This is a genomic window from Streptomyces sp. NPDC020299 (assembly GCF_044387825.1).
Lineage (GTDB): Bacteria > Actinomycetota > Actinomycetes > Streptomycetales > Streptomycetaceae > Streptomyces.
Genome location: NZ_JBIRWL010000001.1, coordinates 720,356 through 776,285, shown reverse-complemented (window position 1 = coordinate 776,285; position 55,930 = coordinate 720,356). Strand labels below are relative to the sequence as shown.

52 protein-coding genes, 1 pseudogene and 1 riboswitch (1 of these 54 only partly in view) are annotated in these 55,930 nt (G+C 72.6%); of the genes and pseudogenes, 17 read left to right on the top strand and 36 right to left on the bottom strand.

Annotation, left to right across the window (positions count from 1 at the left end):
• Nucleotides 1-17: 17 nt before the first annotated feature.
• Nucleotides 18-377, top strand: a complete 360-nt coding sequence (locus ACH45E_RS03645; RefSeq protein ID WP_361435527.1) for a metalloregulator ArsR/SmtB family transcription factor — start codon at nt 18-20, stop codon at nt 375-377.
• A 91-nt stretch (nt 378-468) separates the two neighbouring features.
• Here the strand turns inward: ACH45E_RS03645 and ACH45E_RS03640 are convergent, their stop codons facing one another.
• Nucleotides 469-2,106: an APC family permease gene (locus ACH45E_RS03640; protein ID WP_361435530.1), complete on the bottom strand. Its 1,638-nt coding sequence runs from the start codon at nt 2,104-2,106 to the stop codon at nt 469-471.
• Between the two features lie 202 nt (nt 2,107-2,308).
• Nucleotides 2,309-2,725: a CoA-binding protein gene (locus ACH45E_RS03635; protein ID WP_361435532.1), complete on the bottom strand. Its 417-nt coding sequence runs from the start codon at nt 2,723-2,725 to the stop codon at nt 2,309-2,311.
• A 176-nt stretch (nt 2,726-2,901) separates the two neighbouring features.
• On the opposite strand from ACH45E_RS03635, the gene ACH45E_RS03630 reads away from it, so the two are divergent.
• The 5 genes from ACH45E_RS03630 (at nt 2,902) to ACH45E_RS03610 (ending at nt 9,122) form a co-directional block, all read left to right on the top strand.
• Nucleotides 2,902-3,642, top strand: coding sequence for a hypothetical protein (locus ACH45E_RS03630; RefSeq protein WP_361435534.1), 741 nt, complete (start codon nt 2,902-2,904; stop codon nt 3,640-3,642).
• A complete protein-coding gene (locus ACH45E_RS03625; RefSeq protein WP_361435536.1) occupies nt 3,639-4,181 on the top strand; it encodes a histidine phosphatase family protein in 543 nt (180 codons plus the stop codon). The genes ACH45E_RS03630 and ACH45E_RS03625 overlap by 4 nt, the downstream gene beginning before the upstream one ends.
• A 47-nt stretch (nt 4,182-4,228) precedes the next feature.
• Complete coding sequence (locus ACH45E_RS03620; protein ID WP_361435538.1) at nt 4,229-4,855, top strand: YigZ family protein; 627 nt, start codon at nt 4,229-4,231, stop codon at nt 4,853-4,855.
• 113 nt (nt 4,856-4,968) lie between these two features.
• A complete protein-coding gene (locus tag ACH45E_RS03615) occupies nt 4,969-6,132 on the top strand; it encodes an exonuclease SbcCD subunit D (protein ID WP_361435540.1) in 1,164 nt (387 codons plus the stop codon).
• Nucleotides 6,129-9,122, top strand: a complete 2,994-nt coding sequence (locus ACH45E_RS03610; protein WP_361435543.1) for an SMC family ATPase — start codon at nt 6,129-6,131, stop codon at nt 9,120-9,122. Before ACH45E_RS03615 ends, ACH45E_RS03610 begins: the two co-directional genes overlap by 4 nt.
• A gap of 2 nt (nt 9,123-9,124) precedes the next feature.
• Here ACH45E_RS03610 and ACH45E_RS03605 read toward each other — a convergent pair whose 3' ends face one another.
• Entirely contained in the window at nt 9,125-9,571 is a 447-nt protein-coding gene (locus ACH45E_RS03605; RefSeq protein WP_361435545.1) for an Lrp/AsnC family transcriptional regulator, read from the bottom strand.
• A 93-nt stretch (nt 9,572-9,664) separates the two neighbouring features.
• On the opposite strand from ACH45E_RS03605, the gene ACH45E_RS03600 reads away from it, so the two are divergent.
• Together ACH45E_RS03600 and ACH45E_RS03595 are read left to right on the top strand one after the other, a co-directional pair.
• On the top strand, nt 9,665-10,141 hold the full coding sequence (locus ACH45E_RS03600; RefSeq protein WP_361435547.1) for a rhodanese-like domain-containing protein: 477 nt from the start codon (nt 9,665-9,667) through the stop codon (nt 10,139-10,141).
• Between the two features lie 22 nt (nt 10,142-10,163).
• Nucleotides 10,164-10,679 (top strand): immunity 21 family protein, encoded by a 516-nt coding sequence (locus ACH45E_RS03595; RefSeq protein WP_361435549.1) that lies wholly within the window; start codon nt 10,164-10,166, stop codon nt 10,677-10,679.
• 8 nt (nt 10,680-10,687) lie between these two features.
• Here the strand turns inward: ACH45E_RS03595 and ACH45E_RS03590 are convergent, their stop codons facing one another.
• The gene (locus ACH45E_RS03590) at nt 10,688-12,379 is read right to left on the bottom strand and encodes a DUF885 domain-containing protein (RefSeq protein ID WP_361435551.1); all 1,692 of its coding nucleotides are present in this window, start codon (nt 12,377-12,379) and stop codon (nt 10,688-10,690) included.
• Nucleotides 12,380-12,421: 42 nt separating this feature from the next.
• Entirely contained in the window at nt 12,422-12,907 is a 486-nt protein-coding gene (locus ACH45E_RS03585) for an Lrp/AsnC family transcriptional regulator (RefSeq protein ID WP_361435553.1), read from the bottom strand.
• Between the two features lie 59 nt (nt 12,908-12,966).
• Here ACH45E_RS03585 and ACH45E_RS03580 point away from each other — a divergent pair, with 59 nt between their 5' ends.
• Nucleotides 12,967-14,172 (top strand): PLP-dependent transferase, encoded by a 1,206-nt coding sequence (locus ACH45E_RS03580; RefSeq protein WP_361435555.1) that lies wholly within the window; start codon nt 12,967-12,969, stop codon nt 14,170-14,172.
• Between the two features lie 27 nt (nt 14,173-14,199).
• Here the strand turns inward: ACH45E_RS03580 and ACH45E_RS03575 are convergent, their stop codons facing one another.
• The 3 genes from ACH45E_RS03575 to ACH45E_RS03565 form a co-directional block, all read right to left on the bottom strand.
• Nucleotides 14,200-15,642, bottom strand: coding sequence for a GNAT family N-acetyltransferase (locus ACH45E_RS03575; RefSeq protein WP_399039877.1), 1,443 nt, complete (start codon nt 15,640-15,642; stop codon nt 14,200-14,202).
• 200 nt (nt 15,643-15,842) lie between these two features.
• The gene (locus ACH45E_RS03570) at nt 15,843-17,426 is read right to left on the bottom strand and encodes an alkaline phosphatase D family protein (protein ID WP_361435559.1); all 1,584 of its coding nucleotides are present in this window, start codon (nt 17,424-17,426) and stop codon (nt 15,843-15,845) included.
• Between the two features lie 388 nt (nt 17,427-17,814).
• A complete protein-coding gene (locus ACH45E_RS03565) occupies nt 17,815-19,245 on the bottom strand; it encodes a PLP-dependent aminotransferase family protein (protein WP_361435561.1) in 1,431 nt (476 codons plus the stop codon).
• A 47-nt stretch (nt 19,246-19,292) separates the two neighbouring features.
• Here ACH45E_RS03565 and ACH45E_RS03560 point away from each other — a divergent pair.
• Nucleotides 19,293-20,129 (top strand): annotated as a pseudogene (locus tag ACH45E_RS03560) (EamA family transporter); the annotation flags it as partial.
• A gap of 45 nt (nt 20,130-20,174) precedes the next feature.
• On the opposite strand, the gene ACH45E_RS03555 reads toward ACH45E_RS03560, so the two are convergent.
• Complete coding sequence (locus ACH45E_RS03555) at nt 20,175-21,005, bottom strand: alpha/beta fold hydrolase (protein WP_361435563.1); 831 nt, start codon at nt 21,003-21,005, stop codon at nt 20,175-20,177.
• Between the two features lie 139 nt (nt 21,006-21,144).
• The gene (locus ACH45E_RS03550) at nt 21,145-21,798 is read right to left on the bottom strand and encodes an NAD(P)-binding domain-containing protein (protein WP_361435565.1); all 654 of its coding nucleotides are present in this window, start codon (nt 21,796-21,798) and stop codon (nt 21,145-21,147) included.
• A 245-nt stretch (nt 21,799-22,043) separates the two neighbouring features.
• On the opposite strand from ACH45E_RS03550, the gene ACH45E_RS03545 reads away from it, so the two are divergent.
• Nucleotides 22,044-22,805, top strand: coding sequence for a GntR family transcriptional regulator (locus tag ACH45E_RS03545; RefSeq protein WP_361435567.1), 762 nt, complete (start codon nt 22,044-22,046; stop codon nt 22,803-22,805).
• 382 nt (nt 22,806-23,187) lie between these two features.
• Here ACH45E_RS03545 and ACH45E_RS03540 read toward each other — a convergent pair whose 3' ends face one another.
• From ACH45E_RS03540 to ACH45E_RS03530, 3 genes are all read right to left on the bottom strand, one after another.
• Nucleotides 23,188-24,345: an ROK family transcriptional regulator gene (locus tag ACH45E_RS03540; RefSeq protein WP_361435569.1), complete on the bottom strand. Its 1,158-nt coding sequence runs from the start codon at nt 24,343-24,345 to the stop codon at nt 23,188-23,190.
• Nucleotides 24,346-24,445: 100 nt separating this feature from the next.
• Entirely contained in the window at nt 24,446-25,105 is a 660-nt protein-coding gene (locus ACH45E_RS03535) for a response regulator transcription factor (protein ID WP_361435571.1), read from the bottom strand.
• Between the two features lie 14 nt (nt 25,106-25,119).
• A complete protein-coding gene (locus ACH45E_RS03530; protein ID WP_361435573.1) occupies nt 25,120-26,286 on the bottom strand; it encodes a histidine kinase in 1,167 nt (388 codons plus the stop codon).
• Between the two features lie 108 nt (nt 26,287-26,394).
• Here ACH45E_RS03530 and ACH45E_RS03525 point away from each other — a divergent pair, with 108 nt between their 5' ends.
• From ACH45E_RS03525 to ACH45E_RS03515, 3 genes are read left to right on the top strand one after another with little or no spacing between them, the layout of a single operon-like run.
• On the top strand, nt 26,395-27,315 hold the full coding sequence (locus ACH45E_RS03525; protein ID WP_361435575.1) for an ATP-binding cassette domain-containing protein: 921 nt from the start codon (nt 26,395-26,397) through the stop codon (nt 27,313-27,315).
• 2 nt (nt 27,316-27,317) lie between these two features.
• Complete coding sequence (locus ACH45E_RS03520; RefSeq protein ID WP_361435577.1) at nt 27,318-28,037, top strand: ABC transporter permease; 720 nt, start codon at nt 27,318-27,320, stop codon at nt 28,035-28,037.
• 41 nt (nt 28,038-28,078) lie between these two features.
• Nucleotides 28,079-28,507, top strand: coding sequence for a hypothetical protein (locus tag ACH45E_RS03515; RefSeq protein ID WP_361435579.1), 429 nt, complete (start codon nt 28,079-28,081; stop codon nt 28,505-28,507).
• Between the two features lie 4 nt (nt 28,508-28,511).
• Here the strand turns inward: ACH45E_RS03515 and mug are convergent, their stop codons facing one another.
• The 12 genes from mug to ACH45E_RS03455 all read right to left on the bottom strand — a co-directional run bounded on the left by mug (nt 28,512) and on the right by ACH45E_RS03455 (nt 41,354).
• Nucleotides 28,512-29,012, bottom strand: a complete 501-nt coding sequence (gene mug, locus ACH45E_RS03510) for a G/U mismatch-specific DNA glycosylase (protein WP_361435581.1) — start codon at nt 29,010-29,012, stop codon at nt 28,512-28,514.
• 44 nt (nt 29,013-29,056) lie between these two features.
• On the bottom strand, nt 29,057-30,499 hold the full coding sequence (purB, locus tag ACH45E_RS03505) for an adenylosuccinate lyase (protein WP_361435583.1): 1,443 nt from the start codon (nt 30,497-30,499) through the stop codon (nt 29,057-29,059).
• A 59-nt stretch (nt 30,500-30,558) separates the two neighbouring features.
• Nucleotides 30,559-30,924, bottom strand: coding sequence for a DUF4326 domain-containing protein (locus ACH45E_RS03500; protein WP_361435585.1), 366 nt, complete (start codon nt 30,922-30,924; stop codon nt 30,559-30,561).
• Between the two features lie 10 nt (nt 30,925-30,934).
• Nucleotides 30,935-31,729: an SGNH/GDSL hydrolase family protein gene (locus ACH45E_RS03495; RefSeq protein WP_361435587.1), complete on the bottom strand. Its 795-nt coding sequence runs from the start codon at nt 31,727-31,729 to the stop codon at nt 30,935-30,937.
• Between the two features lie 609 nt (nt 31,730-32,338).
• Nucleotides 32,339-33,352: a hemolysin family protein gene (locus ACH45E_RS03490; RefSeq protein ID WP_361435589.1), complete on the bottom strand. Its 1,014-nt coding sequence runs from the start codon at nt 33,350-33,352 to the stop codon at nt 32,339-32,341.
• Nucleotides 33,349-34,680, bottom strand: coding sequence for a hemolysin family protein (locus ACH45E_RS03485; RefSeq protein ID WP_361435591.1), 1,332 nt, complete (start codon nt 34,678-34,680; stop codon nt 33,349-33,351). The genes ACH45E_RS03490 and ACH45E_RS03485 overlap by 4 nt, the downstream gene beginning before the upstream one ends.
• A gap of 156 nt (nt 34,681-34,836) precedes the next feature.
• Nucleotides 34,837-35,310 (bottom strand): GNAT family N-acetyltransferase, encoded by a 474-nt coding sequence (locus tag ACH45E_RS03480; RefSeq protein ID WP_361436816.1) that lies wholly within the window; start codon nt 35,308-35,310, stop codon nt 34,837-34,839.
• A 22-nt stretch (nt 35,311-35,332) separates the two neighbouring features.
• Nucleotides 35,333-36,256, bottom strand: coding sequence for an LLM class F420-dependent oxidoreductase (locus ACH45E_RS03475; RefSeq protein WP_361435593.1), 924 nt, complete (start codon nt 36,254-36,256; stop codon nt 35,333-35,335).
• A 46-nt stretch (nt 36,257-36,302) separates the two neighbouring features.
• Nucleotides 36,303-38,867 carry an ABC transporter permease gene (locus ACH45E_RS03470; RefSeq protein WP_361435595.1) on the bottom strand — a complete coding sequence of 855 codons (2,565 nt, stop codon included), beginning with the start codon at nt 38,865-38,867 and terminating at the stop codon, nt 36,303-36,305.
• A 4-nt stretch (nt 38,868-38,871) separates the two neighbouring features.
• On the bottom strand, nt 38,872-39,714 hold the full coding sequence (locus tag ACH45E_RS03465) for an ABC transporter ATP-binding protein (RefSeq protein ID WP_361435598.1): 843 nt from the start codon (nt 39,712-39,714) through the stop codon (nt 38,872-38,874).
• 169 nt (nt 39,715-39,883) lie between these two features.
• Nucleotides 39,884-40,567: a class I SAM-dependent methyltransferase gene (locus tag ACH45E_RS03460; RefSeq protein WP_361435601.1), complete on the bottom strand. Its 684-nt coding sequence runs from the start codon at nt 40,565-40,567 to the stop codon at nt 39,884-39,886.
• Between the two features lie 91 nt (nt 40,568-40,658).
• Complete coding sequence (locus ACH45E_RS03455) at nt 40,659-41,354, bottom strand: triacylglycerol lipase (protein ID WP_361435604.1); 696 nt, start codon at nt 41,352-41,354, stop codon at nt 40,659-40,661.
• A 117-nt stretch (nt 41,355-41,471) separates the two neighbouring features.
• Between ACH45E_RS03455 and ACH45E_RS03450 the strand changes: the two genes are divergently transcribed.
• Entirely contained in the window at nt 41,472-43,784 is a 2,313-nt protein-coding gene (locus tag ACH45E_RS03450; RefSeq protein WP_361436819.1) for a helix-turn-helix transcriptional regulator, read from the top strand.
• A gap of 9 nt (nt 43,785-43,793) precedes the next feature.
• On the opposite strand, the gene bioD is transcribed toward ACH45E_RS03450, so the two are convergent.
• Genes bioD through bioB form a run of 3 tightly spaced genes read right to left on the bottom strand, consistent with a single transcriptional unit; the run spans nt 43,794 to nt 47,014 of the window.
• Nucleotides 43,794-44,510: a dethiobiotin synthase gene (bioD, locus tag ACH45E_RS03445; protein WP_361435607.1), complete on the bottom strand. Its 717-nt coding sequence runs from the start codon at nt 44,508-44,510 to the stop codon at nt 43,794-43,796.
• A gap of 1 nt (nt 44,511) precedes the next feature.
• Nucleotides 44,512-45,801 carry an adenosylmethionine--8-amino-7-oxononanoate transaminase gene (locus ACH45E_RS03440; protein WP_361435610.1) on the bottom strand — a complete coding sequence of 430 codons (1,290 nt, stop codon included), beginning with the start codon at nt 45,799-45,801 and terminating at the stop codon, nt 44,512-44,514.
• Nucleotides 45,794-47,014: a biotin synthase BioB gene (gene bioB, locus ACH45E_RS03435; RefSeq protein ID WP_361435613.1), complete on the bottom strand. Its 1,221-nt coding sequence runs from the start codon at nt 47,012-47,014 to the stop codon at nt 45,794-45,796. The genes ACH45E_RS03440 and bioB overlap by 8 nt, the downstream gene beginning before the upstream one ends.
• A gap of 148 nt (nt 47,015-47,162) precedes the next feature.
• Here bioB and ACH45E_RS03430 point away from each other — a divergent pair, with 148 nt between their 5' ends.
• Nucleotides 47,163-48,290 carry an 8-amino-7-oxononanoate synthase gene (locus ACH45E_RS03430; protein ID WP_361435616.1) on the top strand — a complete coding sequence of 376 codons (1,128 nt, stop codon included), beginning with the start codon at nt 47,163-47,165 and terminating at the stop codon, nt 48,288-48,290.
• Between the two features lie 41 nt (nt 48,291-48,331).
• On the opposite strand, the gene ACH45E_RS03425 is transcribed toward ACH45E_RS03430, so the two are convergent.
• Nucleotides 48,332-48,556 (bottom strand): DUF397 domain-containing protein, encoded by a 225-nt coding sequence (locus ACH45E_RS03425; protein WP_361435620.1) that lies wholly within the window; start codon nt 48,554-48,556, stop codon nt 48,332-48,334.
• A 9-nt stretch (nt 48,557-48,565) separates the two neighbouring features.
• Nucleotides 48,566-49,444, bottom strand: coding sequence for a helix-turn-helix transcriptional regulator (locus ACH45E_RS03420; protein ID WP_361435623.1), 879 nt, complete (start codon nt 49,442-49,444; stop codon nt 48,566-48,568).
• 223 nt (nt 49,445-49,667) lie between these two features.
• Between ACH45E_RS03420 and ACH45E_RS03415 the strand changes: the two genes are divergently transcribed.
• Nucleotides 49,668-50,126 (top strand): ATP-binding protein, encoded by a 459-nt coding sequence (locus tag ACH45E_RS03415; protein WP_361435626.1) that lies wholly within the window; start codon nt 49,668-49,670, stop codon nt 50,124-50,126.
• 359 nt (nt 50,127-50,485) lie between these two features.
• Here ACH45E_RS03415 and ACH45E_RS03410 read toward each other — a convergent pair whose 3' ends face one another.
• From ACH45E_RS03410 to asnB, 6 genes are all read right to left on the bottom strand, one after another.
• Entirely contained in the window at nt 50,486-50,959 is a 474-nt protein-coding gene (locus ACH45E_RS03410; RefSeq protein WP_361435629.1) for a C40 family peptidase, read from the bottom strand.
• 3 nt (nt 50,960-50,962) lie between these two features.
• Nucleotides 50,963-51,174, bottom strand: a riboswitch (cyclic di-AMP (ydaO/yuaA leader).
• A gap of 304 nt (nt 51,175-51,478) precedes the next feature.
• Complete coding sequence (locus ACH45E_RS03405) at nt 51,479-51,787, bottom strand: hypothetical protein (protein WP_361435632.1); 309 nt, start codon at nt 51,785-51,787, stop codon at nt 51,479-51,481.
• 7 nt (nt 51,788-51,794) lie between these two features.
• Complete coding sequence (locus tag ACH45E_RS03400; protein ID WP_361435635.1) at nt 51,795-52,433, bottom strand: ATP-dependent Clp protease proteolytic subunit; 639 nt, start codon at nt 52,431-52,433, stop codon at nt 51,795-51,797.
• 628 nt (nt 52,434-53,061) lie between these two features.
• Nucleotides 53,062-54,246 carry a 3-deoxy-7-phosphoheptulonate synthase gene (locus ACH45E_RS03395; protein ID WP_361435638.1) on the bottom strand — a complete coding sequence of 395 codons (1,185 nt, stop codon included), beginning with the start codon at nt 54,244-54,246 and terminating at the stop codon, nt 53,062-53,064.
• Between the two features lie 34 nt (nt 54,247-54,280).
• Nucleotides 54,281-54,769, bottom strand: a complete 489-nt coding sequence (locus ACH45E_RS03390; RefSeq protein WP_361435641.1) for a PhzA/PhzB family protein — start codon at nt 54,767-54,769, stop codon at nt 54,281-54,283.
• A 225-nt stretch (nt 54,770-54,994) separates the two neighbouring features.
• Nucleotides 54,995-55,930: the 3' portion of an asparagine synthase (glutamine-hydrolyzing) gene (asnB, locus tag ACH45E_RS03385; protein WP_361435644.1), read on the bottom strand. It continues 921 nt past the right edge of the window; only the last 936 of its 1,857 coding nucleotides appear in the window; its start codon lies off the right edge, out of view — the gene reads right to left on this strand; it ends in the stop codon at nt 54,995-54,997.

Here is a 55,930-nt window from a genome sequence, read left to right as displayed (position 1 = left end):
AGCGCCATTATGTGCGTATGAGCGCACGCATGCACCTGTCATCTGCGCACCATGCGCACCCGCGCAGCCCGGGCGAGGAACAGTTCGCCCTCGCCGCCGAACTGCTCGCCCTGCTCGGCGACCGCACCCGCCTCGCGCTGCTGCACGCCCTGACGGCGGGGGAGGCGGACGTCACGACCCTCACGGCGGCGTGCGGGGCGGCCCGGCCGGCCGTCAGCCAGCACCTGGCCCGGTTGCGGCTCGCGGGGCTGGTGAACACCCGCAAGGAGGGCCGCCGGGTGGTGTACGCACTGCGCGACGGGCATCTGCGCCGCCTTGTCGACGAGGCGCTGAACGTGGCGGACCACCGGCTCAGCGACCGCCCGCCGCACGACTGACCGCCGGCCGTCCCCGTAACGACGGTGTCCCGCCCGCCGCGGCCGGGAAGCCGTGGCGGACGGGACACCGTCTGGTCGTACGGGGACCGGGTCAGTGCGCCGGAGCGTCGGTGACCACGACCTCGTCGATGCTCTGCTCGATCTGCTCGGGCGTCGAGGCGGTCGCCTTGGCCCAGTAGTAGATGCCCAGCGAGAAGACCGCCACGACCAGGATGTCCCACCACAGGGCGATGTGGCCCTGGCCGCCGAAGCCGCCCTGCCACGAGATCAGGCCCAGGCCCACCAGGTAGGCAGGCAGCCACTGCGCGGCGCGGAAGTCCAGCCGGGGCGCGTCCTCCATTCCCTTGCCGGTGGCGTACCAGGCGTAGCCGCCGAGCAGCACGTAACCGAGGACGATCGCGAAGCCCAGGCGCCACAGGGTGTCCCAGCCGGCCCAGTAGATGATCAGGTTGGCGACCACGAAGGACAGCGGGGAGATGAACTTGCCGCCGGGCAGCCGGTAGGGGCGCTCGTGGTTCGGCAGGCGGTCGGCGAAGACGCCGTACGCCAGCGGGGCACCCGCGTACATCAGGACGCTCGCCGAGGTGATGAAGCCGACCAGCTCCTGCCAGCTCGGGAACGGCAGGAAGCAGACCACGCCGGTCACGAAGGACATGATGAGGCCGAACCACGGCACGCCGCGCTCGTCGGTCTTGGCGAACGCCTTCGGGGCGTAGCCGTTCTTGGCCAGGCCGAAGGAGACGCGGGAGGTGGCGGTGGTGTAGATCAGGCCGGTGCCGCCGGGGGAGATGATCGCGTCGACGTACAGCACCCAGCCCAGCCAGCCCAGGCCGACCAGGGTCGCCAGGCCCGCCCACGGGCCGCTGATGCCCTCGAAGTTCAGCTTGGCCCAGCCGTGCGCGAACGAGGCGTGCGGCAGCGCGGCGATGAACACGACCTGGAGCAGGACGTAGATCACCGCGCCGATCGCGACGGAGCCGAGGGTCGCCCGCGGCAGGTCCCGCTTCGGGTTGCGGCTCTCGCCCGCCAGCTGGATCGCCTGCTCGAAGCCGAGCAGCGCGAAGATGATGCCGCTGGAGCTGATGGCGCCGAGGACGCCCTTGGCGCCGAACGGCGCGAAGCCCTCCGAGGTGAAGTTCGACCCGTGGAAGTTGCCGGCGGCGATGATGAAGATCGCGCCCAGCGGGACGGCGATCTTCCACCAGGTGGCGGCGCTGTTGGTGTGCGCCAGGGCGCGGACACCGAAGAAGTTGACGCCGACGAAGACCGCCATGAGGACGACGGCCGTGAGGAATCCGCTCACCGTCAGCGTGCCGTCACCGTGCTGGAGGCCCTGGGCCCACTTCCAGTGACCGGCGTAGCCGATCATGGCCTCGACCTCGATCGGGGCGACGGTCGCCGCCTGGAGCCAGGCGAACCACCCGAAGGACATGCCGGCCAGGCCGCCGAACGCGTAGTGCGGGTAGCGGGCCGTGCCGCCGGCCACGGGGAACATGCCGCCGAGTTCGGCGTGCACCAGCGCGAGGAGGACGATCGCGATCGCGCCGATCACCCACGAGATGATCGCCGCGGGACCGGCCACCACGACCGCCTTCTCGGCGCCGTAGAGCCAGCCGGAGCCGATGATGGACCCCACGGAGGCCCACATCAGTCCGATCAGCCCGACGTCCCTCCGTAGACCGCTGGGGTTCTTCGTGGCTTCCGGCACAGCATGGTCGACTTTCACCATGTCAAGTGGCCTCTCAGTTTCTGAACGCAGGTTTAACGAGCAATGCCGCCATAGATTAGGGATGCGTTCGAAACTGCAAAAGACTGCTTACGAAGTTTTGACTCTTCACCTGGAACGTTGCGAGCTGAGTCTTTGCACAGGTCAGGCACCGACACGGAATGTTCGTATTCAGACACGCAATGTGAGAAGAGAGTAAGACACTCTAAGATGGCAGGCCCAGTCGAGGAATTTCGATCGCCGGGCACCGATCCATCACCATCTCCACACCAGCCGCCCTGATCCGCTCGTACGCGGCCTCGTCGACCACCCCGAGCTGGAACCAGACCGCCTTGGCGCCCTTGGCGACCGCCTCGTCGGCGACCGGCCCGGCGAGGTCGCTGTTGACGAACACGTCGACCACGTCCACCTCGAACGGGATCGCGGCGAGCGAGGCGTAACCGGGCTCGCCGTGCACCGTCTCCGCCTTGGGGTGCACGGGCACCACACGCTTGCCGAAGCGCCGCAGCACCTCCGCGACGCCGTACGCGGCCCGGCTCCGGTTCGAGGAGAGGCCGACGACGGCCCAGGTGTCACCGAGCTCGGACAGGATCCTGCGGATGGTCGCTGCGTCGCCGTACACGTCCGGCCTCCTCGGGCCTCGGGGGTGAGTGTCCTCGGCGGAAACGGCGGCCGCCGGGCGGTGATTCCCACCGGAGTGTCCAAAAGAGCCGCCCGGGTGCCTGGTATACCCGCCACAATGTCCCGGATCGCGGCCAAGTGACTGCATACGGCCGTCCGTCCGCCTACGCTCGGGCCGTGCTCCGCATCATCGACTCCCGCACCGGTGAGCCCGTCGAGGCCGCTCCCGCCCGACGGGGCCTGACCCGCGTCCAGGCGCACGCCTCGGGCCTCGACGCCTCGGCCCTGCGCGTGCTGCTGGTGGCCGACGTCCTCGTCCGCGCCCTGGAACTCGGCGGCCACCCCGTCTGGGCCATCCTCACCGGAGCCCGGCAGCAGGCGGAACTCCGCGCGGCCGGCACCACCCTCGGCATCCGGCCCTTCGAGGACGGCCAGGACCTCGCGGCGGGGCTGGGCGAGGCGCAGGTCATCCACGTGGCGGAGCAACCGGGAGAGGCGACCGAGGGGCCCCCGGCCGGCGGGGCCGTCCTGGTCGGGGTCGCTCCGGTGACGGGGCACGTCGCCCTGGAGGCCGTCCCCGATCCCGCCGTCCCGCGCCTGGCCCTGCTCGCCGCGCCCCACGGGACCGCCCTGCGGCTCGACCCGGACGCCCTCGACGGGGCGGACCGCAGCCTCGCGCGCTGGCGGCGGGCCGTCGCCGGCTGGGCCCGGAAACCGTCGCGGCCGGTCCCCGAGGAGGTGCGCGGGCGGCTGCGCACCGCCTGGGAGAACGATCTGGACGTACCCGGCGTGCTGCGCGTGCTGCGCTGGGTGGAGGACGAGCCGGGCCTGCCGGACGGCGCCCGCTTCGAGACGTACGCCTACGCCGACCGGCTCCTCGGCCTCGACCTGGTGCGCGATCTCGGGAGCCTCGTGTGAGCGCCCGCGCGGGTGCCGGCCCGCTGCGCCGCCTGGTCGTCCTGCGGCACGCCAAGTCCGCCTGGCCGCCGGGCGTCCCCGACCACGACCGCCCGCTGGCACCGCGCGGCCGCCGCGACGCGCCCGCCGCCGGCCGTGCCCTCGCGGCGGCCGACCCGCTGCCCGACCTCGCCCTGTGCTCCACCGCCGTACGTGCCCGCCAGACCTGGGAACTGGCCTCGGCCGAGTGGGGCACCCCGCCCCCCGTCCGGTTCGACCCGCGGCTGTACGCGGCCGACGTGCCGGACCTGCTGCAGGCTGTCCGGGAGGTGCCGTCCGAGGTCGCCACCCTGCTCCTCGTCGGACACAACCCCGGCCTGGAGGACCTGGTGCTCGAACTCGCCGGGGAGGACCTGGACGACTCCCTGGACCGGGTCCGCACGAAGTTCCCGACCTCGGCCATCGCCGACCTCACCTGGTACGGCCCCTCCTGGCGGACCCTGGCCCCGGGCACGGCACTGCTGACCTCGCTGACGGTGCCCCGGGGCAAGAAGGGCTAGCGCCGCCGGGCGCGGGGCGTCCGCACGGCTGCGCATAGGCTGGCCGGATGCAGGACGAGTACCGCACAGTCGCCCGCGCGGGCGTGCACGAGACCGAGGTCAACCGCTCCCGCTTCCTGTGCGCCCTCGCCCCGGCGGCCACCGAGCAGGAGGCCCAGGAGTTCGTCGCCGCGGTCCGCAAGGAGCACGCGGACGCCTCGCACAACTGCTGGGCGTACGTCATCGGCGCCGACGCCGCCGTGCAGAGGGCCAGCGACGACGGCGAACCGGGCGGCACGGCCGGTGTGCCCATGCTCCAGATGCTGCTGCGCCGCGACATGCGGTACGTCGTCGCCGTCGTCACCCGCTACTACGGCGGGGTCAAACTCGGCGCGGGCGGCCTCATCCGGGCCTACGGCGGTGCGGTCGGCGAAGCCCTGGACGCGGTCGGCACCCGCACCCGGCGCCGCTTCCGGCTGGCCACGGTCACCGTCGACCACCAGCGCGCCGGCAAGGTGCAGAACGACCTGCACGCCACCGGACGCGAGGTGCGGGACGTGCGCTACGCGGAGGCGGTCACCATCGAGATCGGCCTGCCGGACGCCGACGTGGACGCCTTCCGCGCCTGGCTGGCCGATGCCACGGCGGGGACGGCCGCGTTCGAACTGGGCGGGGAGGCCTACGGGGACGCATGACGGACATTTCCGCCCGAACGGCAGCTGATGCGGACGGAATTTGAGATCCGTGATGGATCAGTGGCCGACAGGCGTTAGCGTGGTGGCTGCTGACGACGAGCCGGAGTGTTTTCTTGAGAGTGCTGCACACCTCCGACTGGCATCTCGGCCGGGCGTTCCACCGGGTGAACATGCTCACCGCCCAGGCCGAGTTCATCGGTCACCTCGTCACCACTGTGCGGGAGCGCGACGTGGACGCCGTCGTCGTGTCGGGCGACGTCTACGACCGGGCGGTCCCCCCGCTCGCCGCGGTCGAGCTGTTCGACGACGCCCTGCACCGGCTGGCCGGGCTGGGCGTGCCCACGGTGATGATCTCCGGCAACCACGACTCGGCCCGCCGGCTCGGCGTGGGCGCCGGCCTCATCGGGCGCGCGGGCATCCACCTGCGGACCGAGCCGTCCGCCTGCGGGACGCCCGTCGTGCTGGCCGACGCCTTCGGAGACGTCGCCTTCTACGGGCTGCCGTACCTCGAACCGGCCCTGGTCAAGGACGAGTTCGCGGTGGGGAAGGCGGGTCACGAGGCTGTCCTGGCCGCCGCCATGGAACGGGTCCGCGCCGACCTCGCCGCCCGCGCGCCCGGCACCCGCTCCGTCGTCCTCGCGCACGCCTTCGTCACCGGCGGCGAGGCCAGCGACAGCGAGCGGGACATCACCGTGGGCGGGGTGGCCGCCGTACCGGCCGGGGTCTTCGACGGCGTCGACTACGTGGCCCTCGGTCACCTGCACGGCTGTCAGGCCATCACCGAGCGCGTGCGCTACTCGGGCTCCCCGCTGGCGTACTCCTTCTCGGAGGCCGGCCACCGCAAGAGCATGTGGCTCGTCGACCTGGCCGCCGACGGCTCGGTCGCCGCCGAGCGTGTCGACTGCCCCGTGCCGCGCCCGCTGGCCCGCGTCCGCGGCGCTCTGGAGGACCTGCTCGCCGACCCCGCACTGGCCCGGCACGAGGACGCCTGGGTCGAGGCCACCCTGACCGACGCGGTCCGCCCCGCCGACCCCATGGCCCGCCTCTCCGAGCGCTTCCCGCACACCCTCAGCCTCGTCTTCGCCCCCGAGCGCGCCCCCGACGACCCCGCCGTCTCCTACGCCCGGCGCCTGGCGGGCCGCAGCGACCGGCAGATCGCCGAGGACTTCGTCGCCCATGTGCGCGGCGCGGGGCCCGACGAGCACGAACGGGCCGTGCTGGGCGAGGCGTTCGACGCCGTGCGTGCTGACGACGCGGTGCGGGAGGTGGCCCGGTGAGACTGCACCGGATCGACATCACCGCCTTCGGGCCGTTCGGCGGGAACCAGACGGTCGACTTCGACGCGTTGTCCGCCGCGGGGCTGTTCCTGCTGCACGGACCCACCGGCGCGGGCAAGACCTCCGTCCTGGACGCCGTGTGCTACGCGCTGTACGGCGCCGTGCCCGGCGCCCGGCAGGGCAATCAGGGCATGACCTTGCGCAGCGACCACGCCGAGGCGGCCACCCGCACCGAGGTGTGCCTCGAACTGACCGTCGCCGGGCGGCGGTTGCAGATCACCCGGCAGCCGCCGTGGGAACGCCCCAAGCTGCGCGGCAAGGGCACGACGGTCGACAAGGCCCAGACCTGGCTGCGCGAGTACGACGCCACGGCCGGCGCCTGGAAGGACCTCAGCCGGTCCCACCAGGAGGTCGGCAACGAGATCGAGCAGCTCCTCGGCATGAGCCGCGAGCAGTTCTGCCAGGTCGTCCTGCTGCCCCAGGGCGACTTCGCCCGCTTCCTGCGCGCCGACGCCGAGGCCCGCGGCAGGCTGCTCGGCCGCCTCTTCGACACCCGGCGCTTCGCCGAGGTCGAGAAACGCCTCGCCGAGCGCAGGAAGGCGACCGAGGCCCGGGTGCGGGAAGGGGACGCCGCGCTGCTGGCCGACGCGCACCGCATGCAGCAGGAGGCCGGCGACGCCATGGAGCTGCCGGAGCCGGCCCCCGGCGAACCGGGCCTCGCCGAGGCCGTCCTGGGCGCCGCCGCCGTGGCCCGCAGCACCGCCCGCGAACGGCTCACCCTCGCCCACTGCCGCCTCACCGCCGCCGAGTCCGCGCAGGCCGCCGCCGACCTCGCGCTGACCGACGTACGCGAACTGGCGCGGCTGCAGGGCCGGTTCGCCGAGGCACGGCAGCGCGCCGGACGGCTGGAGGAGCGGGCCGGCGCCCATCGCGAGGACCAGCAGCGGATGGAGCGGGGGCGGAAGGCGGAGGCCGTGGCGCCGGCGCTGGAGCTGCGGGAGGCGGCCGAGGCCGGGCACCGCGGGGCGTCGGCCGCCGAGGCACAGGCGCGTGCGCTGCTGCCGGAGACCTTCGCGGACGCCGGCGCGACCGGGCTCGCGACCGCCGCCCGCCGGGCCGCCGAGGAACTGGGCGGCCTGGAGTCCGCGCGCCGGGCCGAGCGGAGGCTCGCCGAAGTCGTCGAGGAGCGCGGCCGGCTGGACCGGCAGGACCGGGACGACGAGGACGTCCTGCGGGAGGCCGAGGCCTGGCTCGCCGACTGGGACGCCACCCGCGCGGGGGTCCAGGCCCGTATCGACTCCGCCCAGGAGGCCGCGACCCGCGCCGAACAGCTCGCCGTACAGCGCGAACCCGCGCGGCGACGGCTGGAGGCGGCACGGTTGCGGGACGAGCTGGGCCGGGACACCGACGAGGCGCAGCGCACGGCCCTCGCCTCCGAGCACCGGGCCCTCGAGGCGCGGGCGCACTGGCTCGACCTCAAGGAGCAGCGGCTGGGCGGCATCGCCGCCGAACTGGCCGCCGGCCTCACCGAAGGAGAGCCCTGCGCCGTCTGCGGGGCCACGGAACACCCGTCGCCCGCACGGAAGTTCGCGGGGCATGTCGACCGCGAGGCGGAAGACCGCGCCCTCGCGGCCCACCAGCGGGCCGACGAACAGCGTGCCGGCGACGAACGGCGCCTCGGCGTCGTACGGGAGGCGCTGGCCGCCGCCACGGCCGAGGCCGGCGACACCCCCACCGCTCAACTGGCCGCCCAGGCCGACGAGCTGGAGCAGGAGTACACGCGGGCGCGGCGGGCCGCCTCGGCCCTGCACGCGGCGCACGAGGAGCTGCGGCTGGCGGAGCAGGAACGCGAGCGCCGCCTGACCGACCGGCAGCAGGCCCAGGTCCGCGCCGCCGAACACCTCACCCGGCGCGAGGCCCTCGACCGCGAAAGGGCCACCCTGGAACAGGAACTGGCCCAGGCCCGGGGCGGCGCCGACAGCGTGGCCGCCCGGGCCGCCCAGCTGGAGCGGCGGGCCGCGCTGCTCACCGACGCCGCCGACACCGCGCGCGCCGCCGCCGACGCCGCCCAGCGCCTCAAGGACGCCGACGCCCGGCTCGCCGACGCCGCCTACCGCGCCGGTTTCGACACCCCGCAGGCCGCGGCCGCCGCGCTGCTCGACGACGCGGCCCACCGGGAGCTGCAACACCGTCTGGACGCCTGGCAGTCCGAGGAGGCAGCCGTACGGGCCGCGCTGGCGGAACCCGACACGGCAGCCGCCGCCCAGCAGCCGCCCGCCGACCCCACGGCGGCGGAGGAGACCGCGCGGCGGGCCGCCCGGCGGCTGCGCGAGGCCGCCTCCGCGTGCGACGCCGCGGCCCGCTGCTGCGCCGAGCTGGACCGGCTCTCCGCCCGCGCGGCAGACGGCGTACGACGGCTGGCGCCACTGCGCGAGGAGTACGAGCGGGTGGCCCGACTGGCCGCCCTCACCGCGGGTACCTCCGCCGACAACGAACGCCGGATGCGCCTGGAGTCGTACGTGCTCACGGCCCGTCTGGAACAGGTCGCCGCCGCCGCGACCGCACGCCTGCAGCGGATGTCCTCCGGCCGCTACACCCTCGTGCACTCCGCCGACCGCAGCGGACGCGGACGCAGCGGGCTCGGGCTGCACGTCGTCGACGCCTGGACCGGCCGCGAGCGGGACACGGCGACACTGTCCGGCGGCGAGACGTTCTTCGCCTCCCTCGCGCTCGCCCTCGGCCTCGCGGACGTCGTCACCGACGAGGCCGGCGGGGTGCGGCTGGACACCCTCTTCATCGACGAGGGCTTCGGCAGCCTCGACGACCAGACCCTCGACGAGGTCCTCGACGTCCTCGACTCCCTGCGGGAACGCGACCGCAGCGTCGGCATCGTCAGTCACGTCGCCGACCTGCGCCGCAGGATCCACGCGCAGTTGGAGGTCGTCAAGGGCAGAACGGGGTCGGCGCTGCGGCAGCGCGGCGTCCGCTGAGGTCAGCGCCCCAGCGGACGCCGGGGCAGGGGTGAGGAGTACACGACACTGGTGGTCACCGAGCCCAGCGCGCCGATCCGCCCCGAGAGCTCTTCCAGATGGGACATGGACCGCGCGGCGACCTTGATGACGAAGCAGTCGTCGCCCGTGACGTGGTGCGCCTCCAGGATCTCCGGGGTCGCCGCGACCAGGTCGTGGAACGGCTTGTAGTGGGCGTTCGGATACCTCAGCCGCACGAACGCCAGGATGGACAGACCGAGACGCTCGGGGTCGACGACGGCCGCGTACCCCTGGATGACGCCCGCCTCCTCCAGCCGGCGCACCCGCTCGGTGACCGCGCTCGGCGACATGGAGACGGCGCGCGCCAGCTCCGCGTAGCCGGCGCGTCCGTCACGCTGGAGGATCTCGAGGATGCGCCAGTCGGTGGCGTCCGGGGAATACACGGTCATGTCGGATGGATAGCAGGGGAAACCCCGGTCGATCAAGGGGAAGGCCGTGGATGCTCACTTCAGGAAGCGGGTCACCGGCCATAGATTTCCGCCATGACCACCACCACATCAGTGAGCCCCGTCCTGCGCGTCGCCCCCGCCGCCCCGGCCACGGCCGCCGCTCACTTCCGTGCGAGCCTCGCCTTCCACGCCGACGTCTCCGACGTGGCCGCCGCGCTCGCCGCCGGCGGCGACCCCGGTTTCACCGTCCTCGACTCCCGTTCCACCGAGTCCTGGGACCAGGGCCACGTCCCCGGCGCCGTCCACCTCCCCACCGCGCTCATTCCCGAGCAGGCCGGGCAACTCCTCGACAGGGCCGTGCCGGTGGTGACGTACTGCTGGGGTCCCGGCTGCAACGGCGCCACCCGCGCCGCACTCGCCCTGGCCGACCTCGGCTACCAGGTCAAGGAGATGCTCGGCGGCTTCGAGTACTGGGTGCGTGAGGGTTTCGAGTTCGAGACCTGGCAGGGCCGCGAGCGCCGTGCCGCGGACCCGTTGACCGCCCCGGTGGCGGGGAACTGCGGCTGCTAGCCGGCTGCTAGGTTCTCTGCCCATGGCGCGATACGCGGAACCAGGCTCGGTGGAGTGGGTGGAGTCGGGCGGCGGCCCGCTGGTGGCGGTTCCGGAGACGGTGCTGCCGTTCTGGGCGGGCGCCGACGGCGAGGACCTGGCCACGGACTACGACCGCGCGTGCGAGGTCGACGGGTACGTCGGTCTGCTCCCGGTCGGCGACAGCGCGGCCCTGGTCCTCGGCGACGAACCGGCGTCCACCTCCTTCCTCCCCGACCACGGGACCTTCGTCCGCTGGGGCGCCGCGGGCTCCGAGGACGAGCTGCTGGCCGGCGTCCCCGCCGCCCTCGACACGGCCGTCTGGGAGCACGAGGTCCGCTGGGACGTGCCCGGCCCGGTCCTCCTCTTCGACTCGGCATGGCCGGGCACGGAGACGGACCGGACCGAACACCTGCGGGTCCCGCTGGAGCCCGGCCGGTACGCGGTCCGCGCCACCTACGCCAAGCCGGGCCCCGAGACCTGGCTGGGGCTGGTGCAGTTGCGGCGACTTATGACGTGAGTGACGGGTCAGAGCCGGGACACTTCGTCCAGCAGGTCGTCGAGGCCCAGCGAGCCCTGGGAGAGGGCCGCCATGTGCCAGGCCTTGAGGTCGAAGGCGTCGCCGTGCCGCTCGCGGGCGTTCTCCCGGCCCCGCAGCCAGGCCCGTTCGCCCAGTTTGTAGCCGATCGCCTGGCCGGGAATGGTCAGGTAGCGGGTCAGCTCGCTCTCCACGAAGTCCGCCGGGCGGCTGCTGTGCCGCAGGAAGAACTCCTGGGCCAGCTCCGGCGTCCACCGCTCACCGGGGTGGAACGGCGAGTCCGCCGGGATCTCCAGCTCCAGGTGCATGCCGATGTCCATGATGACCCGCGCGGCCCGCATCATCTGCGCGTCCAGATAACCCAGCCGCTCTTCGGGGTCGGAGAGGTAGCCGAGCTCGTCCATCAGCCGCTCCGCGTACAGCGCCCAGCCCTCCGCGTTGGCGCTGACCATGCCGACCGAGGCCTGGTAGCGGGAGAGGTCCTCGGCCACGTGCGCCCACTGGGCGAGCTGGAGGTGGTGGCCCGGGACACCCTCGTGGTACCAGGTCGAGACCAGGTCGTACACCGGGAACCGGGTGCGGCCCATCGTCGGCAGCCAGGTGCGGCCGGGGCGCGTGAAGTCCTGCGACGGGGCCGTGTAGTACGGGGCCGCCGCACCGCCGGGCGGCGCGATGAGGGACTCCACCTTCCGCACCCGCTCGGCGAGTTCGAAGTGGGTGCCGTCCAGCTCCTCGATCGCGCGGTCCATCAGGCCCTGCAGCCAGTCGCGGACCTCGTCGACGCCCTCGACATGCCGGCCGTGCCCGTCCAGGTGCGCCAGCGCCACCCACGGCGTCTCCGCACCGGGCAGGATCTTCTCGGCCTCCTGCCGCATCTCGCCGAGGATGCGGTGGAACTCGGCCCAGCCGTACGCGTACGCCTCGTCCAGGTCGAGGTCGGTGCCGTTGTAGTAGCGCGCCCAGCGGGCGTAGCGCTCGCGGCCCGCCGTGTTCGGGGCGCCCTCGACGGCCGGCGCGTACACGTCCCGCATCCAGTCCCGCAGCTCCACCACGGCCCCGGTCGCCGCGCGGGCGGCGTCGTCCAGCTCGGTGCGCAGCGTCTCGGGACCCGCCGCGGCGAAGTCCTCGTACCAGCCGCGGCCCTCGCCGTCCGTGTCCGACCACTCGGTGAGCTGCTCGACGAACGTGGCCGTGGGGCGCGGCGCCGCGTACAGCTTGCGTTCCAGACCGAGCGCCAGGGACTCGCGGTAGCCCGCCAGCGCGCCCGGCACCGCGCGCAGCCGCTGGGCGATCGCCGCCCAGTCCTCCTCCGTCTGCGCCGGCGTGATGGTGAACACGTCCCGCACCTCGTGCCCGGGCGTGGCCATGTTGCCGACCTGGCGCAGGCCCTCCTCGGCCTCGTGCACCGCGAGCTGGGCGGTGAGCCGCTCGCGCAGCAGCCGTGCGCAGCGGCGCTCCCGGTCACTGTCCGCGCCGGGCCGGCGCTCGGCCTCTTCGAGCCGCGCCAGCGTGGCGCGCATCAGCTCCGCCCGGGCCTCCTGACCGGCCGGGGAGAGGTCCGGCAGCCTGCTCGAACTCTCCTTGACGCCGAGGTAGGTACCGATCACCGGGTCGAGGGCGATGAGCTCGTCGACGTAGGCGTCGGCGACCTCGCGGGGCAACGGGCTCTTGGTCTCAGACATGCGGCCCATCCTCGTACGGACCGATGCCCGCGTCACCCCGATTCAGCTGTCGGCGTGCCCGGGTGGCAGCAGCGGCCCGCAGTCCCACTGCTGGAAGATCAACCGGGTCTCCACCCGGGCCACTTCGCGCCGCGCCGTGAACTCGTCCAGGACCAGCCGCTGCAGATCCGCCATGTCCGCGACCGCGACATGCACCAGATAGTCGTCCGGCCCCGTCAGATGGAACACCGTCCGTGACTCCGGCAGCGCCCGGATCCGCTCCACGAACGGCCCCACCAGCTCCCTCCGGTGCGGCCTGACCTGCACCGACAGCAGCGCCTGCAGTCCGCGCCCCAGCTTCGCCGGGTCGAGGCGCAGCTGATGGCCGAGGATCACGCCCGAGCGGCGCAGCCTGGTCACCCGGTCCAGACAGGTCGAGGGCGCGACACCGATCTGCGCGGCGAGGTCGCGGTAGGTGGTCCGGGCGTCGTTCTGCAGCAGCCGCAGCAGATGCAGATCCACCGGATCCAGTACGACGGATTCGGCCATGGCCCGAACGTAACACGGAGTGCTCGGCCGGAGAGCCGTTCGGTGTTCACCCTTCCGCCATGGACTCAGCGAGCATCCGCGCGCACGACGACGCGCGCACCACGTCGAGAGCACTCGCCACGGAGGCCGTGCACGCCGGCCGCGACGACCTGGCCCGGCAGGGACTGCACGCCCCGCCGATCGACCTGTCCACCACCTACCCGTCCTACGACAGCCGCGCCGAGGCCGCCCGCATCGACGCCTTCGCCACGGACGGCGCCGAGCCCGTCGGCCCGCCGGTCTACGGACGGCTCGGCAACCCGACCGTGGCCCGGTTCGAGACCGCCCTGGCCCGGCTGGAGGGCACCGAGGCCGCGGTCGCCTTCGCCAGCGGCATGGCCGCGCTCAGCGCCGTCCTGCTCGCCCGCGGCGCGACGGGCCTGCGGCACGTCGTCGCCGTACGGCCCCTCTACGGTTGCAGCGACCACCTGCTGACCGCCGGTCTGCTCGGCACGGAGGTGACCTGGACCGACCCGGCCGGGATCGCCGACGCGCTGCGCCCCGACACCGGTCTTGTGATGGTCGAGTCACCGGCCAACCCCACCCTCGCCGAGCTCGACCTGCGCGCGATCGCCCACTCCTGCGGAAGCGTGCCGCTGCTGGCCGACAACACCTTCGCCACGCCCGTGCTGCAACGCCCGGCCGAACACGGCGCCCGGCTGGTGCTGCACAGCGCCACCAAGTACCTCGGCGGGCACGGTGACGTGCTGGCGGGTGTGGTGGCCTGCGACGAGGAGTTCGCGCGGCGGCTCAGGCAGGTCCGGTTCGCCACCGGCGGTGTCCTGCACCCGCTGGCCGGCTATCTGCTGCTGAGGGGGCTGTCGACGCTGCCCGTGCGGGTGCGGGCCGCTTCCGCGAACGCCGCCGAGCTGGCCCGCCGCCTCACGGCCGATCCGCGCGTGGCCCGGGTCCGCTACCCGCGCATCGGCGGCGCGATGATCTCGTTCGAGGTCCACGGCGACCCGCACGAGGTCATCGCGCGGGTACGGCTGATCACGCCCGCCGTGAGCCTGGGCAGCGTCGACACCCTCATCCAGCACCCGGCGTCCATCAGTCACCGCATCGTCGACGCCGAGGACCGGCGGGGCTCCGGCGTCGGAGACCGGCTGCTGCGGCTGTCGGTGGGCCTTGAGGACGTCGAGGACCTGTGGGCGGACCTGGACCGGGCCCTCGGGGCGCGGGCGGAGCGTCCGTCCCCTGCGGGACACCGGCAGGCGGTGGGCTGAGACAGGCGGTGGGCTGAGAGCCGGGCGTCAGTCCCCGGTGGTCCGGCCGCCGGACGGCTGCTGTGCGGCCTGGCCGTCGTACGGCAGGCGCGAGACGACCGGGGTGGCGTCCAGACGGGCGGTGATGACGAGCGTGCCCTCCTCGATCTGGTAGTCGAGGGGGAGGTCCAGTGCGCGCATCGCGGCGACCATGCCGGTGTTGGAGGCCTGCGTCACCGCGTACACACTCGCGCAGCCCGCCTCGACCGCCATCGCCACCAGCCGGCCCAGCAGTTCACCGCCGATACCGCGCCGCTGCCACTCGTCCTCGACGAGCAGCGCGACCTCCGTCTCGTCGCCGTCCCACAGCAGATGACCGAGGCCGACGACGCGGCCGGACGCGGTCTGCACGGCCAGGGTCCGCCCGAAGCGGGGGCTGAGCAGGTGGTTGAGGTAGCGGTCGGCGTCACCGACGGGGCCGTGGTACCGCATGCCGAGGGTCCGGCCCGAGCAGCGCTCGTGCATCGCCTTCGCCGCCTTCAGGTCGCGGGTGTCGGCCCGGCGCACGGTGATGGCGTTGCCCTCGGGCAGTGTCAGCACGTCCTGGCTGCGCGGGATCCGCGGACCGAGCCGGGCGTCCAGCTCCACCAGCGCCCGCGCCCGGGCGAACTCCGTCGGCGTGAACGGCAGATACGGCCGCTCCACGGTGATCACTCCGCCTTCCGGTGCCCGCAACCGCATGACGGTCTCCTCGAGCGCCCCCTCGACCGGCACGGCCTCCGGGCCGCGCCCACCGCCGACCGGGGTGGCCGGCAGCGAACGGATGGTGCAGCGGCCCAGCAACTGCCGCAGCGCGAGCGGCAGTTCCGCAGCGTCCAGCGCGGTGCGGGCCGCGAGGCCGAGTACCCGGGTCGGCGCGTCCACCAGGTCGTGCGCGTCCGCCCGCTCGATCCAGGTGCTCGTGCCTCCGGCCAGCGAGACGGCCCGGCTGATCTCGCCCGCCGCGAGCGCGCCGGGGCCCCGCAGCAGGAACTCGTCCACCGTGCCCGCGGCCAGCGGATGCGTCTGCAGGCTCAGGATGTCGACCCGCTGCCCCGCCAGCGCCGCGCACAGGCGGGCCAGCGAACCCGGTTCGTCCTTCACCGTCGTCCGCATCCGCCACAGCGCGCTCGCCCCGGCCACATCCTCGGGCGTCGCCGCGGGCCCTGCGGACGGCCCGGCCTGCCGCACCTCGGCGGACGGCCGGGCGCCGGTATCACCGGCCGGCGGTGCGTGCCCGTGGCGCCGTGCCCACCAGGTGTGGAACCCCGCGGTCGCGGCCAGCGCGATCGCCGAGATCACCAGCAGCGCCGGGCCGCCCGGCCCGTGCCCGATCAGGTTGGCCACCCCGTCCGCCACCGCGACGGCCGTGAACAGGGCGGCGAGTTCGACGAGGTCCCGCCGCCAGTGGTGCACCGGACGTCCGTCCTTCGTACGCGTCACATCAGACATGTCTCGAGTCATGCAGCCACTGTGAAGGAACGGTGTTGCGTGATCACGAACGCTTTGTGACCGATGGGTAAAGCATGCTTCTGTCCGTTTTATTGATTTTTCTGTGACTGCTCATGGACTGCTCATGGAGTGCTCATACGAACGCGCCGCGCACCGGGGGATGACTCCGGTACGCGGCACGGACCAAGAGCGTACGGGAGTCACTGACCCACCCGGCCCGGCCGCAGCACCTGCGTGAACAGCACCGTGCCGTCGTACTCGCGCAGCCGGACCGTCAGTTCGCCGCTGTCGCCGTCGATGTCGACCTCACCGAAGAACTGGTAGCCCTCGGCCGGCGACACGTTCGAGGCGGTGGGCGCCTTGACGAACACCCGGTCGGGGCCGAACGTGCCGTCGAGCGCGCTGGCCGGGAACGCACCGGCGTTGAGCGGGCCCGAGACGAACTCCCAGAACGGCGCGAAGTCCTTGAACGCGGCCCGCGACGGGTCGTAGTGCTGGGCCGAGGTGTGGTGGACGTCGGCGGTCAGCCACAGCGTGCCGGTGATCCGCCGGTGCTTGATGAACCGCAGCAGCTCGGCGATCTGCAGCTCGCGGCCGAGCGGCGCGCCCGGGTCGCCCTGCGCGACGGCCTCGAAGTTCGCCCTGCCCTCGACCGGGTCGGGCACGACCAGGCCGAGCGGCATGTCCGCGGCGATGACCTTCCACACCGCACGCGACCGGCCGAGCTCGCGCTTGAGCCACTCCAGCTGCTCGCGGCCGAGGATGCCCTGCGGGTCGGTGGTCTGGTTGTCGGGCGAGTTGGCGTCGCGGTACGTGCGCATGTCCAGCACGAACACGTCGAGGAGCGGACCGTGGTGGTGGACGCGGTAGATCCGGCCGTCCGGACGTCCGCTGATGGTGGAGATCGGGAAGTACTCGGAGAAGGCCCGCCGCGAGCGCAGCGCCAGGTCGTCGAGGATCGTACCGGCCGGGTAGGGAGTGCCGGTGCCGATGACCTCACCCGGGTACCAGTTGTTGCGGACCTCGTGGTCGTCCCACTGGATGACGTTCGGCACCTGCGCGTTGAACCGGCGCAGCGCCGTGTCCAGCAGGTTGTAGCGGAAGTTGCCGCGGAAGTCGTCCAGCGTGACCGCGACGTGGGACTTCTCGTCGGTGGTGATGTTGCGGTACGGGCTGCCGTCGGGCAGGGCCTGCGTCGCCGCGATCACGCCGTCGGCGTAGATGTTGTCGCCGCTGCACAGGAAGAAGTCCGGGTCCGTCTTCGCCATGGCGTCGAAGATCCGGTAGCCGCCGATCGACTCGTTGATGCCCCAGCCCTGTCCGGCCAGGTCGCCGGACCAGACGAAGCGCACGCCCCGGCGCCGCCGGTCGGGGGCGGTGCGGAAGGTGCCCGTCACCGGTGCGCCGGTGCGCCGCGGGTCGTCCGGGTCGGCGAGCAGCACGCGGTAGTGGATCTGCTCGCCCGACGGCAGTCCGCGCAGCCGGGTGGTGCCGGTGAAGTCGGTGCCGGCGCCGAGCAGCGGGCCGTGCCATCTGCGGGGGTCGCGGAAGGACTCGGTGGCCGACGTCTCGACGATCATGCGGGCCGGCCGGTCCGCGCGCACCCACACCAGACCGGAGTCGGAGGTCACGTCGCCCGCCTGCACGCCCCAGTCCGCCTCGGGCCGCCCGGACAGGGCGAAGGCCGGTGCCGCGCCGACGGCGGTGGGCAGGGTCAGGGCCGCCGACGCGGCGAGGGAGCCGCGCAGGACACTGCGGCGGCCGGGGAAGGGTCGGTGGGACATGAGGGGCCTCCAGGAACGGGATCCGGCCAGTGTGCAGAGCCACAACTACTGGTACGCCGCAGCGCGCACGGAAACCGGGGGTGAACAACTGGCCGCCGACGGAAGGGCACGGGGGTGTTGTGGGGCCGGCCTCGTTCGGGGATGACCGGGCGGATGCCCCGCACAGCAGGCGCCGGTATGTGTCGTGGTCGTGGCCGTGGTCGGCGAGCGGTGCGTCGGGCCGGTGCCGGGGCCGGCCGGTCCGTGCCCCTCGTCTGGGCGGCGGTGCTCGTCGCCGTCGGTGCGGGCGCTGTCGCGGCGCCCTCCGCCGCCGACGACGACGGCGTGCGCTTCCAGAACGCGCCGCTGTGCCGTCCCGTCGTCCCATGCCCCCGCGATGCCTCGGCCGTCAGCCGGCCAGCGCCTCCGCCATCAGCTTCACGCCCTCGCGGATCCGTGCAGGCGACAGATGGGCGTACCCGAGGACCAGCCGCACCCCGCGGTCGTCGGCACGCGCGTGCGTGCAGTCGCTCAGCGGGCGCACCGCGACACCGGCCGCGGCGAGCCGCTCGGTGAAGAGCGCCTCCGGCCCGTACCGTGCGGGCAGTTCGGCGATGGCGTGCAGACCCGCGGCGATACCGGAGACCCGCGCGTCCGGGAAGTGCTCCGCCAGCGCGGCGACCAGGACGTCGCGCCGCTCGCGGTAGGCGCGCTGGCAGCGGCGCAGCTGGCGGTCGTAGTCGCCGCGTTCCAGGAACCGGGCGAACAGCGCCTGGTCGAGGACGGGGTGGCCCAGATCCATGGTCCGTTTGCGTTCCACCAGTTCGTCGGCCAGCCCCTGGGGCACCAGCAGCCAGCCCAGCCGCAGCCCGGGAGCGAGCGACTTGCTGACCGAACCCGTGTAGGCCACCCGGTCGGGATCGAGCCCTTGGAGGGCGCCCACGGGAGCGCGGTCGTAGCGGAAGTCGCCGTCGTAGTCGTCCTCCAGGACGACACCGTCCACGGACCGTGCCCAGTCGAGCAGTTCGGCGCGGCGCCGGGCGGAGTAGGCGATTCCGGTGGGGAACTGGTGGGCCGGTGTCGTCGTCACGGCCCGTACGCCCGACGCGCGCAGCGGTCCGGCCGCGAGGCCCTCGGCGTCCAGGGGCAGCGGCACGGTGTCCAGGCCGGCCGAGGCGTACAGGGCGTCGTGCTGCGGACTGCCCGGGTCCTCCACGCCGATCGAGCGCATCCCGCGCGCGTGGAGCGCGGCGCCGAGCAGGGCGGTGGCCTGGGCGACACCGGAGACCACCACGATCCGCTCCGGGTCGGCGACCACGCCCCGGCGGCGGGCCAGCAGCTCGGCGAGGGCCGTGCGCAGCCGCGGCAGCCCACGCGGGTCGGGATAGCCGAGCTCGTGGTGCGGCAGCTCGGCCAGGACGGCGCGCTGCGCTGCGGCCCAGGCGGCGCGCGGGAACAACGACAGATCCGGCGTACCGGGGACGAAGTCCGTACGCCTGCCCGGGGAGCGCGGCGCCAGGTCACGCGCGCGGGGCGCGGCGGCCCGCACGGCCTCGCCCACCCAGGTCCCCGCGCCCCTGCCGCTGCGCAGATACCCCTCGGCGGTCAACTGCTCGTACGCCTCCGTCACCAGCCCCCGCGACACGCCGAGGTCGGCCGCGAGGTCCCGGCTCGACGGCAGCCGCGTGCCCGCCGCCAGACGGCCCGAGCGGATCGCCTCGCGCAGCGCCGCCTGGAGCGAGCGGCCACGCGCGCGTGCCGGTGCCGACGCGGCCGGGAGCAGCAGCTCCCACGCGGCGGAGCCGACGAGCCCGCCGGGATTGGTCCCCGATGTCGTCATGACACTGGACCTTAAACCGGACCGCATGTCTCCCTAGCGTCGCCGTCATGAACGCCACCACCACCCGCGGCGCCCTCCTCGCCGCGCTCGCCTGCGTCCTCGTCGGCGGCTCCTTCACCGCCAACAGCGTCCTCGGTGACTACCCCTACGCGGGCGGCCAGTTCCTCCGCTACGCCCTGGCCTGCCTGCTGCTCCTCCCGCTCACCGGCCGGGGCGGACGCGCACCACTGCGCGAACTCGCACCCCGTCAGTGGGCCCGCCTGGCGCTTCTCGCGGCGGTCGGCATGGTCGGGTTCAACCTCGCCGTCATCGCCGCCGAGCGCAGTGCGGAACCAGCGGTTCCGGGGGTCTTCGTGGGCTGCGCGCCCGTGGTGGTGGCGGTCGTCGTGCCGATCCTCGACGGGCGCCGCCCTCAGCGAGCCGTTCTGCACGGGGCGTTGCTCGTCGCCGCCGGCGCGTTCACCGTCCAGGGGTGGGGGCGCGCCGACGGCGCCGGGATCGCCTTCTCCGCGTGCGCCCTGGCAGGCGAGGTGGGCTTCGCCGTCCTCGCCGTACCCGCCCTGCGGCCACTCGGGCCACGGCTGCTGTCCGCCACGGTCTGCGGTGTGGCAGCCGTCGAGGCGGCCGTGACCGGAGTCGTCCTGGACGGCGGCGGCTGGCTGCGCCGCCCCGACGGCACGGAGGCCGCCGCGCTGCTGTGGCAGGCGGCGGTCGTCACGGTCGTCGGCTTCGTGTGCTGGTACATGGGCATGCAGCGGATCGGCGCGGAGCGGACCACGCTGTTCTCGGGGCTCATCCCGGTGGCCGCCGCCTGCACCGCGCCGCTCGCCGGAACGGGTTCCTACGGGGCCGCCCAGGGCGCGGGCAGCGCCCTCGTGGGGGCCGGCGTCGCCCTGGGCTCCGGCGCCTTGGCCGGGTTGCGCCGCAGGTCAGCGGCTGCCGTCCAGGATGACGCGCGCGACCAGCGCCGGGTCGTCGTTCATCGGGACGTGACCGCAGCGGGGCAGCCGCACCAGCCGCGCCTTGGGGATGATGCCCTTGGCCCGGACGCCCTGGCGGGGCACGAGCAGCCGGTCGCCGGTCCCCCAGGCCACGGTGACGGGGAGGCCGGGAAGGTCGTCGGTGAACTGCACCCCGGAACCGGCCCGGAGGGTGTCGTCGAACCCGGTGGCGTTCGCCAGCGCCAGCGTCTCGGCGACGACGGCGTCGGGTGAGCGACGAGTGGGGCGGGCGTAGATCGTGCTCGTCAGCGCCACCCGGCCGACCGCCGTACGGGACGCCCGCTCGACCAACGGCAACGGGAGCCGCCGGGAGATCTGGCGCATCGCCATCAGGACGCCGAAGGCGTAGCGCCGCTCGGCCGGGGACCAGAACCCGGCGGGCGACAGGGCCGTGACGGACCGTACGAGCTTCTCGCGGCCGAGTTCCAGGGCTATCAGGCCGCCGAGCGAGTTGCCCGCGACATGCGGACGCTCCAGTTCCAGCGCCTCGCAGAACGCGCGGAACACGGCTGTCGTCGTGGGCAGGTCGTACGCCAGACCCTCCGGCAGGCCGGGTGACGCGCCGAAGCCGGGCAGGTCCACGGCGATCACCTCGCGCTCGGTCGCGAGGACGTCCACCACCGGGTCCCAGGCCTGCCGGTGGTGGCCGATGCCGTGCAGCAGGAGCAGCGGTTCACCGCTGCCCACGCGCGCGTAGGAGACGGTCACGGTCCGCGGGCCGTGCGGTGAGGGGACCGGGAAGGAGACGGTGGCGGGCATGGTGCTGCTCCTCGTCTGGAACTCGCTGGACGCCGTGGGTAGACAGCCTGTCAGCAATTGCTACCGACGGGTAGCCCCTGAGGCCCCCTATCTCTTCCCCGCCCGTCTCCTCCCTTCTTCCCTGTACGGAATCCAGGCGTCAACGGGCCCTGCGCAGCTCCACGTTGAAGTCCGGGTGGCCGAGCGTCCGGTACAGGTTCAGCCACAGCGGCAGATACATCTCCAGGGCCCGCGCCGACCGGATACCGCCCAGGTCCAGCACCCGCTCCGCCGGCCAGCCGAACTCCCCGAGCAGGGACGTCACCTGCTCCTTGGCGCCGGTGTCCTCCCCGCAGATGAACAGCTGGTGCTCGCCCGGCACCCGGCCCGGATCGACCATCACCTGGCAGTTGACCGTGTTCAGCGTCTTCACCACGCGCGCGTGCGGAAAGGCCCGCTGGATCTGCTCGCCCACGCTGTCCGACTCGACGGGATCCAGCCGCGCCTCCCCCTCCTCGAAGGCCAGGGGATTCGACACGTCCACGATCACCTTGCCGTCGAGGTTGCCCGCGCCCGCGGCCTGAAGTGCCTCCAGCGCCACCCGCCCGCCCACCGCGTTCACCACCACCTCGGCGGCCCCGGCCGCCTCCGCGAACGTACCCGCGCGCGCCCGGACGCCCGCGCCCTCGGCCCACTCCAGGCCGACCGGGTTGTCCTTGCCGCGTGATCCCAGCGTCACCTCGTGCCCCAGCGCCACCAGCTTGCCGGCCAGGGTGCGGCCCACCTCGCCCGTACCGAGAACCGCGTACCGCATCGGTCCACCTCCCGCGTCCGTTCCGCCGACCGTCGGCGGCCCGCCGATCATTCTGGTCCGCGGACACGACGGACGGACCGATTCCGTGCGGACGCTTCGCGGTGGACACCTCCGCGTTCCCCAGGCACACCAGGATTGGTCTTGACCAAGGGTGGGGGCCGCCTTATGGTCGCAGATAAGTGCAACAACCTTTAATAAACAAGGGCGCTAAAACGCCGAGGGCCACGGCGATCGCGGAGGACAGGGTGGGGACCACGCAGCTGGAATCGGTGCCGGAACCGAAGTACTGGCACCTCAAGACCGTGCTCAGTGAGGCATTGGACTCGGAGTTCGCCGTGGGCGAGATCCTGCCGAACGAGCGCGACCTCGCCGCCCGCTTCGGCGTCGCCCGCGCCACGCTCCGCCAGGCGCTCGAACAGCTCGAACTGGAAGGACGGCTGCAGCGCCGGCGCGGCGTCGGTACGACCGTGGCACCGCCGCGCGTGGGCGTGGCCGTCGGCACCGAGCAGCAGGCCTGGCCGGGCGCCCCCGGTGACGCCTGGCAGCCCGTCGACTGCGCGGAGGCCGAGCCGCCCGCCGCCGTCGCCGCCGCCCTGGAGACCGGCCCCGACGAGGCCGTGCACATCGTGCGCCGCTCCCGCGTGTCGCACGGCCAGCCGGTCGCCGCCGAGCTGCTCTACGTCCCGGCGTCCTCGGTCCCCGGCCTGTCCGGGATCGACGCGCCCTCCGGACCCGCACACGCGCGTGCCGTGCTGCGCGAACTGCAGCACCTGGAGCTGGACGCCCAGGACCGCGCCGTGGAACTCGGCTCGGCCCGCGCCGACGACGCCAGGGAACTCGACCGGCTCCCCGGCGCCCCGGTCCTCGTCGTCACCACCCGCTTCGTCGCCCAGGGCCGCACCATGGCGCTCTCCGTCGCCACCTACCGCGCGGACACCTGCCGGCTGACCTTCGCCGACTCCGGCGGGGTGGAGATACACCACGGACCCGAACGCCAGGCCTCCTAGCCACAACAGGGCCAGGCCTCCTAGGGGGTGTTTCGAAAGTCCCGCACAGCACCCACGGCGCCCGGCACGCACTCTCGCCGCACCGGCCAAAAACCCAAGTACGTCCAGTACGAGGGCTTTCGTCCGGCACGCCGAGAGCACGCACCGGACACCGCGGGCACCGCACAGGACTTTCGAAACACCCCCTAGCCCACACCAGCCGCACCCGCCGCGCCCCGGAACCACTCCCTCCGGGGCGCGACGCATGCCGCCACGACAGGGGCGCGCTGTCGGACAGCCATGACGGGAGCGGGCCGCAGGCTGCCGCCGCCCGGCGCACGGTCGGCGACGAAGCCCTAGGTGTATTGATCACGAGTGTCAACAACGCTCGTGATCAATACACCTAGCGCCGGGCCGTGACCGTGCCCTCCACCGCGAACAACTGCTCCTCGACGTGATCGAGGGCGAGCCGCAGCGCGCCCGTCGCCACAGCGGCCTCCCCGAGCAGGGACAGCGTCACTCCCGGCGTCCGCAGGCAGTAGCGCGCGAGCTCACGGCGCAGTGGGTCCAGTACGCCATCCAGCCCGGCCGCCCAGCCGCCGATCACCACCAGCTCGGGATCGAGCGCGAGGACGAGCGCCGCGACGTCGTGCACGAGCCGCTGGATGAACCGGTCGACGGCGGCCCGGGCCCGCTGGTCGCCCTCCCGCGCCAGCGCGAACACCTCGGCGACCGCCTGCTCGTCCAGCGGATGCAGCGGCTCGTGCGTGGTGGACAGCAGCGTCTCCGGCGTCGCCTCCCGGCCCAGCAGATGCAGCGCGCCGATCTCCCCGGCGGCCCCGCCGTAACCCCGGTGCAGCCGTCCCCCGATCAGTGCACCGGCGCCCGGGCTCAGCCCGGCCAGCACGAACACGACGTCGTCCGACTCGGTGGCGGCGCCCTTCCAGTGCTCGGCGACGGCGGCGGCGTTGGCGTCGTTCTCCACCAGGACCGGGCACTTGAAGGAGCGGCTCAGCCGTTCGCCCAGCCGCAGTCCCGTCCACTGGGGCAGCGCGGTGCCCAGCCGTACCCTGCCGTCGGCCTCCACGATCCCCGGCGTGCCGACCCCCACGGCGCGCAGCGAGCCACGAGCGACCCCGGCTCGCCGCAGCAGCTCCGCCACCGTGGTCCGCAGCCGCTCCAGACGCTCGTCCGCGTCGGCCGTCTCCGAGACGTCCTTGGCCTGGGAGCCCAGGATCCGCCCGTCGAGGTCGGAGAGGAGCGCGGCGACGCGGTGCGCCCCGATCTCCAGGCCCAGCAGGTGCCCGGCCTCGGCCCGGAACCGGAACCGCCGCGCGGGCCGCCCCTGCCGCCGCGCGGCGCCCTCCTCGGCCGCCTTCTCGACGACCAGACCGGCCTCGATGAGCCCCTCGACCACGCCCTCGACGGTGGGCCGGGACAGCCCCGTCACCCGGGTGATCTCCGTGAGCGTCGCGCAGTCCGTGGCACGCAGCGCGTGCAGCACCACCGCGGAATTGATCCTTCGCAGCAGCGAGGGATCCCCGCCGGTCAGCCGCCCCACCGTCCGTCCTCCCAGCTCGTGCGCCGTGTGGGGCGGATGGTACTCGGCAGGCCTCACCCCGGCGAGAGCCGGGCGCCCGCGTTCCGGGCAGGCCTTCGGATCAGCCCGGAGCGACGAATCCCGACTCGTAGGCGGCGATCACCGCCTGGGTGCGGTCCCGTGCCCCGAGCTTCGCCAGTACGGCGCTGACGTGCGACTTGACCGTCTCCGTGCCCACCACCAGCCGGCCGGCGATCTCCGCGTTCGACAGCCCCCGGGCCATCAGCCGCAGCACCTCCGCCTCCCGCTCGGTCAGCCGGGCCCGTTCCAGCACCGCGCGGGCGGCACGATCGCCGCCGTCGCCGTACCGCGCGGCGAGCTGCCGTACGGAGGCCGGGAACAGCAGCGACTCACCTTCGGCGACGAGCCGTACCGCGTGCACGATCTCGGCGGGCCGGGCACGCTTCAGCAGGAAGCCGTCGGCGCCCGCCCGCAGCGCCTCGTACACGTACTCGTCGTTCTCGAAGGTGGTCACCACGAGGATCTTCGGCGGGCTGTCGACGGTGCGCAGCACCGCGCGCGTGGCCTCGATGCCGTCCAGCAGCGGCATCCGTACGTCCATGGCGACCACGTCCGGGCGCAGTTGCCGGACCAGCGGGATCACCGCCGCGCCGTCGGCCGCCTCGCCGACGACCTCGATGTCGGGCTGAGCCTCCAGCACGGCCCGCAGACCCGCGCGGACCAGGGGTTCGTCGTCGACGAGGAGAACGGTGACCGGCATCCGGCCAGCGTAGATCAGCGCAGCGGCAGCTCTACATGCACCTGCCAGTCACCTTCGTCCGGGCCGGTGTGCGCGCGACCGCCGAGCAGGGCCGCGCGCTCGCGTATCCCGCGCAGACCGCTGCCCCCACCGGTGCCCGGGTCGCCGGCGGTGAGCGGATTGCGGACCTCCAGACCGAGGTTGCCGCCGGTGACCCCGACACGGACGCGGACCGGGACGGCTCCCGCGTGCCGGAGCACATTGGTCAGCGCCTCCTGGAGGATGCGGTAGCCCTCGCGGGAGACCGGGCCGGGAACCGTCTCCAGGGGGCCGGTGAAATCCGCGTCGACCTTCGCCCCTGAGGCACGGGCGGACTCCAGCAGACGATCCGCGTCCGTCAGGGCCGGGCGGCCGCTCACGGGCCGCCGGGACTCCCGCAGGATGCCGAGCACGCGTTCCAGATCCTCCAGCGCCGCCCGGCCGGTCTCCTCGATGGCGTCCAGGGCGCGGTCGGTGAACTCCGGGTCGCGGGCCGCGCGCGCCGCGCCCGCCTGCACCACGGCGACGGTCAGCGCGTGGCCGATCGAGTCGTGCAGCTCGCGCGCGATGCGCGTGCGCTCCAGGAGGAGTTCGGTGCGCTCCTCCAGCGCGGCGATGCGTTCGGCGGGGGAGGGGCCGAGAAGCCGGCGCGCGAGCGCGGTGACCAGTTCGCCGAGGCCGAGGACGACGGCGTACAGGGCGATCACGGGCAGGGGGACGAGGAAGGCGTAGGCCCAGTGGGGCTCGGACACCGGCAGCAGCGGATCGTCCGTGGGCACGCGCCCGAGCGCCACGCCGGTCAGGTCCACGGCGAGGACCGGCAGCCAGACGGTGGCGTAACAGGCGGCGACCGAGAGCGCCATCCGCGTCTCCAGCCACAGCACCGTGCGGAGCCGGTCGCGCCACGTCGCCGACGGCGCCGTCGAGATGCCCGAGTCCTCCTCACCTGGCGTCAGCAGCAGATGGGCCTGCACGCCCTCGCCCCTGCGCACGCCCGGGATCAGCAGCCCCACCGGAACCAGCACCAGCGCGGGCACCCACGGCGTGGCCGAGTCGATGAACATCCACACGCTGACGATCAGCATTGGCACCCACAGGTGCAGCAGGCGGGTGTACGTCGTCCCCCGGAGCAACGGGCGCAACGGGCGCAGAAGGCGGGCCATTCGGTCATCGTGCCACCCGCCACCGACAGCGGACCTCCCCCGCGCGGGGGAGACGGTCTCCACCGGCGGGGGAGGCCCCGGCCCGCCAGCGGCGGTCAGACTGCTGCCATGACCAGCATCGACGTCCAGGCCCTCACCAAGGAGTACGGCACCCGGCGAGCCGTGGACCAACTGACCTTCCGTGTCCTCCCCGGCCGCGTCACCGGCTTCCTCGGCCCCAACGGCGCCGGAAAGTCCACCACCATGCGGCTCGTGCTCGGCCTCGACCGCCCGACCTCCGGCTCCGCCACGATCGGCGGCCGGCCCTACGCCACCCTCCGCGAACCCCTGCGCCAGGTGGGCGCCCTCCTCGACGCGCAGGCCGCGCACGGTTCCCGTACCGGCCGCGACCACCTGCGCGCCCTGGCGGCGAGCAACCGCATCTCCCCGCGCCGGGTCGACGAGGCGCTGGAGGAGACAGGGCTCGGGACGGCGGCCCGGCGCCGCGTACGGACGTACTCCCTGGGCATGCGCCAGCGCCTCGGCATCGCGGCCGCGCTGCTCGGCGACCCCGGGGTGGTCCTGCTCGACGAGCCCTCCAACGGCCTCGACCCCGAAGGCATCGTCTGGATCCGCGGGTTGCTCCGCCGCCTGGCGGCCGAAGGACGCACGGTCCTGGTCTCCAGCCATCTCATGAACGAGACCGCCTCCTTCGCCGACCACCTGGTCGTCCTCGGACGGGGCCGTCTGCTGGCCGACACTCCGGTACGGGACTTCATTGACGCGCGCGTGCGGCCCCGCGTACGCCTGCGCACGACCGACGGCACGGCGCTCGACGGCCTGCTGGACCGTCACGGGTACGACGCCTCCCACGGCGACGACGGTGCGTGGACCGTGCCGCACGCGCGCGTGGAGGACATCGGACGCCTGGTGTCCGAGGCGGGCCTGCCCGTCCTCGAACTCACCCAGGAAGAGGCCACCTTGGAGCAGGCCTACCTCGATCTGACATCCGCCGAGACCGAGTTCGCCGCAGCCCGCCGGGAGGCCTGATCATGTCCTTCGCACCCGCCCTGCACGCCGAGTGGCTCAAGATCCGCACGCTGCGCTCCCTGATCGGCAGCCTGTGCGCGGTCCTGCCCGCCACCGTCGCCTTCTCCGCGCTCGCCGCGGCCGACGCGGACGACGCCGACCCGCTGTTCTCGGTCTACTTCGGGGTGAGCTTCGGGCAGATCGCGGCGATCGCGTACGGCACGACGGCCGTGGCCGCCGAGTTCCGGGGCGGCGCGCTGCGCCTGACGCTGTCCGCGGTGCCCGACCGGCGGCGCTGGTTCGCGGCGAAGGCCACCGCGCTCGCGCTGCCCGCCCTCGTGGTCGGCCTGGTCACCGGCCTGGTGACCTTCGCGGTGGGCAAGGTCGCGCTCGGAGCGGACACGGCGACCGTGCCGACCTGGAGCGAGGGAATGCGCGGCGCGGTCGGCTGCGGCGTCTACCTCACGCTGATGGCACTCTTCGCCGCCGGCCTCGCGACCGTGCTGCGCAGCGGCGTGGCGACACTGAGCACCCTGATCCCGTTCCTCCTGATCGTGTCCTTCGTGGTCGGCGATGTCTCCGGCGGCGTCGCCGACTTCCTGCCCGACCGGGCGGGGCAGGTGGTCCTGCACAGCGACTGGGACGGCAGCCTCGGCCCGTGGACGGGGCTCGCGGTGACCGCGCTGTGGACGGTGGCGGCGTTGCTGGCGGGGGCGTGGAGCGTGGGGCGCCGGGACGCCTGACGCCGCGCCAATTGTCAGTGGGGCCGGGTTTACTGGACTCCATGGACATCGCACGGCACACCGCCCTCATCGACGAGTTGTGCTTCCGCCCCTTAGTGGCGGAGCACGACACGTCGGGCGTGGGAGAGGGGGGACCCGGCTATCACGCGGTGGTGTTGGAGAGCGACCACGGCGACCGCGGAACGCGGGCGGCGACGGTGGAGCAGTACGAGAAGTGCCGCGACGCTCTCTACGAGCGGCTCGCGTCCCGCTGGGGAGAGACCGCTCCCTGGAACACGCAGACCACTTTGCTGCGGACCGGGCAGGAGGAGATACCCGAGCCCTGGGCCTCGGTGAGTGCTCGAGCCCGGGTGGCCTACCTCTGGGAAGCGGAGGGGACGGGCCGTTGGGTCGCGGTCTTCGTCGCCGACCGGGACGAGACCGACGACGTCCAGTTGGTCGCGGTGGTCACGGAGATCGCTCCGCCGTGACCAGCTAGGCCGGCGCCGCCGCCTCGCGCAGCCGCGCGAACTCCTCCGCCATCGTCGCCGCCGTCCAATGGGCGTTCAGACCGCTCGGGTTGGGCAGCACCCACACGCGCGTGTCCCCGATCGTCCGCTCCTGCGGCCCCACCCGGGCGGTACGGTCGCCGAACGCGGCCCGGTATGCGGTCACCCCCACCACGGCCAGCCACCTCGGCCGTAGCCGCGTCACCTTCGACGCCAGCAGCCGGCCGCCCTCGACGTACTCCCGCGCGGTCAGCTCGTCGGCCCGCGCCGTCGCCCGCGCCACGACGTTCGTGATGCCGAGCCCGTACGACAGCAACTCCCGCTGCTCCGACGGCTTCAGCAGCCTGGGCGTGAATCCGGACAGATGCAGTACCGGCCAGAAGCGGTTGCCGGGCCGGGCGAAGTGGTGGCCCGTCGCGGCCGTCATCAGCCCCGGATTGATGCCGCAGAACAGGACGTGGAGGCCGTCCGCGACCACGTCCGGCACCAGACGGTCACGGGCGGCCTCCAGCTCCGCCGGGGTGAAGCGGGTCAGAGGATCGCCCCCGGCGTGTAGCCCGCGGCCTCCGGATGCCGCTTGACGATCTCCTCGATCCGGGCGACGACGACGCCGACCTGGTCGGCCGCCGCGCCGGTGAAGGACAGCTTGTCGGCCATGAGCTGCTCCAGCCGCGCCTGGTCGAGCGGGAGGCGCTCGTCGGCGGCGAGCTTGTCCAGCAGGTCGTTGCGCTCGGCGCCCTGCTCGCGCATCGCCAGGGCCGTGGAGACCGCGTTCTCCTTGATGGCCTCGTGGGCGACCTCACGGCCGACCCCGGCCCGCACCGCGCCCATCAGCACCTTGGTCGTGGCGAGGAACGGCAGGTAGCGGTCCAGCTCACGGGCGATCACCGCCGGGAACGCGCCGAACTCGTCGAGGACCGTCAGGAAGGTCTCCAGCAGGCCGTCCAGGGCGAAGAACGCGTCCGGCAGCGCGACCCGGCGCACCACCGAGCAGGAGACGTCGCCCTCGTTCCACTGGTCGCCCGCCAGCTCGCCGGTCATCGATGCATAGCCGCGCAGGATGACCATCAGGCCGTTGACGCGCTCGCAGGAGCGGGTGTTCATCTTGTGCGGCATGGCGGAGGAACCGACCTGGCCGGGCTTGAAGCCCTCGGTCACCAGCTCGTGGCCCGCCATCAGCCGGACGGTCTTGGCCAGCGAGGACGGCGCGGCGGCCAGCTGCACCAGCGCGGTCACGACCTCGTAGTCCAGCGAGCGCGGGTAGACCTGGCCGACCGAGGTGAAGGCCTGCGAGAAGCCCAGGTGGCCGGCGATCCGCTGCTCCAGATCGGCGAGCTTGCCCGCGTCACCGCCCAGCAGGTCCAGCATGTCCTGCGCGGTGCCCACCGGGCCCTTGATGCCGCGCAGCGGATAGCGGGCGAGGAGCTCCTCGACCCGGCCGTACGCCACGAGCAGCTCGTCGGCGGCGGTCGCGAAGCGCTTGCCGAGGGTGGTGGCCTGCGCGGCCACGTTGTGGGAGCGGCCGGCCATGACCAGCTCGCCGTACTCGGCGGCCAGCTTCGCCAGCCGGGCCAGGACGGCCACCGTGCGGTCGCGCACCAGCTCCAGCGAGAGCCGGATCTGCAGCTGCTCGACGTTCTCCGTCAGGTCGCGGGAGGTCATGCCCTTGTGCACGTGCTCGTGTCCGGCGAGGTCGTTGAACTCCTCGATCCGCGCCTTCACGTCGTGCCGCGTGACCTTCTCACGCTCGGCGATCGAGACGAGGTCGACGGTGTCGAGGACGCGCTCGTAGTCGGCGAGCGCCGCGTCGGGGACCTCGATCCCGAGGTCCTTCTGGGCCCGCAGCACGGCGAGCCAGAGCTGCCGCTCCAGCTTCACCTTCTGCTCGGGCGACCAGAGCGTGGCGAGCTCGGCGGAGGCGTAGCGTCCGGCGAGGACGTTCGGGATGCGGGGCTTGGCGGGCGCAGAAGTCACGTGTACGGATTCTACTGGCGATTCGTGCAGGCCAGCGCCACGGCCTGGTTCGGCGGAAGCTACGAGACCCAGGTCACGTCGGCCGCGCAGCCGGTCTCGGCCAGCTCCGCCAGCACATCCGCGTGGCACGGCTCGGGCACGCACCAGCAGGCCAGCGTCCGCCCGCGCAGCTCGGCCACCTGGTCGAGAAGCTCGGGCCGCTCCAGCAGATACGCCCGGTACATCGCCATCACCTCGGCCCGGGTGCCGTCCCGCTTCTTCCTCGGGGTGTCGTAGGCGAAGGGGTTGTACAGCGGGTGCCGGGGCAGGTCCCAGCCGCCCATGGTCCAGCGGCGCCCGACGTAGACGACGTCCGCGGGGGCGTGTTCCAGCCGGGGGCCGAAGTCGTGGATCCGGCCCCTGACGTTGATCACCCGGGTGGCCATGGAACGGACGTTACGCCGCCGGGCCCTCGTAGGGCAGCAGCTCGGGGCGCTTCGCGGGGCGGCCGTCACCGGAGGAGCGGCCGGTCAGGCGCCGGCCTATCCAGGGCAGCAGGTACTGCCGGGCGAACCGGACGTCCGTGACCCGCCGGGTGACCCAGCCCGGGGGCATGGTCGCCGCCATCGGAGTCCGCCACTCGGGGTCCTCGGCCTCGTGGCCGAGCGTCTGCCAGACCGCCTCGGCGACCCGGCGGTGCCCCTCCGCCGTCAGGTGCAGCCGGTCCACGTCCCACAGCCGGGGGTCGGCCAGCGAGGGCGCCCCGTACAGGTCGACCACCAGCGCGCCGTGCCGTTCGGCGAGCTCGTCGACACAGGTGAACAGCTCCTCCATGCGCGGCCGGAACCGCTCGAGGACCGGGCCCTGCCGGCCGGGGCTGCGCATCAGCACGAGCTGCTTGCACGAGGGCGCCAGCCGCTCCACGGCCTCCGTGAGCAGGCCCCGTACCCGCCCCATGTCGCACTTGGGCCGCAGCGTGTCGTTGAGACCGCCGACCAGCGTGATCACGTCGGCCCCCATCGCGGCAGCCACGGGTACCTGCTCGTCGACGATCTGCCCGATCAGCTTGCCGCGCACCGCGAGGTTGGCGTACCGGAACCCGGGGGTGCGGGTGGCCATCCGCGCGGCGAGGAGGTCGGCCCAGCCCCGGTAGGAACCGTCGGACAGCAGGTCCGACATGCCCTCGGTGAAGGAGTCACCGACGGCGACGAGGCTGGTGTGTGCGGGATGGGGTGCGGAATTCGTCTGCATGGCGACAGCGATGGTATCCCGCCCCCATACCCGCCGGTCGGTCACCCTCGGCGGACCGGCCCCCGGCCATCGCCGGGCACGGGGCCCGCCGCCTCCGCAGCGGAGGCTGTGCCGGCCGTCCAGCGGCCAGGCCCGTGCCGGGACTGCTCCGTCCGGCCGCCCGTCCGCGCCGGGGCTGCGCTGGTCGTCGGGTTCGTCCGTGCGTGGTGGGGGTGCGCTGGCGGTCCGGTCGGCGGGCCGTGCCGGGGGCTGCTCGGATTGCCTGGCCGGCTTCCGCGCTGGGCGTCGCTCCGGTGGCCCGGCGGGCGTTCCGTGCGGGGAACTGCGTCGGTCGTCCGTGCGTGGTGGGGGTGCGCTGGTGGTCCGGTCGGCGGGCCGTGCCGGGGCCCGCCCCGATCGACCGGCCGACAGTTCCTACCGGGGTTCCGCCGTCCGGCCGACACGCCGAGCGACTTGCCGCAGGTCGGTTGCCCCGATCCTTGCCCGTGTCCGCTGGTCCCGCCGGACCCGCCGGACCCGCCGGACCCGCCGGTCGCTCCGGTGCGATGACGCGGCCGTCCCGCCCGGCCGGGTGGCCGTACCGCCCGGCCGGACGGCCAGTCGGTATCGTCACGCCGGCTGGCCGAACAGCTCCCGCAGTACGTCCTCCATGGTCACCAGCCCGGCCAGTCGTCCGTCCGTCCCGAGGACCGCGGCGACATGCGTACGGCTGCCTCGCATCGCGGTCAGGACGTCGTCGAGCGGGGTCGCCTCGCGTACCCGGGCGATGGGCCGCATGTCCCGCAGGCGGAACGCCATGTCCTGCGGCGAGGCGTCGAGGGCGTCCTTCACGTGCAGGTAGCCGACGATCCGGCGCCCCTCGTCCACGACGGGGAAGCGCGAGAAGCCGGACTGGGCGGACAGGCCTTCCAGCTGCTCGGGCGTGACGCCCACGCGCGCGTACACCACGCGTTCCAGCGGGACCACCACGTCGCGCACCGGGCGGCTGCCCAGCTCCAGGGCGTCGTGCAGCCGCTCCTGGGCGCGGTCGTCGATCAGGCCGGCCTCGCCGGCGTCCTTGACGATCTCCGCGAGCTGGGCGTCGGAGAAGGTCGCCGCGACCTCGTCCTTGGCCTCGACCCTGAGCAGCTTCAGCAGCGTGTTCGCGAAGGCGTTCACCGTGAAGATCACCGGCCGCAGTGCCCGGGACAGCGCGACCAGGGGCGGGCCGAGCAGCAGTGCGCTGCGCACCGGTTCGGCGAGCGCGATGTTCTTGGGCACCATCTCGCCGAGCAGCATGTGCAGATACGTGGCCAGGGCCAGCGCGATCACGAAGGAGACGGCGTGGCCCGCGCTCGTGGACACGCCCAGCGCGTGGAACACCGGTTCCAGCAGGTGTGCGATGGCCGGTTCCGCGACCACACCGAGGACCAGCGTGCACAGTGTGATGCCGAGCTGCGCCGCCGCCAGCAGCGCGGACACGTGCTGCAGGCCCCACAGCACGAGCTTCGCGCGCCGGTCGCCCGCCTCCGCGTGCGGCTCGATCTGGCTGCGCCGTACGGAGATCAGCGCGAACTCGGCGCCCACGAAGAAGGCGTTGACGACCAGCGTCGCCAGTCCGATCAGCAACTGGACGGCGGTCATCGCACGGCCTCCCGGTGTTCGTCGTCGAGCGGCGCGTGCAGCAGCACCCGGGCGGCCCGGTGCCCCGAGTCGTCCACCACGTCGAGCCGCCACCCGGCGACCTCGACGTGGTCCCCGTTCTCGGGTATCCGCCCCAGCGACCTCGCCACCAGCCCGGCCAGCGTCTCGTAGGGCCCGTCCGGTACCCGCAGGCCCACCCGGGCGAGCTGGTCGGTGCGGGTGGCGCCGTCCGCCGAGAACAGGGCGCGGCCCTGCTCGTCGGCCCCGGCCGACGCCAGGTCGGGCGTCTCGTGCGGGTCGTGTTCGTCCCGTACCTCGCCGACGACCTCCTCGACGATGTCCTCCAGGGTGACGACGCCCGCGGTACCGCCGTACTCGTCGATGACGACGGCCATGGTGTTCTTGCCGGAGAGCCGGTCCAGCAGCCGGTCGACGGTGAGCGACTCGGGGACCAGCAGGGGTTCGCGCATCAGCTGTGCGACGGAGCGGAGGGCGCGCTGCTCGGCGGGGACGGCCAGGACGTCCTTGATGTGGGCGCTGCCGACGACCGAGTCGAGGCTGTCGCGGTAGACCGGGAACCGGGACAGTCCGGTCGCCCGGGTCGCGTTCGCCACGTCCTGGCAGGTGGCCTGGACATCGAGGGCCATGACCTGGACGCGGGGGGTCATCACGTTCTCCGCGGTGAGGTCGGCGAGATTCAGGGTGCGGACGAACAGCTCGGCGGTGTCCGCCTCCAGGGCGCCCTCCTTGGCGGAGTGCCGGGCCAGCGCCGCCAGCTCCTGGGGTCCGCGCGCGGAGGCCAGCTCCTCGGCGGGCTCCACGCCGAGGCGGCGCACGACACGGTTCGCCGTGTTGTTCAGATGCGTGATGAAGGGGCGGAAGGCGGCGCTGAACCAGCGCTGCGGGTTGCCGACCCGTTTCGCCATGGCCAGCGGTGAGGAGATCGCCCAGTTCTTGGGCACCAGTTCGCCGACGACCATCAGGAACACCGTGGACAGGGCAGTGCCGAGCACCAGCGCGACCGAGTTCGCCGCGGACTGCGGAATGCCCAGCGCTCGCAGCGGACCGGCGAGCAGCTTGGCGATGGAGGGCTCGGACAGCATGCCGACCACCAGGTTGGTGACCGTGATGCCGAGTTGCGCCCCGGAGAGCTGGAACGTCAGGCTCCGTACGGCCTTGAGGGCGCCGACGGCACCGCGCTCGCCGCGCTGGGCGGCCCGCTCCAGCTCGCCCCGTTCGACCGTGGTCAGCGAGAACTCGGCCGCGACGAAGGCGCCGCAGGCGAGCGAGAGCAGGACCGCCACCAGCAGGAGGAGCACTTCGGTCATCGGGTCACCTCCTTCCCATGGTTGTACAGGGCAGGAAGCTGCGCGCGATGTCGCCGACGAGGAGGCTCGCCCATGGGCGGGGACTCACAACCTTTCATGCGGGAACGAGTGATCCCCCAAGGGTAAAGGATGGGCAAAGAAGTGTGGAGGGTGTGCTCAGTCGGCGGCGAGCGGCTTCACCCAGCGCCGCCATCTCTCCTCGGGCGCGTAGCCGGCGGCCCGCCACGCATGGTGCGCGGTCTCGTTGCGCACCAGCACCATCGCGTCCCCGCGCCGCCCGCCGAGCCGGACGAACCGCTCCTCGGCGGCGGCCAGCAGGGCCGAGCCGATGCCCAGCCGCCGCCGCTCGGGGTGCACCGCCAGCCGGTACAGATGGCAGCGCCAGCCGTCGAAGCCGGCGACCACCGTGCCGACGAGCTCCCCGTCCTTCTCGGCGAGGATCAGCGCCTCGGGGTCACGGGTCACCAGCCGTTCGACGCCGTCCCGGTCGTCGCTGATGCTGGTGCCCTCGGCGGCCGTCTCCCAGAAGGCCAGCACGGCGTCGAGGTCGTCCGGTCCGGCGGACCGCAGATTCAGGTCAGTCATACGATGATCACACCATCGGTGGCATCGCGGCCCCGAGAATTCCAGTATGCGGACGACCGCCGCGCGCCTACTCGCCGCGCAACTCCTCGATCACAGGCGCGAAGTCCTCCATGTACGGCTCCAGGACGGTCAGGTACGAGAACCCGTAGCGCTCGCGCTGCGCCCGTACCCGCGCGACGATCTCCCGCAGGGTGCCGACCAGCACGATCGGCAGTGCGATGGCCTCATCCGCGGTCAGCTGCGGCTGGCGGTCGAGGAGTGGCTTGATCACGGCCTCGGGGTCGTCCGTGACCGTCACCATCTGCACGAGCAGGTTCAGCTCGGCGGGCTCCGCGCGGCCCGCCGCGAACTCCCGGTAGCGGGCCACGCGCCCGTCGAGCTCCTCGGGGGTGAGCGGCGCGATCTTGCCCTCCGTACTCCCGGCGACCACGCGCCCGGCCGTGAACGCGGCGATGTCGGCCCGCTCGGCGGTCAGCCGCAGCATCCGGTCGCCGTTGCCCCCGATCAGCAGCGGCACCCGAGACTGCGCGGGCCTGGGCATGGGGGTCCCCCCGCTCGAGCGAAGCCGAGAGTGGGGGAAATCCGCCGAGCCGAGCAGCCGCTCCAGCTCCGCCACGGTGTGTGCGAGGTGGTCCACCCGCTCGCCCGGCGACCCGAACGGCAGGCCGGCCGTGTCGTGCTCCGCCTGAACGTAGCCGGTACCGAGCCCGAGTTCGAGACGCCCGCCCGTCAGCGCGTCCGTGGCCGCCACCTCGCGGGCCAGCAGTGCCGGGTTCCAGAATCCGGCGTTGAGCACGAAGGTCCCGAGCCGGGCGCGCTCGGTGGCCTCGGCCGCGGCGACGAGCGCAGGGAACGGCGCGACCATGCCGAGGTGATCGGGGACGAGGATCACGTCGTACCCGAGTTCCTCGGCACGGCGGCACTTGGCGCGCCACTCCCCGGCCGACGCGGGAGTAAGCAGGTTGACCCCGAAGCGGAACGGACGCGGCATGAACTCTCCTCGGGAACGGGCGACTTGAGCCTTCGCCGCGATTCCATCACTCGTGCGCGATGGCCGCCAGCACATTCATGCGCGATGCACGCAACGCCGGCAGCAGGGCGGCCACCACGCCCACCACCGCCGAACCGAGGACCACCGCGACGATCGTGCCCCACGGAATCGCCAGCGCGTTCATGCCCTGCAGGGCCAGCACCTGCTGCACGCACACGCCCCACACCAGGCCCAGGGCGAGGCCCAGCACCGCGCCGAACACCGCGATCACCACCGACTCCAGCCGGATCATCCGGCGCAGCTGCCGCCTGGCCAGCCCGATGGCGCGCAGCAGGCCGATCTCCCTGGTGCGCTCCACGACCGACAGGGCCAGGGTGTTGACCACGCCGAGCACCGCGATGACGATCGCCAGCCCGAGCAGCGCGTACACGAGATAGAGCAGCACCGAGATCTGGTCGTGGACCAGCTTCTTGTAGTCGGCCTGGTCACGGACCTGCACCTGCGGATACGGCTCGAGCGTCCGCTCCAGCCGCGAGCGCAGCCGGCCGGCGCTCGTGCCGGGAGACTTGTCGACGTACAGCGCCGCGTCCTGGCCGTCGGGCACGTACTTCTCCGCCGTGCCGATGCCGAAGAACAGCCCGCCCTGCATGCCGAATCCGGAGCCACCCTGGTCGGTGAGCGCTCCCACGGTCATGTCGGTGGTCCGGCCGCCCGGGAACTCCACCGGGACCGAGTCGCCCAGGCGGACATGGTGGTCCTCGGCGAAGTTCACGTCCATACCGAGGTGCCCGTCGGCCAGCGCCGCCGCGCTGTCGCCGCCCTGGTAGATGACGTGGGCGACGTCGTCCACCTGCGGGTCGTATCCGGAGGCGGCCGTCTTGACCCGCTTGCCGTCCGGCAGCCGTACCGCCACCGGCACGAACCGTTGGCGTACGACGAGACGCACGCCCTCGGTGGCGCGCACCTTGTCGGTGATCTCCTTGGTGAACGGCTGGAAATTGGCGTTCTGGACGGTGAAGTCGGCGCCGAGCGTCTTGTCGATCTGCTGGTCGAACGACCGGGACATGGAGGCGCTGGCCACCGACATCCCGCCGACCAGGGCCAGACCCACCATGAGCGCGGCGGCGGTGGCGCCGGTACGGCGGGGGTTGCGCAGGGCGTTGCGCTGGCTCATCCGGCCGACCGAGCCGAACAGCGCGGGGAACGCGCCGCCCAGGACGCGGATCACCGGCCGGACCAGCAGCGGTCCGGCGATGACGGTGGCGACGAGGGTCAGGACGACGCCGAGGCCCAGCAGGGAGGCCGCCGAGGCGGTCTTCGTCGCCGCCGCACAGCCCACCAGCGCGGCCGCGCCGGCCGCCCCGACGACGCCACCGACGATCGCGCGTGTCTTCAGCGGCCGGCCCACCCCGGCGATCTCGGCGTCCGCCAGTGCCGCCATCGGCGAGACGCCCGCCGCGCGCCGGGCGGGCAGGTACGCCGCGACGAAGGTGACGCCGACGCCGACGACGTACGCGGAGACCGGCGTAGGCCAGCCGACGACCATCTCCGTCGCCTTGAGGTTCATGCCGAACGCGCTCATCAGCTTGATCAGCCCGAACGCCAGCCCGATGCCGGCCGCGAGGCCCAGCGTCGAGCCGGCCAGGCCGAGCAGCACCGCCTCGGTCAGCACCGACCGGCGCACCTGCCGCCGGTCGGCGCCCAGCGCCCGCAGCAGGCCCAGTTCGCGGGTGCGCTGGGCGACCAGCATGGAGAAGGTGTTGACGATCAGGAAGATCCCGACCAGGACGGCGATCCCGGCGAAGCCGAGCATCACGTACTTGATCACGTCGAGGAAGCCGCCGAGGTCGGCGGCGGCCGACTTGGCCTGTTCGTCGGAGGTCTTGAGGTCGTAGGGGCCGGTGCCGGTCACCTGGCGGACCCGGCTCTTCAGCTCGGAGTCGCTCACGCCCTTCGCCGCGTCCACCGAGATGCTGGTGGCCCGGCCGGGGGAGCCGAGCAGCTCCTTGGCGGCGACCGCGGGGTCGAGGAAGACCAGGGCCGCGCCCGGGTTGGTGGTGGTGAAGGTGGCGATGCCGACGACCTTCACCCGGAAGGTTCCGGGCGCCGCCTGCACCGTCAGCGTGTCGCCGATGCGTACGTGCTTCTTGTCGGCGGTGTCCGCGTCCAGCAGCGCCTCGCCCGCGCCGTGCGGGGCGTGGCCGGAGGTCAGCTTCACCGGGCTGCGGTGGGTGAGGTACCAGTCGGTGGCGATGGTCGGGGCGCCGGTGGTCGGACCCACGGACTTGTTCCGGCTGTCGACCACCACGATGTTCTGCACGGACACGTCCGCGTGGGTCGCGGCGACCCCGTCGACCTTCGCGACCCGGGCCGCGAGCGCGGCGGGTACGGTCTGGACCGCGCCGGTCGGCACGGACGACTTGAGGTCCTCCTTCGGCTCCACCGTCACATCGGCGGAGGTGGAGGCGAAGAGCCGGTCGAAGGTGCGGGTGACCGTGTCGGAGAAGATCAGGCTGCCCGCGACGAACGCCACGGACAGCACGACGGCCAGCGCGGACAGCAGCAGCCGCCCCTTGTGGGCGAGAAAGCTGCGGAGGGTCGCCTTGAGCACCTGGTCAGTCCTCCCCGGCGGCTTCGTCGCGGTCGGTCGCGCCGCGCGTGACGTCGAAACCGGGGGCCTGGGGGTTTCCCCCAGAAAAAAGGCGCATTCGCTCCAGCACCGCTTCCGCCGTGGGCTGTTGCATCTCGTCCACGATCCGGCCGTCGGCGAGGAAGAGCACCAGGTCGGAGTGGGCGGCGGCGCCCGGGTCGTGGGTCACCATGACCACGGTCTGCCCCAGGTCGTCGACCGCGTCGCGCAGGAACCCGAGGACCTCGAGGCCGGCCCGCGAGTCGAGGTTGCCGGTCGGCTCGTCGGCGAAGATCAGCTCCGGCCGGGAAGCCAGCGCCCGGGCGCAGGCCACGCGCTGCTGCTGCCCGCCGGACAACTGCGCGGGCCGGTGCTTCAGCCGCCCCCGCAGCCCCAGCGTGTCGATCACCTGGTCCAGCCACTTCTCGTCGGGCTTCTTGCCCGCGATGTCCATGGGCAGGGTGATGTTCTCGGCCGCGTTCAGCGTCGGAATGAGGTTGAACGACTGGAACATGAAGCCGATCCGGTCCCGCCGCAGCCGGGTCAGTTCGCGCTCCTTCAGCCCGGTGATCTCGGTGTCGCCGAGCCACACCTGACCGGCCGACACCGTGTCGAGCCCCGCCAGGCAGTGCATCAGGGTGGACTTCCCGGAGCCCGAGGGACCCATGACCGCGGTGAACCGGCCGCGCTCGATGTCCACGTCCACCGAATCCAGGGCGAGCACGCTGGTCTCGCCGGAACCGTACGCCTTGGTCAGCCCCCGGGCGCGGGCCGCGGTCCCGTCGCCGGGCGCCCGGCCGGGCGCGTGCTCCGTAGCAGGTGTCGACAAGGCCGCCTCCTCGCTCGCCTGGACGTCATGAGTCCGCGTCCTGGCCGAGCGTAGTGTGACCGGGCGCACACCCGGTATCCCCCGTGGGGCAGAGCGGGTCTCCGCCTCAGGTCGCACCCCCGCTACCGGTGTAAGGGGCACTCTCCACCCGGGGGAGGAGTATCGGCGATCACCGCTCGGCAGGCCGAAACGCCGTACCCAGCACACAGAACGAAGTGGGCAGCCTCGGCCCCTTCTCCGGCAGCAGCACCTCGCGGTACGGGCCCAGCTCGAACCCAGCCGCCCGCAGCGCCGTGACCGGCTCGCGGGACAGATGACAGCCGCCGTTCAGCACCGGCCACACGGTCCCGTCCAGCGCACGCTGGGTGAGAGTCATCGCCCGGCCGCCGCCCCGGCCGTGCTCGAAGAACCGCACCTCCCCGCCGGGCCGCAGCACCCGCCGCACCTCGCCCAGCGCTCGCGGCACATCCCGGACGCTGCACAGCACCAGCGACAGCACGACCGCGTCGAAGGCCTCGCTCTTCACCGGCAGCGCCTCCGCCGCGCCCGGCACCACGTCCACCGGCACCTCCGTGCGCAGGGCGGCCCGCACCGCCAGCTGTCTGAGCGTGCGCTCGGGTTCGATCGCGACGACCTCCGCGACCGCTCCCGGATAGTGCGCGAAGTTCAGACCGTTGCCCGCACCGATCTCGATCACCCGCCCGGACAGGCCGGCGAGCATCCGCTCCCGCACCCCGGCCAGGCCCAGCCTGCTCTCGGCGCAGGCGCTGACGCGGGCGTAGTAGCGGGCGAAGAGCGGGTGGTGGACGGGATCCCGTGCCACCTTGCCGGAGCCGGTGGAGCGCAGCCGCATGACGACCTCCCGGAGAGGACGGGCCTACGGGGATTGTCCCCCGTACGGGCCCGTCGCACCCCCGCGTCCTCGCACGGTTCAGGACAGGGTTCTAGGCGATGAAGTCGCGCACCTGCTCGTACACACCGTGGTCGTTGTTCATGTCGGTGTGCGAGACGCAGCCGACGTCGACGTTGGTCGCACCGCTGAGCAGCGCCGAGGAGTCCGGGTTGATCGCCTCGTCGCAGTCCGACCAGTAACTGGCGTACGACACGCTGCCGGGCGTCTCGTCACCCGAGTTGAGCGCGGTCAGGAAGGAACTGCCCGTCTGCATCTCCTTGCAGGACGTGTACAGCCACCCGCACAGGGAGGCGATGGAGGTGCCGTGGTTCACCCCGGCGACCGACACGAAGTCGTCGACGTACGACGTCCCGCCGAGGTTCTTGAGGTAGTAGCGGCCGCTCAGCGCGCCCATGGAGTGGACGACGATGTCCACCTTCGAGGCGCCCGTCGTCGCCAGCACGGACTTCACCTCGGTGGCCAGCTGCTGGGCGGTGGTGGCGTTCGACTGAGTCCAGTCGTACGACCACGCGAACAGCTCCGAGGAGGAATAGCCGTCGGCCTCGAAGTCCGCGACCCAGTCGTCCCAGCCGCTCGCCGAACCGCTGAGCCCGTGCACGAACACGACCGGGTTGTGACTCGCCGCGTGGGCCGGGGCCGCGGTGAGGGGGACGGAGAGGACGGACAGAAGGAACGATGCGGTCACCGCCGAAACTGCCGTGGCGATACGACGCTTGTGGCGTTGCATGAAGCCTCCTGAAACGGTGGGGTCGCCAGGAGTGTGGGGACGGGTCTACGCGCGCCGCATCGGTGAAGTCGCCAGTCTTTACGGGTCAACTGACCCGCCAGTAACATCGATGGTGTGGTGACGCCGGTGAACCCCCCACCTCTGGACCGCACTTCGCCACCGCCGCTCTCCGACGCGGGGCCCGCCCCGACCGCGGGCGTCCGCGTGCGGCTGCGGCACGTCGCGTACGGCGATCCGCGCGCCGTCGCGGAGCTCCTCCCGCGCCTGACCGAACGACAGGCGGCGGGCCTCGACCCGCTGCCCACCGCGCCCGCCGCCGTCGCGCCCCGGCTGCTGCGCGCCCACCGCCAGGAGATCCGCTCCCTGCCCGACGACACCCGGCTGCTGCTCCTCCTCGCCGCGGCCGATCAGCATCCGGTCGCCACCCACGCCTTCCTGCGCGCCGTCGCCGCGGCCCGCCTCGACACCCGGCCGCTGGAGGCCGCCGACGTGGCGGGCGTCGCACATACAGCCGTCGACGGGGCGGAGTTCCGCGACGCCTGGACGAGGATCGCCGCGTACGAGGCCGCCTCCCCGGCGGACCGGCGCGAGGCCCACCGGCTGCTCGCCCGGGTGCTGAGCGGCAAGGGCGAAGCGCCCCGCCGCTCCTGGCACCGGGCCGCGGGCGCCCTCGGTCCCAGCGCGCGCCTCACCGCGGAACTCCGCACGTCCGCCGACCGGGCCCGGGCCGCCGGCGACACGGCGCTGGCCGGTGCGCTCGCCGAACGCGCCGCCGCCCTCTGCACCGAGCCGGGCACCCGCACCCGGCTGCTGGCCGGCGCCGCCGCCGACGCCTGGCGCACCGGCGACGCGGACCGGGCCCGCACCCTGGCCGCCCGCACCGACGACCCCGCCCTGAACGGAGCCCTCGCCCTGCGCGCGGGCAACGCGGCAGAGGCCTTCGACGCACTGCTGACGGCGGCGATCCGGGCCGGACGACCGGGGGTTCCGGGCCGGTACGGCGTTTCGGGAAGCCCGGCCGGGGGCGTGGCCGGGCGGGGCGGTGCGGGCAGGCCGGCCGGGTACGACGGCGCACGCGCGGACAGCCCGGTTCAGGCACGTGGCGCGGGTCGGGTGGGTGAGGCCGTGGAGTTGCTTGCCCTGGTCACCGAGGCCGCCGTCTACACCGGGGATCTGCGGCGGTGCCGGGAGGCGTTCCTGGTCGCCCACTGGCTGGGCGTGCCGCCGCCCGGCGCGCTCGGCGGGCTGGCCGCGGCGGTGGAGGGCCGCTACGAGGACGCCCGGGACCTGCTCAAGCGGACCGCCGGACGGTGCGGGCCCGGCGGCGACCCCACCCTGCTGATCCACGCCGGCATCGCCGCCCTGATGCTGGGAGACCACTCCCGCGCCGCCACCGCCACCCTCCGGGCGGCCGACGCGGCCCGGTCCCGGGGCACGCTCGCGACCGTCGCGCAGGCCATGGAGTTCCGTGCCTACGCCGACTTCTGGACGGGCCGCTCCCGCGCCGCCGAGGCCGCCGCCCGGGAGGCGCTGGAACTGGCGTACGTCACCGGGCAGGACAACGGCGCCTGCCATCTGCGGGCCGCCCTGGCCATGTTCGCGGCGGTCACCGGCGACGAGGAGGCCTGCCAGGAGCATGCGCGGGCCGCCCGCTCCCACGCCCTGGCGCGCGGGCTCGGCCTGCCCGCCGCCCTCGCCCAGTGGGCGCTCGCCTTCCTCGACCTGACGGGCGGCCGCTTCCCCGCCGCGGCGGCCCGGCTGCGCGCCCTCGCCGGTTTCGGCCCCGGCCACGGCCACCGCGCCATCCGGCACCTGGCCACCCCCCACTACGTGGAGGCCGCCGTCCGCACCGGCGACACCCGTGTCGCGCGCGCCGCCCACGCCGACTACCACCGCTGGGCGAGCGCCGTCCGCAGCCCCGACGACCTGGCCCTCAGCGCCCGCTGCCGGGCCCTGCTCGCCCCCGGCGCCGAGGCCGTCGACCACTACCGCACCGCCCTCGACCTGCACGCCCGGGGCACCCGCGACTACGAACGTGCCCGCACGGAGCTGCTGTTCGGCAGCGCGCTGCGCCGACTGCGCCGCCGCGGCGAGGCACGCGACCGGCTGCACAGCGCCCTGGAGGCGTTCGAGTCCTTCGGCGCCCCGCACTGCGCGGCCCGGGCCCGCGCGGAACTCCGCGCCCTCGGTACCCCGTTGCCCCCGCCGCCCACCGCACAGACCGGCCCGACCGCCCGGCTGACGCCCCAGCAGCTGGTGATCGCCCGCATGGCCGCCGAGGGCGCCACCAACCGCGAGATCGCCGACCGCCTCGCCCTCAGCCCCCGCACGATCGACCACCATCTGCGCGGCGTCTTCGCCCGCCTGGACATCAGGTCGCGGATCGAACTGGTACGGCTGCTCGGGGACGACGCCCCCGGCAACCGCTGAGGCACCCCCTCAGGGAGCGTGGCGTACGCGGAACGCCTCCGCGTCCCAGGTCCCGGCCAGCCGCGGAGCCAGCCAGCCCGGCGCCATCGCGCAGAACTCCTCGGGCGGCAGCGCCCCGGCCCCGGCGGGCAGCGCGCCCAGCAGCGGGACCCCGGCCACCTCCGGGAGATCGGCGAGGTTGCAACGGCAGGCCAGGTCAGGGGAGCCGGGCCAGCTGCCGATCACCACGCCCAGCAACTCGATCTCCCGGGAGCGCAGTTCGCGCGCCGTCAGCTCGGTGGTGTTCAGCGTGCCCAGCCCGGCCGAGGCGACGACCAGCACCGGCGCCTTCAGCAGCCGGGCCGCGTCCGCGAGCGTGCCGCCCGCCGCGTCGAACCGGACGAGCAGCCCGCCCGCCCCCTCGACCAGCACCAGATCGTGCTCCGTGGCCAGCTTGGCGGCGGCCTCGGCCACCTCGTGCGGATGCACCGGCGCCATGCCCGCCCGCCGCGCCGCCGTACCCGGGGCCAACGGCTCCGGATAGCGGGCCAGTTCGGCCGTCGTCACGGCTCCCGCGAGCCGCGCGACCTCGTCGGCGTCCCCGCGCTCCTCGGGCCGTACACCCGTCTGCGCGGCCTTCAGCACGGCGACCGACCGCCCCGCCGCCACCGCCGCGGCCGCCACGGCGGCGGTCGTGACCGTCTTGCCGACCTCCGTGCCCGTGCCCGTGATCACCAGTACCGGCATCTCATCCCTCCCGCGCCGCCGCGCACACGGCACGCGCGATCCGCGCCACGTCCGCGTCACCGGTGACGTACGGCGGCATCGTGTAGATCAGGTCGCGGAAGGGCCGCAGCCAGACGCCCTCGCGCACGGCGGCCCGGGTGGCCGCCGCCATGTCGACTTCGTGGTCCAGCTGTACGACCCCGATCGCGCCCAGGACCCGTACGTCCCGCACTCCCGGCAGCCGCGCGGCCGGAGCGAGCCCGTCACGCAGACCCGCCTCGACCCGCTTGACCTCCGAGAGCCAGTCCTGCCCGAGCAGCAGCCCGATGGAGGCGCAGGCGACGGCCGCCGCCAGCGGATTGCCCATGAACGTCGGCCCGTGGGCCAGCACCGGCACCTCGCCCCGCGAGATGCCGTCGGCCACGCGCGCGGTGCACAACGTCGCCGCCATCGTCAGGTAGCCGCCGGTCAGGGCCTTGCCCACGCACATCACGTCCGGGGTCACGGCCGCGTGGTCCGCCGCGAACAGTGCGCCGGTGCGCCCGAAGCCGGTCGCGATCTCGTCGAACACCAGCAGCACGTCATGCGCGTCGCACGCCTCGCGCAGCGTGCGCAGATACGCCGGGGAGTGGAACCGCATCCCGCCCGCGCCCTGCACCACCGGCTCCACGATCACGGCGGCCAGCTCACCGGCGTGCCGCTCGATCAGATCGTGCAGCCGGCCGGCGTAGGCGTCCTCGTACTCCACCGGCGGCGCGTCCGCGAACACCTGGCGCGGGAGGACCCCGCTCCACAGCTCGTGCATCCCGCCCTCGGGATCGCACACGGACATCGGCTGCCAGGTGTCGCCGTGGTAGCCGCCCCGCCAGGTCAGCAGCCGCCGCTTCTCCGGACGGCCGAGCGAACGCCAGTACTGCAGGCACATCTTGACCGCGACCTCGACCGACACCGAACCGGAGTCGGCCAGGAAGACATGCTCGAGCCCCTCCGGCGACATGTCGACAAGGAGCTTCGCGAGGCGTACGGCGGGCTCGTGGGTGAGCCCGCCGAACATCACATGGCTCATCCGCCGCAACTGCGAGCGCGCCGCCTCGTTCAGGACCGGGTGGTTGTAGCCGTGGATCGCCGACCACCACGACGACATGCCGTCGACGAGTTCACCCGAGCCGTCGGCGAGCCGGAGCCGGACCCCGCTCGCCGACTCCACGACGAGCGGATCGACACGCCCCGGCATCGGACCGTACGGATGCCACACGTGCCGCCGGTCCAGCTCCAGCAGCTCCGGCACGCTCGGGCCGGACAGGTCAGGCATTGGGCGCGAGGTCCGTTCCGGCACCCCGGCGGCGGACGGCGACGAGGTCGGTGCGGGGCTCGCCCGCCACCGCGGCGGCCGCGGCGGTACCGCAGACGCCGCCGCCCTCATGGGAGCCGCACCCCGCGTCCGCGTGCGACCCGCAGCCGGCCTCGGCGTGCGACCCGCACCCCGCCTCCGCGTGCGCACCGCAGCCGCCCCCGGCCGCCGCGCGGTGCTCCGGCAGCGTCACCTCGCCGGCGCCCTCCACCTCGAACCCGGCGTCCGCGATCATCTCCAGGTCGGCCTTGCCCGCCTGGCCCTCACTGGTCAGGTAGTCGCCGAGGAAGATGGAGTTGGCCAGGTTCAGGGCCAGCGGCTGCATGGTGCGCAGGTGCACCTCACGGCCGCCCGCGATGCGCACCTCGACGTCAGGGCAGACGAACCGGACCATCGCCAGGATGCGCAGGCAGCGCTGCGGGGTGAGGTGCCACTCCTTGGCGAGCGGCGTGCCCTCCATCGGGATCAGGAAGTTCACCGGCACGGAGTCCGGGTCCAGCTCGCGCAGCGAGAAGACGACGTCGACCAGGTCCTCGTCGCTCTCGCCCATGCCCGCGATGAGACCCGAACAGGCGGACAGCCCGGCGGCGTGCGCCTTCTGCACCGTGTCCACCCGGTCGGCGTACGTGTGCGTGGTCGTGATGTCCGCGTACGTCCCCTCGGAGGTGTTGAGGTTGTGGTTGTACGCGTCCGCGCCGGCCTCGCGCAGCCGCTCGGCCTGGCCGTCGGAGAGCAGACCGAGGCAGGCGCACACCTCGACCTCCTCGTTCTGCTCCTTGATCGTCCTGATCGTCTCGGAGACCCGGTCCACGTCCCGGTCCGTCGGACCGCGCCCGCTGGCCACCAGGCAGACCCGCTTGGCACCCCCGGCCAGGCCCGCGGCGGCGGCCTGGGAGGCCTGGTCGGGCTTGAGCCAGGTGTACTTCAGGATCTCGGCCTTGGAGCCGAGCCGCTGGGAGCAGTAGGAGCAGTCCTCGGGGCACAAGCCGGACTTGAGGTTCACCAGGTAGTTAAGTTTCACGCGCCGGCCGAACCAGTGCCGGCGCACCTTGCCGGCCGCGGCCACCACATCGAGTACGTCTTCGTCGGAGGTGGCCAGTACGGCGAGCGCTTCCTCGCGGGTCGGCAGCTCGCGCCGAAGCCCCTTGTCCACCAGCGTGTTCAGCAGGTCCATGAGGTCCGATCCTGTCCTACGTGACTGCTCCGGGCCAAGGAGAGTTTGCACAACGGAGACGGCTTGGCCGTGTGGGTATTGCCACACCCTGGGCGGCTGGGCGTCCGGTTAGTGTCTGTCCACTGCCTACAAAATCCCCGGAGGAGCCATGGCGTTCGGCTGGATCGACGACCAGGCGGAGCAGCGCCGCCGCGCCGGACTGGTACGGACCCTCCGGCCCCGGGTCGCCGGCTCACCGCTCCTCGACCTCGCGAGCAACGACTACCTGGGCCTGGCCCGCCATCCCGAGGTGACCGAGGGGGCCGCGAGTGCCGCCCGGACCTGGGGTGGCGGCTCCACCGGCTCCCGGCTGGTGACCGGCACCACGGAACTGCACACCGAGCTCGAGCGCGAGCTGGCCGGGTTCTGCGGCTTCGAGGCGGCCCTGGTGTTCTCCTCCGGCTACGCCGCCAACCTCGCGGCCGTCACCACGCTCGGGCCGCACGGCTCCCTGATCGTCTCCGACGCGGGCAACCACGCGTCCCTCATCGACGGCTGCCGGCTGGCCCGCGGCACGACCCAGGTCGTCGGGCACGCCGACCCGGAGGCGGTCCGCAAGGCCCTGGACACGCACGAGGGGGCCGCGGTCGCCGTCTCCGACACGGTGTTCTCCGTCGACGGGGACGCGGCGCCGCTGGCCGCGCTCGCCGAGGCGTGCCGGGCGCACGGCGCCGGGCTGGTCCTCGACGACGCCCATGGCCTGGGCGTCCTGGGCGACGGCGGCCGGGGAGCCCCGTACGCGGCCGGGCTCGCCGGGGCCGAGGACGTGGTCGTCACGGTCACCCTGTCCAAATCGCTGGGCAGTCAGGGCGGTGCCGTCCTCGGACCGGCCCGGGTGATCGACCACCTGGTCAACGCGGCACGAACGTTCATCTTCGACACGGGTCTCGCTCCCGCCGCGGCGGGAGCGGCCCTGGCGGCCCTCAGGCTGCTGCGCCGTGAGCCGGAACGGGCCAAGAGGGCGCGTGAGGTGGCCGCGGAACTGCACGCGCGCCTGACGGCCGCGGGCCTTGAGGCGGTGCGCCCGGACGCCGCGGTCGTCTCCGTGCGTGCCCCGTCCCCGGAGGGGGCCCTGCGCTGGGCGGCCGACTGCCGGGCGGCAGGCCTGGCCGTGGGCTGCTTCCGTCCTCCTTCCGTGCCCGACGGCATCTCACGGCTCAGGCTGACCGCCCGAGCGGACCTCTCCGGGGCCGAGATCGAACGCGCTGTACGAGTGATCGGCGAGACGCGACCATGAGTCGGCGTGACACGGCCGTGCGCCGCCTGGACGGAAACTGATCAGCGGAGCGCGGCGAGGAACCCCGCCCAGCTCCCGGGGGAGAAGAGCAGCGCGGGGCCGGCCGGGTCCTTGGAGTCGCGTACGGCGAGCAGTCCGGTCCAGGGACCGGAGTGCGGCCTCGCCGTCTCCACACAGTTGTTCGCTCCGGTGCTGTAGCTGCTGCGCAGCCACCCCACGTCGTGCAGGTCGGTGCTGGAAGGTACGTTCCGAGGCAGTGCAGACATGGTGCCTCCTTACGCGCCGTCAATTGTCCCGGCGATGTAATCCAACGAGTCCTCGGGTGAAAGGGCTTGGACCTGAAGGGAGTTGAAGGCCTCTGAGTAGGCCCGGAGGTCTTCTTTCCGCTCGAGGTAGAGGCTACTCGTCAAGTGGTCGAGAACAACCACGTCCAGATCAGAAGTGCGCGGAAATGAGAAGATAACGAAAGGGCCGGTGATACCGATATGCGCCCCGGCGGAGAAGGGCAACACCTGGAGGCGCACCTGCGGCAGACGCGCCGCCTCGGCGAGCCGCTCAAGCTGCCGCGCCATCACATCCGGTCCGCCGACCTCCCGCCGCAGCACCCCCTCGTCCAGGACGGCGCTGAGCTCCAGCGGCGGATCCGACCGCAGCACGTCCTGCCTGGCCAGCCGCACCTCCACCAGCGCGTCCAGCCGCTCCTCGGTGTCGTCGGTGTCGTCGGGGCTCCCGCTCACGGCCGCCCGGGTGACGGCACGGGCGTACTCCGGCGTCTGCAGCAGCCCAGGGACCACCGATGTCTCCAGGGTGCGCATCCCGCTCGCCTGCGACTCCAGGCTGATGAAGTCACGGTAGGTGGGTGGCAGCACCCCCCGGTAGGCGTGCCACCAGTGGTGCCGGCCGCCGCCTTCGTCCGATCCCGCCAGCACCATCAGCAACTCACGCAGTTGGCGGTCCGTCACCCCGTAGGCGTCCAGGAGTAACCGCACATCGGCCGATTTCACCCCGCTGGCGCCCGTCTCGATCCGGCTCACCTTCGACTGGTGCCAGCCCACCAGACGGGCGGCCTCACCGCTGGTGAGGCCCGCGCCGGTGCGCAGCGTGCGCAGTTCGTCGCCCAGTTTCCGGCGGCGCACCGCGGGACCGTTCTGCATGGGCCACTCCTTACTCGCCATTACTCCTTACGTGCCGCTCGAATACGGTCTGCCGTCGCAGAGTTCACCGCTTCGAGCGACAGATATATGCATATCCTGGTGGATCCCACCCGCTGACCGGCGTGCTGATGGCAGTCTGGCGATGAAGCACCAGTCCGGGACCGTACTCGAACCATCCGCTCCGTGTCGGACTCCGGTCCCGTGGGAAAGGGGCGACGTCGCCATGGCAGACCATCTGGAAGCATCCGTCACTCTGCCGAGCGATCCCGCCTCGGTCGCCGCGGCCCGCACCTATGTCGTGGGCACCCTCGCGGAGTGGGGCCTGCCGTCGGACACCGACACGGCCGACACCGTCCGGCTCATCGTCTCCGAACTCGCCACCAACGCCGTGCAGCACACCTTCGGGCAGTCACCCACCTTCACGGTGGACCTCGCGCTCGACCGTGACGAGCACCTGCGCATCGGTGTCACCGACAGCCATCCCCGTCTCCCGAGGAGACTCCCCGCGGCCGTGCAGCAGGACAACGGCCGCGGCCTGGTCATCATCCGCTGGCTGACTGTCGAGTGCGGCGGCCGGCTCAGGGTGCGGCGCACCCGCGAGGGGGGCAAGACCGTCCTCATCGAGCTGCCGTGGTCGGTACCGGCCCGGCCGGTCACGACAACGGGGCAGCAGGAGCCTTAGGGCCTGTCTGACAATTCCCGTCGTCCGCCCGAAGGGCGGGCCCCGCGGCGGCGATGGGGGTCCCCCCGCGCGAGCGCGTTCGAGCGTGGGGGAGCGTGCGATCGCAAGGCGCCGGAGCGCCCTCGTGGCGGAGCCACGTGGGTGGTTCGGCAACGCGGCATGGGGGTCCCCCCGCGCGAGCGAAGCCGAGCGTGGGGGAGTGCGTGCCAGACGCCGCGGGGCAGGCGGGAATTGTCAGACAGGCCCTAGGGGCGGTGCGGGGCTGTCCGGTCCCGCACCGCCCCTGAGAGGGCGCCTCACGGCCGAGCACGGCTCCGGGGTGGCCCTGTACCCGGAGCCGCGCGAGGCGTGACGGCCGGTCAGCTGACGCGGCCGTACCAGACGCTCCGCGTCCAGATCTTCTGCAGCTTCACCACGTCGCCCGTCTTGGGGGCGTGCCAGATCTTCCCCTTTCCGGCGTAGATGCCGACGTGGTAGACGTTCGACCCCGAATGGAAGAAGACCAGGTCTCCGGCCTTGCGGTTGCCGGCCGAGATGTGGTGGGTCTTGTTGTACTGCTGGGCGGCCGTCCGCGGCAGGGTCTTGCCCGCCTTCTTGAACGAGTACAGCGTGAGCCCCGAGCAGTCGAACCTGCGCGGCCCGGTGGCGCCCCACTTGTACGGGGAGCCCTTCTTGGACGCCGCGATCTGGAGTGCCTTCGTCGCCGGAGTCGCGGCGGCGGCGTCGGGGGCGACACCGGGTACCGCTATCGAGCCGCCGACGGCGGCGATGGCGAAGGCCGAGGCCGTACCGGCCCGGACCATGAGCGACGGGACACGATTGAGCGCAGTCATGCGCAACCCTTCGTCAGCCGCCTGTGAAGGATGACCTGTCGGATTCGGGCTGGCGAAGTTGCCCGGCCGCGTTGCCGCGGCTTCACCCCAAGGGCTGCTCGGAAGCGAACGGATGTCCGCTCCGGCGACCCGTCTTGCTCGGGTCCTCCACTCCTGCCGATCCACTCCTGTCGACCGGTCATCCGGGCGGCGGCAGGACTCGGCGTCCGCTCGGATCGCCCCGCCGTTGTGGCGGGGGCTTGTCGTCAGACAGGGATCTTCGCCCACAACTGTCTGAAAATCCCAACGGAACCAGGGATTTGTGGTGTTACTCACCACTCGCCCGTTCGGGTGGACAGGTGTGTGCTCGAGCCGCTGACGGGACAGCCGCGCACCCTCCGACCAGGGCAGAAGCCTCTCCCGGCGGTCATCGCCCGGGCGGTTCGCGCAACTTCGGAGACCCTGGAAAAGGATGCGCTGCTACTCCGAACGTGGGTACGTCTTTTGGGCCGTTTCGACTCAGACCCGAGCCCGCAAGCGTCAACCGGCGCCGTCCGGGGGCACGGTGACGCGCGCGGTACGGCGCTCGCCGTCCAGCACCCTGAGCGCCCGGGCCAGGGTGGCCGCGTGCAGCTCCGTCTCGCCCCGCTGGTGCATCAGCGTCAGCGCGTCGCACAGTTCCACCGCCTTGCGCACCAGCGCCTGGGCGGCCCGCAGTCCACGGTAGGTGTCACCGTGCTGCGCCGGGTTGATACGCCCCAGCAGGTCGACCACGTCCAGGTAACGGTCGATCAACTCGCCCTCGGCGCGGGTCAGGGCCGGCAGCGGCGGCAGTTCCGGTGGCAGCATCGGCGGCTCACCCCGCGTCCGGAGCGGCGGTGTGCGACGCCCTGCGGCTGGGGATGATTCCGTCCACCAGCCCGTACTCCAACGCGCCCCGGGCGTCCAGCATCAGGTCCCGCTCGAGGTCGGCGTGGACCTGGTCCGGGGTGCGGCCGGTGTGGTGAACGAGCATCCCCTCCAGCAGGCCGCGCATCCGGGTCAGCTCCTCCGCCTGGATGAACAGATCGCTCGGCTGACCCTGCGTCGGCTCGGGCAGCGCCGGCTGCCGGAGCACCAGCCGCGCGCCCGGCAGCGCGAACCGCTTGCCCGGCGTACCGGCCGCGAGCAGCACCGCGGCGGACGACACCGCCTGCCCCAGGCAGATCGTCTGCACGTCGCAGCTGATGTACCGCAGGGTGTCGTAGATCGCCGTCATCGCGCTGAACGTGCCGCCGGGGGAGTTGATGTACAGCGAGATGTCCCGGTCGGGGGCGTCGTGCTCCAGATGCATGAACTGCGCCATGACGTCGTTGGCCGAGGCGTCGTCGACCGGTGTCCCGAGGAAGACGATCCGCCCCTCCAGCAGCTTCGAGTACGGATCGAGCGTGCGGTGACCGGTGCTCGTGCGCTCGGTGAACTCGGGCAGGACGTGGCGGGCGAACGGTCGGGTCATGGCATACCCCTCCTCACGGCAGAGCCGTCTCCGATGGATCGGCATCTGTAAAAAATGTACAGGATGTACGTAACGTTATGATGGGGGTACGCTCTAATGATCCACATATCACAGCAGGTCAGACCGTGTTTACGCTGATCGTGAAGCAGGTTTCTCTCACGACCATCAGGTATGTTCAGGCAGCCGCGTCGTCCTCGAAGCCGAGCAGAACCATGAGGTGATCCGAGGCGGCGCGCAGGTCCTCGGGGCTCGGATGGACATGGACGCGCTTCGTGAACGACGCGCTCGCGTTGTCGTATGTCGAGGTGGGCGATGGCGTCCGGGTCGGTGATCGGCGGTGGCAGGGGGTGCAGCGGGCGGGCGTCTGCGATGCCTTGGTGGGGCCGGTGGGAGTTGTAGGGCTGTTCGAACTCGCGCAGGGCGTGGAGCAGGTGGCGCTGGTTCCAGACCAGGGCCACTCCAGTCGGGTTCGGCGCTCGAGGACACGACAGCCGGGGGAGGTCTCCTTCGGCGGGTAACGAGTAGGGGGACATAGAGGGCATGCCAGTGATGGCTCCTACTCCTGGCTTGATGCGCGTGTGCTTCGTGCACAGGGGAGCAGGGAGAAAGAGGCAGAGAAGCCGTCGGTTCAGGCGGTGCCGACGGTCCAGGACGAGACCACGGCGAGGGCCTGCGACGGGTTGAGGCGGGGATCACAGAAGGATGTGTAGCGGTCCCCGACGGAGTCGAGATCGGCCTCGGTGAAGGCGCACTCGGTGACGTCGTCCGGCGTCGTCTCCAGGTGCAGTCCGCCGGCGACGCCGCCGCCGGCGCGCACGGCCTGGACGAAGCGGGACACCTCAAGCGAGACGGTCTCCACGAGCCGTGTCTTGTAACCGCCGGGCGCAGTGACGGTGTTGCCGTGCACGGGGTCGCTGAGCCAGATGACGGGGTGACCCGCGCCGCGTACGGCTTCCACGAGGCGGGGCAGCCGGTCGCTGACAGCGTCGGCTCCCATCCGTGCGATGAGGGTGAGCCGCCCGGGGTCGCGCCACGGGTCGAGCTTCTCGCACAGGGCGAGCAGTTCGTCGGGCTCCATGGTGGGGCCGACCTTGCACGCCACGGGGTTGCTCACCTCGGCGAGCAGGGCAACGTGGGCGCCGTCGACCTGGCGGGTGCGCTCGCCGATCCACGGCCAGTGGGTCGAGCCCAAGAACATCCGGCCCTTGTCGTCCATGCGCAGCATGGGTATCTCGTAGTCCAGCAGCAGTGCCTCATGGCTGGTCCACACCAGCGCCTCCACGACCTCGCGCCCTGCGGCGCGGTCGCGCCAGCCCAGGTGCTCGACGATGTCACAGGCGGCCATGTAGCCGGTGAGGATGCGCAGTGGATCGGGCCGGCGCCTTTCGGGGTCGGGCTCCGGGCCGTTGACCATGTGTCCCCGGAAAACAGGGAGTTCGGCGCCGTCGATCACTTCGGTGGGCTTGGAACGGGGCTTGGCGAACTGCCCCGCGATACGTCCTGCCCGCAGGACGGGTTTACCGGTGATCAGGCCGAGCGCCCCGGCGAGCAGGTCGAGCAGCGCGATCTTCCGTGCGACATGGTGGCGTGTGCATTCCCGCGGGTCCTCGGCGCAGTCACCGGACTGCAGCACCATGGCTTCGCCGAGCGCCGCCCTGCCCAGCAGAGTCCGCAGCGTGGCCAGGTCGTCGGCCTGTATGAGAGTGGGGCGCGTGGCAAGTGACTCGCCCACCCGGCCAGCCTGTGAAAGGTCGCTCCATTCGGGTTGCTGCGATGCCCCGCGTATACGAATCTCCCGCTTTACGTCTTCCAAGACGTACTCCGATCCAGCGGTGTTGTTGTACCTGTCAGGCCGGTATTCCGGTGCGCTTGATTTCCGGAACCGGAATGCCTAGAGCCCGCAACTGCTGGAACGGGTTCATGAACTCCCGCTCCCGCTTGATCTTGCCGTTCTCCAGCTCGAACGAGTGCAGGAAGTGATTCTCGTAGTACCCCTCCGGGTAGTCGCCGAAGAGAATTTTTCCGCGACCGTCGCACTCCACCCAGAAATGGTTGGGGTTCTGGGTCTCGAAGATCTGGATGTTGTACCACTCCCAGTCCGGGAAGCACTTCAGCGACCAGACGGCGTGTTCGGCCAGCCGGTCCCTGCCATGGGTGGCGACGGGTTCACCGGTGTCAGTGGTCCACAGACCACCGATGCCGTCCTCGGTGAACAGCTCGTGCCGACGCAGCCGGTCCTGACCCTTGGTATTCATGTAGCGCTCGACGGTGGCGCGGTTGATTCGACGCAGCTCGACCTCGTCGCTGAATCCCTGAGAATTAACGGATTCCGACACAACGCTCTCCTTACATGTGATTTACGTCAAGAGCTCGCTGCGATCTGGTCGAATCCTTATCGCAGCCCGGGAAATAGGTTGACTGGGAGGCTTTTCAGCGCGTTCCCTGATCGGATATTGACACGGTGAATGCTGCCGACTGCCCGCCGTTGCCTGCGACCGTGTCCGTTCGCAGGCAACGGCGGTGCTGTCTCGGAGCCGTCCGCAATCGACCGGAACTCGGTGTCAGAGGCGGAGTTCGGGGCGGTAGATGTCCAGCCAGGTGCTCAGGTCGAGCACGCGCTCCATGCCGTTGCGGACGTGGATCGGCATGGAGGCCGAGTCCTGCTGCGTGATGTCCTCCAGCCAGCTGCGGTCGACCAGGTCGAAGACCGGGTCGTTGGTCGTGAGCAGTTCCTTGGACTGCTGCAGCAGCGCGCTGTTGTAGTGCGGGTCCAGGGTGGCGGGGTAGGAGCTCTTCACCCGGTTCAGTACCGATTTGGGCAGCAGGTCGGCCGTCGCGGCGCGGAGCAGGCTCTTCTCCCGGCCGTCGAAGGTCTTCAACGACCACGGGGTGTTGTAGACGTACTCCACGAGGCGGTGGTCGCAGAAGGGGACCCGGACCTCCAGCCCGACAGCCATGCTGATCCGGTCCTTGCGCTCCAGGAGCATCCGGACGAAGCGCGTCAGGTGCAGGTAGCACATCACCCGCATCCGCATCTCGTGGTCGCTCTCGCCCTCGGCCCTCTCGACCTCGCCGACCGCGTCGGAGTAGCGGTCGCGGATGTAGGTGGGCAGGTCGAGGACGGCGGTGATGTCGGCGTTGAACCGGTCCGACGACTGGGCCTGCGGGCCGGTGACGAAGACGTCCATCCAGGGGAAGGTTTGCGCGGCTTGGACCTCCGGCTGGTGGAACCACCGGTACCCGCCGAAGACTTCGTCGGCGGACTCGCCGGACAGGGCGACCGTGGACTGCTGTCGGACGGCCTGGAACAGCTGGTAGAGCGAGGCATCCACGTTACCGAAGCTGAACGGACTGTCCCGCGCGGTAATGACGGCGCGGCGCACGTCCGGGTCGGCGATCGCGGCGTGGTCGAGCGCGATGGACTCGTGCTGCGAGCCGACGTGCGCAGCCACCTCGAGTGCGTACGGGGCGTCCATCGTGCCACGCAGTTCGTCGCC

Excerpts from the sequence above, each read along its gene's own strand:
- ACH45E_RS03645 (WP_361435527.1), top strand. The coding sequence starts at position 18 with ATGAGCGCACGCATGCACCTGTCATCTGCGCACCATGCGCACCCGCGC.
- ACH45E_RS03640 (WP_361435530.1), bottom strand. The coding sequence starts at position 2,106 with ATGGTGAAAGTCGACCATGCTGTGCCGGAAGCCACGAAGAACCCCAGC.
- ACH45E_RS03620 (WP_361435538.1), top strand. The coding sequence starts at position 4,229 with ATGCAGGACGAGTACCGCACAGTCGCCCGCGCGGGCGTGCACGAGACC.
- ACH45E_RS03605 (WP_361435545.1), bottom strand. The coding sequence starts at position 9,571 with ATGACCGTGTATTCCCCGGACGCCACCGACTGGCGCATCCTCGAGATC.
- ACH45E_RS03600 (WP_361435547.1), top strand. The coding sequence starts at position 9,665 with ATGACCACCACCACATCAGTGAGCCCCGTCCTGCGCGTCGCCCCCGCC.
- ACH45E_RS03595 (WP_361435549.1), top strand. The coding sequence starts at position 10,164 with ATGGCGCGATACGCGGAACCAGGCTCGGTGGAGTGGGTGGAGTCGGGC.
- ACH45E_RS03590 (WP_361435551.1), bottom strand. The coding sequence starts at position 12,379 with ATGTCTGAGACCAAGAGCCCGTTGCCCCGCGAGGTCGCCGACGCCTAC.
- ACH45E_RS03585 (WP_361435553.1), bottom strand. The coding sequence starts at position 12,907 with ATGGCCGAATCCGTCGTACTGGATCCGGTGGATCTGCATCTGCTGCGG.
- ACH45E_RS03580 (WP_361435555.1), top strand. The coding sequence starts at position 12,967 with ATGGACTCAGCGAGCATCCGCGCGCACGACGACGCGCGCACCACGTCG.
- ACH45E_RS03575 (WP_399039877.1), bottom strand. The coding sequence starts at position 15,642 with ATGTCTGATGTGACGCGTACGAAGGACGGACGTCCGGTGCACCACTGG.
- ACH45E_RS03570 (WP_361435559.1), bottom strand. The coding sequence starts at position 17,426 with ATGTCCCACCGACCCTTCCCCGGCCGCCGCAGTGTCCTGCGCGGCTCC.
- ACH45E_RS03565 (WP_361435561.1), bottom strand. The coding sequence starts at position 19,245 with ATGACGACATCGGGGACCAATCCCGGCGGGCTCGTCGGCTCCGCCGCG.
- ACH45E_RS03555 (WP_361435563.1), bottom strand. The coding sequence starts at position 21,005 with ATGCCCGCCACCGTCTCCTTCCCGGTCCCCTCACCGCACGGCCCGCGG.
- ACH45E_RS03550 (WP_361435565.1), bottom strand. The coding sequence starts at position 21,798 with ATGCGGTACGCGGTTCTCGGTACGGGCGAGGTGGGCCGCACCCTGGCC.
- ACH45E_RS03535 (WP_361435571.1), bottom strand. The coding sequence starts at position 25,105 with ATGCCGGTCACCGTTCTCCTCGTCGACGACGAACCCCTGGTCCGCGCG.
- ACH45E_RS03530 (WP_361435573.1), bottom strand. The coding sequence starts at position 26,286 with ATGGCCCGCCTTCTGCGCCCGTTGCGCCCGTTGCTCCGGGGGACGACG.
- ACH45E_RS03525 (WP_361435575.1), top strand. The coding sequence starts at position 26,395 with ATGACCAGCATCGACGTCCAGGCCCTCACCAAGGAGTACGGCACCCGG.
- ACH45E_RS03520 (WP_361435577.1), top strand. The coding sequence starts at position 27,318 with ATGTCCTTCGCACCCGCCCTGCACGCCGAGTGGCTCAAGATCCGCACG.
- ACH45E_RS03515 (WP_361435579.1), top strand. The coding sequence starts at position 28,079 with ATGGACATCGCACGGCACACCGCCCTCATCGACGAGTTGTGCTTCCGC.
- ACH45E_RS03500 (WP_361435585.1), bottom strand. The coding sequence starts at position 30,924 with ATGGCCACCCGGGTGATCAACGTCAGGGGCCGGATCCACGACTTCGGC.
- ACH45E_RS03495 (WP_361435587.1), bottom strand. The coding sequence starts at position 31,729 with ATGCAGACGAATTCCGCACCCCATCCCGCACACACCAGCCTCGTCGCC.
- ACH45E_RS03490 (WP_361435589.1), bottom strand. The coding sequence starts at position 33,352 with ATGACCGCCGTCCAGTTGCTGATCGGACTGGCGACGCTGGTCGTCAAC.
- ACH45E_RS03485 (WP_361435591.1), bottom strand. The coding sequence starts at position 34,680 with ATGACCGAAGTGCTCCTCCTGCTGGTGGCGGTCCTGCTCTCGCTCGCC.
- ACH45E_RS03475 (WP_361435593.1), bottom strand. The coding sequence starts at position 36,256 with ATGCCGCGTCCGTTCCGCTTCGGGGTCAACCTGCTTACTCCCGCGTCG.
- ACH45E_RS03460 (WP_361435601.1), bottom strand. The coding sequence starts at position 40,567 with ATGCGGCTGCGCTCCACCGGCTCCGGCAAGGTGGCACGGGATCCCGTC.
- ACH45E_RS03455 (WP_361435604.1), bottom strand. The coding sequence starts at position 41,354 with ATGCAACGCCACAAGCGTCGTATCGCCACGGCAGTTTCGGCGGTGACC.
- bioD (WP_361435607.1), bottom strand. The coding sequence starts at position 44,510 with ATGCCGGTACTGGTGATCACGGGCACGGGCACGGAGGTCGGCAAGACG.
- ACH45E_RS03440 (WP_361435610.1), bottom strand. The coding sequence starts at position 45,801 with ATGCCTGACCTGTCCGGCCCGAGCGTGCCGGAGCTGCTGGAGCTGGAC.
- bioB (WP_361435613.1), bottom strand. The coding sequence starts at position 47,014 with ATGGACCTGCTGAACACGCTGGTGGACAAGGGGCTTCGGCGCGAGCTG.
- ACH45E_RS03430 (WP_361435616.1), top strand. The coding sequence starts at position 47,163 with ATGGCGTTCGGCTGGATCGACGACCAGGCGGAGCAGCGCCGCCGCGCC.
- ACH45E_RS03425 (WP_361435620.1), bottom strand. The coding sequence starts at position 48,556 with ATGTCTGCACTGCCTCGGAACGTACCTTCCAGCACCGACCTGCACGAC.
- ACH45E_RS03420 (WP_361435623.1), bottom strand. The coding sequence starts at position 49,444 with ATGCAGAACGGTCCCGCGGTGCGCCGCCGGAAACTGGGCGACGAACTG.
- ACH45E_RS03415 (WP_361435626.1), top strand. The coding sequence starts at position 49,668 with ATGGCAGACCATCTGGAAGCATCCGTCACTCTGCCGAGCGATCCCGCC.
- ACH45E_RS03410 (WP_361435629.1), bottom strand. The coding sequence starts at position 50,959 with ATGACTGCGCTCAATCGTGTCCCGTCGCTCATGGTCCGGGCCGGTACG.
- ACH45E_RS03405 (WP_361435632.1), bottom strand. The coding sequence starts at position 51,787 with ATGCTGCCACCGGAACTGCCGCCGCTGCCGGCCCTGACCCGCGCCGAG.
- ACH45E_RS03400 (WP_361435635.1), bottom strand. The coding sequence starts at position 52,433 with ATGACCCGACCGTTCGCCCGCCACGTCCTGCCCGAGTTCACCGAGCGC.